The sequence below is a fragment of the Streptomyces sp. NPDC001530 genome, from assembly GCF_042894545.1.
Lineage (GTDB): Bacteria > Actinomycetota > Actinomycetes > Streptomycetales > Streptomycetaceae > Streptomyces.
Map to the genome: position 1 here is coordinate 167290 of NZ_JBIAVS010000011.1, position 57671 is coordinate 224960.

The following is a 57671-nucleotide window of genomic DNA, read 5'->3' on the forward strand; positions in this document are numbered from 1 at the left end:
GGCGTTGGTGTACTCAAGGAAGGCGTAAGACAAGGTCCTTGTCGGTGCCACCCGCTGGGACGGCCGGGGAGTTTCCGTCGTCGAATCGCCGACCGATCCACGATCGCCGTCCCAAGGCCGACGGCCTCCAGGCACCGTGAACCGTCGCCTGCGGCACTGAGACCATCGTTCCGCTCCTCCCCGCTCCACGAACCTCTACGGCATGTTTACGTAAACATGCCGTAGGGCAAAGCGCTGCCCGGATCTGACGGCCAGGGCTCGCTCCGTGACGATGTTTACGTAAACATGGCGGCGCCGGAATCGTGGCATCCGGCACAGCGGTCGTCAAGGTTTCCCGCGCGTAACGTCGTTCGCGTGGTGTGGCAGGTTTCTCGGGCACGGGGCAAGGGCGGCTGAGAACCCAAGGGTCCGCAGGTTCACGGCTGTTGACGTGCCGATCGTGATGGGCCTGCCGACGCCGAGCCGGGGGCGGCTCGCGAAGAGCGTTGATCCGGCCGGGCCTGCTCATGTCCGCGACCCTGAGCAGCCCCGCCCCTGAGCAGCCCCGGCCATGAGCCTGCCCGGTCGGTGCGCCGGCTCCCGGGGGAGTCCCGCATATCGAGACGCCGGCTCGTGCGGTACGGCCACCAGTTCCGCCCGCTCGGCAGGCCGACGCCGCGGGAGGGTGGCGGCGGTGGGGAGGCTCAGCTTTTCGCCCGGTTCAGGGCCTGTAGTAGTTGTCGCACATCAACTGTGTGCCGAATCCGTCCGTGAGACAGATCCTGATCGAGAACGCCCCTCCAGGCTGGTCCGACCGAGCCGCGAACGAGGCGGTGCCGCTACTGGTGAAGAACAGCGGCGAGGCGCGATTGCAGCTGTGGCTGGAGCCGTTTGGCCAGGGCTACTGGCTGAAGCCCGGGGAGGCTATGTGCGTCACCTTGTACGGGAACTGGAATGACTACCCGTTCGCGACGATCCACGAGACCGACTGCCTCACGGTGCCGGCGCGCACAACACATGCCTGAGGGGCCGGCGAACTTGCCGGCCCCTCAGGTTTCAGTAGCGGGGACAGGATTTGAACCTGCGACCTCTGGGTTATGAGCCCAGCGAGCTACCGAGCTGCTCCACCCCGCGTCGTAGTACCCACCCTACGCCAAGTTTCGCGGCCCCCACACCAAGATCGCCCGCTGGGACGGTCGCCGGTCACTGATCCCGCGGCGTTAGGCTGCCCGGCCATGGCGACTGAGAGCAACGGCACGACGGCGGCAACCCGGACCCCGACGGAACCCCGGCCCGACGGCCGCGTCGACCCGGACTGCACCCGCCTCATCGTCATCCGGGGCAATTCGGCATCCGGAAAGAGCTCCGTCGCCCGCGCCCTCCGAGACACCTACGGCCGAGGCCTCGCCTGGGTCGAACAAGACCACGTGCGCCGCATCCTGCTGCGCGAGCGCGATCGGCCGGGCGCCGCCAACATCGGCCTGATCGAGCAGAGCACCCGCTACGCCCTCGGGCACGGTTTCCACACCGTCCTGGAGGGCATCCTCCATGCCAAGCACTACGGCGCCATGCTCGCCCGCCTGCACCGGGACTTCGCTCCTCGGGCTCACTTCTACCTTTGATCTTGCGCAGTGCTCCCCCGTTCACGACTCTGTTGGCGAAAAGACAAACCAGGCGTCACAAGGACGGCCTCGATGCGCGAACCCGCAGGTCGAGTGATCCACTTCCCGTTGATCAGAGAACTGTCTTGTCCGGCCTGTCCCTTTCCCAACGGAGTCGTTCACGGGGTAGGTGAAGCGCATCTCAAGACTGCCCCCCCCCCCGCGTTTGAGCATGAGTCCGCACTATTGGCCTCAGCCCACGGGGCGCTGCTGCTGCTCGATGTACTGACGCACGACGCTCAGCGGTGTCCCGCCGCAGCTTCCGGCGAAGTACGAGCCCGACCAGAAGTGGCCGCCCCACAGGCACCGGCGGACGTTACTGTCGTACTCCTGGCGGAGCCTGCGAGCCGAGACACCCTTGAGGCTGTTGACCAGCTTGGAGAGCTGGACCTTGGGCGGGTACTGCACGAGCAGATGTACGTGGTCCTGTTCGCCGTTGAACTCCTTCAGCTCTGCCTCGAAGTCTGCGCACACGTCCCGCATGATCTCTTCGCGCCTGGTGAGCATGGCGTCAGTGAAGACGCCGCGCCGGTACTTGGTGACAAAGACCAAGTGGACATGCAGGTTATCGACGACGTGACGACCAAGTCGTACGTCGGGATTCGGATTCCATCGTGGCGACATGGACCAAGCGGTACGGTGATCGCGTGGCCACGGAACGTGCAGGGGAGAGGCGGCAGTTCGGGCATCGCGCCCGGCTTGCACTGACCCCTGCACAGGTCCGGGTCATCGACGCCCAGGCGCACGCGGCCCGCACCCTGTGGAACCTGCTGCACGACTGGTGGACGATGCTGCCGAAGGACAAGCGTTCCCTGGTCGCCGCCGACGCGGCGATCCGGCAGGCGCGCAGGGACGTCGACTGGCTCGCTGTCCTTCCCGCGCAGGCCGCCCAGGCGGTCCTGAAGACGTACTTCCAGGCGTGGAGGAACTGCTGGGACTCCCGCGCCGGCGCACCCGGCTTCAAGTCCCGCATCCGCTGTGTGATGAGCGTGGACATCCCGCAGGGCCGGGACCTGAACATCGTCCGCGTGCACCGCCGTTGGGGCATGGTCACCATTCCCAAGGTGGGCCGGGTCCGCTTCCGCTGGACGAAAGACCTGCCGGTCGGTAAGCGGGCCGACAAGGAGAACCGGATCACCGGTGCACGGCTGGTGAAGGACGCGCTGGGCTGGCACATCGCCTTCCGCGTCCAGACCCTCGAACCCACGCCCGAGCCCCACCAGGGGACCGAGGTCGGCATCGACGCCGGGGTGAACCTGCCCCTGGCCCTCTCCGACGGCAACCACTTCGACCACGGGCGTCCCGCCCGCCTCCGGGACGGCACCGCCGACCGCGACAAGTGGCTGAACCACCAGGAGAAGGCCACACTCCTGCGCCTGGAGCAGCGGGCCGCACACCGCAAGAGTTTCCGCAAGCCGGGCGAGCGCAGCTCGAACCGCCTGCGGCGCACCCACGACCAGATCAGGCAGCTCCGTGCAACAGCCACGCGCCGAGCCGTTGACTGGCAGCACAAGACCACGACCGAGATCGCCGACCAGTACGGCACGGTCGTGGCCGAACAGCTCACCATCACGAACATGGTCAAGTCCGCCCGGGGCACCGTCGCAGAGCCGGGCAAGAACGTCGCGCAGAAGGCCGGGCTGAACCGCTCCATCAGCCAGGAGGCGTGGGGCCGCACGGTCACGATGCTGACGTACAAGCTTGCCCAGCGCGGCGGGACTCTCGTCAAGGTCCCTGCGCCCGGGACCTCCCTGCGTTGCTCGGCCTGTGGCTTCACCACGCCGGGCAGCAGGGAGGACCAGGCCACGTTCGTCTGCAAGAACACCGACTGCGGCTTCGAGGCGAACGCTGACTGGAACGCGGCCCGGAACGTCTTGCACCTGTACCGGATCGGCCACGTGGTGGCGGTCCCGGCTGCCGGGAGGGCAGTCGTCAGGCGTGCTCGTCGCGTCAAGCCCGCCGCCGCAAGGTAGGAGGGAATCTCCCGGCTTCAGCCGGGAGAGCACTTCAATACCTCGATGTGCCCCTCGAGGTCGAGGAGGAGACCCTCCGCCGCCACGCGACCAAGCCGATCGCCGACGAGGTCAGCCACGACGAACTGCGGTCCTGGTACGCGGAGCGAGACCTGCTCGGTGCCCCCGTCCGCGAACACGTGGTCCCGGCGCACAGCTCACTGCCCGACACGGTCGAGCTGATCCTGCGCCACTCCGGGCTGCTGAGCGTTTAGGAGCTGTCCGGTAGATCATCGCGGCGGTGGACACAAGCCGTTTGGCCGGCGATCGCGGAGCCGTCGCATCTCGTGGGTGGGTGCGGGCGCGCAAGGCGATGCCCCCTGCGGGGCTGCGCGCTCTACGCCGAGGTGCCCCTCGACGCGTCATTGCCGACAACTGGGTCCTGGTGCCCCTTCACGGTCGCGCACACGATGCTGACGGCCATCAGTGCGACGCTCGCGGCCGTCATGACAGCCGACGCCTGATTCCAGGTGGACGCGGTGAGCGCGTCCCGCTGAAGTCGGCCGCCCGCGAAGGCGCCGTCGCCGATGAGATTGCCCGCCAGGGCGCCGCCGAAGCCGCAGCTGAGCGCGACAGCGAGAGACCAGCCCTGCTGCCCGGCCCGCAGCCAGAGAATCACGATGACGTAGACGACGAGGGCCACGATCATGCTGGGCAATGTCGCGACCACCCCGTCCATACGGAAACGGGAATCCACCCAGGCGCCCGCTCCGAACAGCGTGCACGCCACGACGAGCGTCACCGCGCCCCGCCAACTCGAACCAGGCACAGACCGGCGGGGAAGCGCAGTGTCTTCGTCCTGCGTGAGACCGGTTTCGGCGACGCCGTCGTTGGTCATCTGGTGGCTGCTCCTTCGTTCGCGTCCGGCCGCCGGCACGGCCAGGCGTGAACCTACGTGCGCGGCCCCGCCTCCGCGAACCTGACCAGCTCTGCCGGGCCGGCTCGGTTGGTGGCGCGCTCTGCCGGTCAGCGGCGGGGCGCGCCACCAGCGGCGTCAGCTCTGCGGGGGTCCGGCCTGCTGGACCACCTCGAAGGACCACAGCGTCGAGTCCGTTGCCGCAGGCTTGGGCCGGTCGGCGTCCGCGGACCCGCCACCGCTATGCGCAGCCTGTCCACGTCCGGACATCCAGTTCTGGAAGTCCTCTTCGGTACGCCAGCGCGTGTAGACGAGGTAGGTGTCGGTGCCCTCCGTCGGGCGAAGAAGCTCGAACCACTCGAAACCGTCCGAGCTCTCCACCGTGCCGGCGCGAGCGGCGAACCGCTTCTCCAGCGTTTCGCGCTGGTCGTCGGGGACCGTGAGTACATTGATCTTGACGATGCTCATAGCGTCCATTGTTCAGTAGGAATCAGTTGTTGAGGAAAGCAGGGGCCGGAGGCCGCGCGTCGGTGCCCCGACCGCGAGGCCGCGGTGACCGCGTGGCCGACAGGGTTGTGTTCATCGGTTCGTCAATCTCCCTTGCGGCGCGGCGCACCGCGATTGGTGACTCCGGCGCTCACCCTCGGACGCGCCCACCCGGCGGATCCAGCCGGCCCCGCGAAGTGCCGGAAAACCGACATGCCGCTCCGGGATCCGACGGATCTCCGACATCGCTGCGCGGGATCGGCTGCGATGCCGGTGGCCACAGCAATACCTTGCGTCGATAAACCGCATGGGCAGAGCATTGGTGCGCAGAGACAGCGTGTGGCAAGAGCGAACATTCGGCAGGTGGGATGCCGCGAACCTTGGCAACCGGTGTGTCCATGGCGTCGTCTCGGTGGTTCGGCGCCATTTATTCAGGCCTCATTGCCCGCACATCCAGCGAGAAATCAAGTTCCGTACGCCGATACTTCCCCCCTTTTATTCGGGGTGGCGTGCGTTTCTGTGCTCACAGGGTCAAATCCCCTGTCAAGCGCGATATTCACCACACTGCTCCGGCGTCGAACAGGCCCCGTTTCCCGTGGTGCTGCGGTGTTACGGTGGGCCGCGTGAGAAATCGGATCGTCATCAAGGGCGCCCGCCGGCACAATCTCCGTGACGTGTCCCTCGAGTTTCCTCGGGACGCACTGATCGTGTTCACGGGCGTGTCCGGTTCCGGAAAATCAAGCCTGCGTTCGACACGATATTCGCCGAGGGTCAGCGGCGTTACGTCGAATCCTTGTCGGCATATGCGCGACAGTTTCTCGGGCAGCTCGACAAGCCCGACGTCGACGCCATCGAGGGACTGTCCCCGGCGATCGCCATCGACCAGAAGACGTCGAACAGCAATCCGCGTTCCACGGTCGGCACCATCACCGAGGTCTACGACCATCTGCGCCTGCTGTACGCCCGGATCGGCCGGCCCCATTGCTCCGAGTGCGGCGAGCCGGTCAGCCGGCAGACACCGCAGCGCATCGTCGACCTGCTCCTGGGTGAGGACGAGGGCACCCGTTTCCAGGTGCTGGCCCCGGTCGTCCGCGACCGCAAGGGGGAACCCGCCGAGGTCTTCCGTCAGTTGTCCGCCGACGGGTTCAGCCGGGTCCGCGTCGACGGGACCGGCCTGCCACTGGCCACGCCGCCCGCGCTGGACAAGCGCGGGAAGCACTCCATCGACGCGGTCGTGGACCGGCTGACGGTCAAGCCGGGTCGATCGGCGTCAGGGGCCCGCTGACGGCACGCACGCCTGGGGTATCGGGGCGAGGGGGCGCCCCGGGGTAGCGGGACGAGAAGGCGGCGCGGGCTCATCAGGTCAAGCGTCCGGGACTCTTGACTCGGAATGCGGCAGTGGCGATCCTCGTCGGACAACTTGCGCCGGTCATGACAATCCAGCGCCTTCGGGCCCTGGACGGTCCGGCTCGTCGACCGCGCCATCCCGCCGACCGAGGAACGTGGGGAGTCACCATGGCTCGACGCCCGTACCGCAGACGCAAAGACGTCACACTTGTGTCGCTGCTCCTCCTCGTCCTGGCCATGGCCCTCGGCCCCACGCCGAGTTCGGCGGCCGGAACCGACTGGTGGAATCCGACCGCACGACCTGCCCCGGACTCCCAGATCAACGTCACCGGCGAGCCGTTCACGGGCACCAACGCCCAGGGCGAGGTGCGCGGCTTCGTCGATGCCCACGACCACCTGTTCGCCAACGAGGCCTTCGGCGGGCGGCTCATCTGCGGCAAGACGTTCTCCGAGGCCGGGATCGCCGACGCGCTCAAGGACTGCCCCGAGCACTACCCCGACGGCTCGCTCGCGATCTTCGACTTCATCACCAACGGCGGTGACGGCCGACACGACCCGGTGGGCTGGCCCACGTTCAAGGACTGGCCCGCGCACGACTCGCTGACCCACCAGCAGAACTACTACGCCTGGGTGGAGCGGGCCTGGCGCGGTGGGCAGCGGGTGCTCGTCAACGACCTCGTCACCAACGGCGTGATCTGCTCGGTGTACTTCTTCAAGGACCGCAGCTGCGACGAGATGACGTCGATCCGGCTGCAGGCGAAGTTGACGTACGACCTGCAGGCCTACATCGACAAGATGTACGGCGGCACCGGCAAGGGCTGGTTCCGGATCGTCACCGACAGCGGGCAGGCCCGCGAGGTCATCAAGCAGGGCAAGCTGGCGGTCATCCTGGGAGTCGAGACCTCCGAACCGTTCGGCTGCAAGCAGGTCCTGGACATCGCGCAGTGCGACAAGGGCGACATCGACGCCGGGCTGGACGAGCTGTACGCGTTGGGCGTGCGCAGCATGTTCCTGTGCCACAAGTTCGACAACGCGCTGTGCGGGGTCCGCTTCGACGAGGGCGGCCTCGGAACGGCCATCAACGTCGGGCAGTTCCTGTCGACCGGCACCTTCTGGAAGACGGAGAAGTGCACGGGCCCCCAGCACGACAACCCCATCGGCACGGCCGCGGCGCCCGAGGCCGAGGCGAAACTCCCGGCCGGCGTGACGGTCCCCTCGTACGCTTCCGATGCGCAGTGCAACGTCCGCGGGCTCACCGATCTCGGTGAGTACGCCGTGCGCGGCATGATGAAACGCAAGATGATGCTGGAGATCGACCACATGAGCGTCAAGGCCACCGGCCGGGTGCTCGACATCTTCGAGGCCGAGTCGTATCCCGGAGTGCTCTCCTCGCACAGCTGGATGGACATGAACTGGACCGAGCGGGTCTACGGCCTCGGCGGCTTCGTCGCCCAGTACATGCACGGCTCCGAGGCGTTCAGCGCGGAGGCGAAGCGCACGGACGCGCTGCGCGACAAGTACGGCGTGGGCTACGGCTACGGCACCGACATGAACGGCGTCGGCGGCTGGCCGGGTCCCCGTGGCGCGGACGCACCCCACCCCGTCACGTACCCCTTCCGCAGCGTCGACGGCGGCTCCGTCATCGACAAGCAGACCACCGGCGAACGCACGTGGGACCTGAATACCGACGGAGCCGCGCACTACGGCCTCGTCCCCGACTGGATCGAGGACATCCGGCTCGTCGGCGGCCAGGACGTGGTGGACGACCTCTTCCGGGGCGCCGAGTCCTACCTCGACACCTGGGGAGCGGCCGAGAAGCACCAGGCCGGCGTCAATCTCGCCAAGGGCGCCCCGGCCACGGCCAGTTCGGCGGAGTGGAACCCGTTCACGAGCTACGCCCCCGGCCGGGCCGTGGACGGCACGCGGGACACCCGCTGGGCCAGCGACTGGAGCGACGACCAGTGGCTGCGGATCGACCTGGGCTCCACGAACCTGGTCGGGCGCGTCACGCTCGACTGGGAGCGCGCGTACGGGAAGGCGTACCGCGTCGAGCTCTCCACCGACGGCGTGAACTGGCAGACCGCCTGGTCCACCACCTCCGGCGACGGCGGCCTGGACACCGCACGGTTCACCGGCACACCTGCCCGCTACGTCCGCGTCCACGGCCTCGACCGTGGCACCGACTGGGGATACTCGCTGTACGAGGTCGGCGTCCACAGCGGCTGACGGCAGCCCCGCCCGGCCTGCCCGGCGGGCAGGCCGGAACGAGCACGAAGGGCACGTGGATGGCACGGATGCCGTCGGCCGAACGGCGCCGGCAGCTGACGGAAGCGGCGATCAGGGCGATGGCCCGGGACGGCGTCGCCAGGACGACGACGCGGTCCATCGCCGCCGAGGCGGGCGTGTCCCTGAGCGTCTTCCACTACTGCTTCGACTCCAAGCAGGCACTGATCGAGTCCGTCATCACGACCCTCACCGACCACTCCGTGACGATGGTGAAGGAGGCCATACGGCCCAGGGCGACGCTCGAGGAGACCGTCCGGACCGGCTTCCAGGCGTACTGGGACCACGTGCGCGCCCACCCCGACGAGCACATGCTCACCTACGAACTGACGCAGTACGCCCTGCGCCAGCCTGGGTTCGAGCATCTGGCGCGACGGCAGTACGAGCTGTACGGCGACACGTACGCCGAGCTCATCGACCAGCTGCGCCGGACCATGGGCTTCCAGCTCCGCGTGCCCGTTTCCGCCCTGGCCCGCTATCTGGGCGCCATGACCGACGGGCTGACCCTCAACTATCTCGTGCTCGGTGACGAAGCGGCCTGGACCGACATCCTCGACACGGTCACCGCCCACATCGCGGGCCTGGTGGCGTAGCCGGCGTTGGGTGAGGTCCTCCGCGGTGATCTTCCGGAGTGATCTTCCAGGGTGAGCGTAAACGTTGCCCGGCGCGACACCAGACTTGCACCCTTCGTTTTCTTGAATCGTTCGTGTTTATGGGTGTAGCTTTGCCGCCATGACTGCACCCCGGACTCCGACCACCGCCGAAGAGCTGCGCGGTGCCGGCCTGCGGGTGACGGCCGCCCGCGTCGCGCTGCTCGAGACCGTCCGGCACGGCGACCACCTCGGTGTCGAGGCGATCGCCTCCGGGGTGCGCGATCGCGTAGGCCATATCTCTCTTCAAGCCGTGTACGAGGCCCTCCACGCACTCACCTCGGCGGGACTCATACGGCGCATTGAACCGGCCGGCAGCCCGGCCCGGTTCGAGGGGCGCATCGGGGACAACCACCACCACGTCGTGTGCCGGTCGTGCGGTGTCGTCGCCGACGTCGACTGCGCGGTCGACGAAGCCCCCTGCCTGACCGCGTCCGACGACCACGGCTTCTCGATCGACGAGGCCGAGGTCATCTACTGGGGCCTGTGCCCCGACTGTTCCACCGCCCGCAGTTCCTGAGCACCGTGATCCGCCCAGTTCGGAAGGATTCCCATGTCTGAGAACCACGACGCAATCGTCACAGACGCGAAGACGGAGGACGGAGGTGGCTGCCCGGTCGCGCACGGGCGCGCCGCGCACCCGACCCAGGGCGGCGGAAACCGCCAGTGGTGGCCGGACCGGCTCAACCTGAAGATCCTTGCCAAGAACCCCGCCGTGGCCAACCCCCTCGGCGAGGAGTTCGACTACGCCGAGGCGTTCAAGGCCCTCGACCTCCCGGCCGTGAAGCGGGACATCGCCGAGGTGCTGACGACCTCGCAGGACTGGTGGCCGGCCGACTTCGGCCACTACGGCCCGCTCATGATCCGGATGGCGTGGCACAGCGCGGGCACCTACCGGATCAGCGACGGCCGCGGCGGCGCCGGGGCCGGGCAGCAGCGCTTCGCGCCGCTCAACAGCTGGCCGGACAACGGCAACCTCGACAAGGCCCGCCGCCTGCTGTGGCCGGTCAAGAAGAAGTACGGCCAGAACCTCTCGTGGGCCGACCTCATGATCCTCGCCGGCAACGTCGCCCTGGAGACGATGGGCTTCAAGACCTTCGGCTTCGGCGGCGGTCGTCCGGACGTCTGGGAGCCCGACGAGGACGTCTACTGGGGTCCCGAGACCACCTGGCTCGACGACCAGCGCTACACCGGCGACCGCGAGCTGGAGGACCCCCTCGGCGCGGTCCAGATGGGCCTCATCTACGTCAACCCGGAGGGCCCGAACGGCAACCCGGACCCGATCGCAGCGGCCCGTGACATCCGTGAGACGTTCCGCCGGATGGCGATGAACGACGAGGAGACCGTCGCCCTGATCGCGGGCGGCCACACCTTCGGCAAGACCCACGGCGCGGGCCCGGCGGACCACGTCGGTGCCGACCCCGAGGCCGCCCCGCTCGAGGAGCAGGGCCTGGGCTGGAAGAGCACCTACGGCACCGGCAAGGGCGGCGACGCGATCACCAGTGGCCTCGAGGTCACGTGGACCAGCACGCCGACCCAGTGGAGCAACGGCTTCTTCCAGAACCTGTTCGGTTACGAGTGGGAGCTGACGACGAGCCCGGCCGGCGCCCACCAGTGGGTGGCGAAGGACGGCGCCGGGGCGGGCACCATCCCCGACGCCCACGACCCGTCGAAGAGCAAGGCTCCGACGATGCTGACGACCGACCTCTCGCTCCGGTTCGACCCGGCCTACGAGCAGATCTCGCGTCGCTTCTACGAGAACCCCGACGAGTTCGCGGACGCCTTCGCCCGCGCGTGGTTCAAGCTGACCCACCGCGACATGGGCCCGGTCGTGCGCTACCTCGGCCCGGAGGTCCCGTCCGAGACGCTGGTGTGGCAGGACCCGCTGCCCGCGGTGACGCACGAACTTGTCGGCGCCGAGGACATCGCCTCCCTCAAGGGCCAGATCCTCGCCTCGGGCCTCACGGTGTCCCAGCTGGTGTCCACCGCGTGGGCGTCGGCCTCGTCCTTCCGCGGCAGCGACAAGCGCGGCGGCGCCAACGGTGCGCGCATCCGCCTCCAGCCGCAGATCGGCTGGGAGGTCAACGAGCCCGACGAGCTGGCGACGGTGCTGCGGACCCTTGAGGGCATCCAGGAGTCCTTCAACGCCGCCCAGACCGGCGGCAAGCAGGTCTCGCTGGCCGACCTGATCGTGCTCGCCGGTGCCGTGGGCGTCGAGAAGGCCGCCAAGGACGCCGGTTTCGACGTCGAGGTCCCCTTCACGCCGGGCCGCGCGGACGCGTCGCAGGAGCAGACGGACGTGGAGTCGTTCGCCGCGCTCGAGCCGAAGGCCGACGGGTTCCGCAACTACGTCGGCAAGGGCAACCGCCTGCCGGCCGAGTACCTGCTGATCGACAAGGCGAACCTGCTGAACCTGAGCGCCCCCGAGCTGACGGTCCTCGTCGGTGGCCTCCGCGTCCTCGGCGCGAACTACCAGCAGTCGTCGCTCGGCGTCCTCACCGAGGCTCCCGGGTCCCTGACCAACGACTACTTCGTCAACCTGCTCGACCTGGGTACGACGTGGAAGGCGACGTCCGAGGACCAGAACACGTTCGAGGGTCGCGACGCGGCCACGGGCGAGGTCAAGTGGACGGGCAGCCGTGCCGACCTCGTCTTCGGCTCGAACTCCGAGCTGCGCGCGCTCGCGGAGGTCTACGCGAGCGATGACGCGAAGGCGAAGTTCGTGAAGGACTTCGTTGCCGCATGGGACAAGGTCATGAACCTGGACCGGTTCGACGTCGTCTGACCGTTCTGATCAGAACGTCCAGGCCGGCCCACCCGGGCCGGCCTGGACGTTCTCAGTGGCACAGTGCCCCGCAGCCAACCGCTTGGCTGGGCCGGTCCTGAGCCAGTCGTTCTTGACCCGCCGCCCGTGATGCGCAGACTCCGGCTTCGGTCTGTCATCGCCAGGGAGGCCGCGCCGCGTGTCCTGACGGCGGTCCTACCTGGCTCGTGCGGTCACCACGTCCACATCGCTCGCGCGGACGTAGGCGAGCCGGTGGCCGAACTGGATCTCGTAGTACTTCTCCCGGCCCTTCACCACCGGGCTCGGTGTGTCGCCGTAGGACGACCGGTCGATGTAGGAACCGGTCAGCTGGGACCGTGTCACGTACCGCTGGCCCGCGAGGAGGCTGTACGGGAGCGGCGACTCGGGCTGCTCCGGCATCCCCTCCGGGTAGGCGTTCTCCTCCGGGAGGGCACGCCCGTACACCGGGATCTCGTTCAGGCCCTCCTTCGGAGTCACCATCCGGCCCTTCGCACCGACGGCTGTCGGGTGATTCTTCGGGTTCCTGAACCACGCTTTGTGGCCCTGGAACCAGATCGCCGTCCAATCGCCGCTGCGTTCGGCGACCGCGTAGGACTGGCCGGCGGACACCCGCGACCCCAGGTCGTTGACGTCCTCCGTGGAGTCGTCGCCGTTCGGGCGCCGGCCCGGATCCTGGATCAGCGGGGCGTTGTCGTCCGGCTCGGTGTGGAGGCGGACGGCGCTGGAGCCGTGGGGCGTACACGGCACACCGCTCCCGCCGCATCCCGTGAACCGCGGTCTGTGGGTGGCGAAGTCCGGCAGTACGGTCACCATGTCGCTGTCCGGTCCGGCCGTGGCACGCAGCGGCGCGCCGAGGAGGTCGAAGTAGTGCCGCCAGTCCCAGAAGGGGCCGGGGTCGTCGTGCATGTCGGGGATGCTGCCGGCGGTCGGGGCCGGCACGTTGTCGTGACCGAAGATGTGCTGCCGGTCGAGCGGGACGCCGTACTTCTTCGCGAGGTAACGCACCAAGCGGGCCGAGGCCCGGTACATCTGTTCCGAGTACCAGGCGTTGGGTTGCGTGAGAAACCCTTCGTGCTCGATGCCGATCGAGCGGGCGTTCACGAACTGGTTGCCGGAGTGCCAGGCCGTGTCCTTGGTCCTGACGTGCTGGGTGATGTGGCCGTCACTGGAGCGGACCGAGTAGTGCCAAGACGCCTCCGTCGGATCCTGCACGGTCTTCAGCATGGACAGCAGGGGCGCCTCGGTGTCGTGGATGACGATGTACTCGATCTTCTGGTCCCTGGGGCGGTCGGCCAGGTCGTGGTTGCCGTAGTCGTCGTCCTCGAGCTCGACGTACGGCGCGCTGAGCCAGGAGCAGGACAGTTCCGCCGGGCACTCGACGTCCTTCGGCTGCCCTGCGCCCTGCGGGATGTGGGCGCGCAACGCCGGGTTGGCGGGGAGGGTGAGGTGCTGCCCCGCGTCGGTGGTGCGGTGCGCTCCCTGGCGGATCACCGCGAAGACGTCGTTCGCGTACGTCGCCGCCACCGTGGTGTCGTCCGTGCCCGGGAAGCGTGCCACCGCCTCCCACCAGTCCGCCGGGTTGGGGCTGAGCGGCTTGCCGAGCTGTCGTTGCGCCGCCGCCAGGAGTGCCGCCCCGCCGCGGACGTTGGCGGCAGCGTCCGTCCGCAGCCGCCCCGCCGGGGCCCCGATCAGGCGGGCGGCGTGTTGCAGGTCCGCCCGCTGCTCGGAGCGGCTGCCCGAGGAGTTCGCCTCGGGTGAGCCCGGCGGCCCCGCCGCGACCGCGGGCGGCGGGGTACTCCCGCGGGGCGGCGGCGCCGCCGGGGCCGGGCGGGCGTCCACCAGGTGCATGGGCCCGTAGCCGCCGACGACGCTCGGGGCGCCCGGATGGGAGTCCCATCGCGACTGCAGATAGGACACGCCCATGAGCACACTTCGCGGCACGTGGTATTCGTCCGCGGCGGCCGCGAAGGCGTTCTGCAGGCGTTGGTCGGCAGCCACCTCGAAGGCCGGCGGGCCGATCAGCAGTGGCATCAGGACCGCCGCTGATGCGGTCACGCAGACGATCCGGCGGCATCCGCACACGGCTGCGCTGGTGACACGGGGGGCGACAGGTTTTCTCATTGCAAGGGTCTCCAACATGCTCGTCGCAATCATGCTCGTCGCATAAGGACAAGGGAGTTGCCCTTCACGCCACCCCTCGTACGCTTCCGTGCCCGTCACGCCGTGTCGCGCCGAGCGTCACCGGCGTGGACCAGCCTCACGGCAGAGGCCACCCGGTCGGCGGCAGCACGTTCGCTCCGGCGGGGAGTCGACGCCGGTCGCCCGTACCGCGCGGTACGGTCCGGCACCGGCGGGGTGACGGTTCAGTCCTGGACCGGGTTCACCTGCCAGTCGGGGTGCCCCGGCATGGGCGGGGTGTGCGCCCCGTAGAGCCACGGGGTCAGGAACGGATTGAGGTCTTCGCCGGCGACCTGGGACGCGAGCGCGACGAAGTCCCGGGTGCCCGCGGCCCGGCCCCGGTACTTCGTCACCCAGGACCGCTCGATCCTGTCGAAGGTCTGCTCGCCGACCTTCTCCCGAAGGGCGTAGAGCACCAGCGCCGAGCCGTCGTACCGCATGCGCTTGAACAGGGTCGGCTCGGTGGGTTCGGCGGGCGCCCCGTCGTCGTGACGCCACTGGTCGTGCTGCTCGTACGCCGCCCGCATCGCGTCCTCGATGGCGGCGCCGCCGTGCGTGTCGGAGTAGAGACGCTCGTAGAAGCGGGCGTGGCCCTCGCTCAGCCACAGGTCTGACCAGCGCCGGATGGCGACACTGTCGCCGGTCCAGTGGTGGGTCAGCTCGTGCACGAGGTCGCGCTCGGCGTCGACCCGGTCACCCAGCAGGGCGGCACTCGGTACGACGGACAGCGACTGCGTCTCCAGCGCCACCGGCAGGTCGGTGTCCCCCACCAGCACGCCGTAGCGGCGAAAGGGGTACGGGCCGAGCCGACGTTCCAGCCAGGCCAGGTGCTCGGGGGTGAGCGAGCGGTACGCCTCGGTGTCGGTGACCAGGCGATGCGGGACCACGTCCCGGACGGGAAGCCCGCGTGGGCCGACGCTGTCGACGAAGGCGAACTTCCCGATCGCCACCTGGACCAGCTGCGCCGCGACCGGCTGCTCGGAGTCGTACGTCCACCGCACCCGTCCGTCGGGTCGCCGGGCGCGGTCCACGAGCCGGCCGTTGGCCACTGCGCTGAGACCCGGTGGGGTGGTGATCCGGAAGGTGACCGGCGCCCGCAGGCTCGGATGGTCGTTCGCCGGGAAGATCATCTTGGCACCGTTGGGCTGCGCATAGAGCACGGTGCCGTCGGCCGTGGGCACCCAGCCGTAGTCCTGGATCGCGTCGTCCCGGTGCCGTCGCTGCGTCGGGTCGGCGGTGTAGGAGACCCGCACGGTGAAGGTGCTGCCGTGGGGGATCGGCTTCGCGGGGGTGACGACGAGTTCGTCGCCGTGGCGTACGGCGGTCGCCGGTGCGCCGTCGACGGTGACCGTGTGCAACGTGTTGCCCGCGAAGTCGAGGTCGAAGCGGGACAGGGCCTGCGTGGAGGTGGCGCTGAGGGTGGCGCCGGCGCGGAAGGGCGTCTTGGGAGCCCGCCAGTCGAAGTCGAGCGTGTAGTGCCGGACCGTGTAGCCGCCGTTGCCGTCGAGCGGCACGAGCGGGTCGCCGATGCCTGGAGCGCCCGGGGACGGGGCCGCGCCGGACGAGGCGGCGGAGGGGCCGGGCGCGGGGGAGTGGCCCTCGTCGGGGAGCACGCCGACGAGGACGGCGGCACCGGTGATCCCGACGGCACCGGTGAAGGCGAGGGCGAGGGCCGTGCGGCGGTTACGCAGGCCATGGGAAGCACCGTCCCTTGGGGCCGGTTCCTGTGGGGTCCTCGTGAACGGCGCCTTCACCGGAGGAACCGGCAGGCGTAGCGGCATGCATGGATCGGCCGGCGCACGCGGCTCCTCATCGCCCGATGGACGCGGCGGCCGGTCGGTGGAGGCACGCGGCTCCCGGTCGTACGGCTGACTCGGATGCCAGAGGGCGTGATCTCCATGGCCGCACTATGTCAGCAAGAGATCTCTATGTGATGTATGTCGGCATATACCCCGCCCGCACGGGCTATATGGACAGGCGGGCGTCTCGACGGCCCTGGAGCACTTGGCCGCCGCACCGCCCCACCTCGGAAGGGGCGACCGCGAGCATGCGCGTCTCCGTTACGCGGCGAGCTCCTTGGTGATGCGGTCCAGCATGAACGCCGAGGACTTCCTGGCCCGTTCCTCCCAGGCGAAGACGCAGGCCGTGGCGACGCCGTCGAAGTTCAGGTCGCGCAGGGTGCCGAAGAAGGCGTCCCAGTCGACCTCGCCCTGGTCGATGTCGAGGTGCTGGTGGATGCGGGCGGCGGTGCCGGGCGGGTTGAGGATGTAGCGCAGGCCGGAGGAGCCCTTGTGGTTGAAGGAGTCGGCGACGTGCACGTGCTGGAGCTTGTCGCCCGCGTAGCGCATCATCGCCGCGATGTCCGCCCCGACCTCCGAAGCCCCGGAGAGGTGGAAGGAGTGCGGGGCGCAGTAAAGGTAGTTCACCCAGGGCTTGTTGATCGCGCGGACCAGGTCGACGGCGGGGGTGTTCTCCTCGCAGAAGTCGTCCGGGTGGGCCTCCAGGTTGAGGGCGATACCCTCGCGCTCGAAGACGGGCAGCAGGTCCTCCATGGAGCGCCAGAAGGCGGCCTCGCTCTCGGCGGCGCGCTCCGGTCGGCCGTTGAACTCCGAGTTCATCAGCGGGCATTCGAGCTCGACCGTGATCTCGATCATCCGCTTCCAGTAGCGGACGGCCGACTGCCGCTCGGTCTCGTCGGGCGAGGACCACTTGTACAGCGGCAGTACGGAGGACAGCTTGACGCCATGCGTACGCAGGGAGTTCTTCAGCAGCGCGATCCGCTCGTCGTCCGCCCGCGGATGCAGGAAGAACGGCATGAAGTCGTTGCGCGGCGACAACTCGATGTACTCGTAGCCGAGTTCGGCGACCGTACGCACCATGTCGTCGATGGGCAGAGCACGGAACATGTACGGGTCGAGGGCGATCTTCATGCCGTGCCTCCGTAGAAGGCGGGGCGGGGCTTCATGTCCACGGTGACGACGGAGCCGTCGGTGTCCAGGGAGCGGACGGCGGCGTCGGTGATGACGGTGGCGGCGTAGCCGTCCCAGGCGGACGGGCCAGTGGGCTCAGTGCCGGCCTCGACGGCGGCGATCCACTCGCGGAACTCGGTGTCGAAGGCGTCCGCGAAGCGGCCCTTCCAGTCCTGCGGGACGCCGGTGCCGTGACGTCCGGCGGTGCGGACGGCGACGGCGGCCGGGTCGGGCAGCCGGACCAGGCCCTTCTCGGCCACGGTCTCGCACTGGATGTCGTAGCCATACTGGCAGTTGACGAAGACCTCCAGGTCGATACGGACGCCGTTCGCGGTCTCGAAGAGCATGATCTGCGGGTCCTTGAGGTGGCCGAACCGCTTGCTCGTGGCGCGCGGGGTGATCACCTGCGCGGAGACGATCTCGTCGTCGAGCAGCCATCGCAGGACGTCGATCTCGTGTACGGCCGTGTCCTGCGCTGCCATCGCGGAGGTGTACGAGTCCGGCACGGTGGGGTTGCGGTGGGCGCAGTGCACGATCAGCGGGGTGCCGAGGGAGCCGGAGGCGAGGACCTCCTTCATCTGGCGGTAGCCCACGTCGAAGCGGCGCATGAAGCCGACCTGGACCAGGCGGCGGCCGTGCGCGCGCTCGGCCTCGACGATGCGCAGACAGTCCTCGGCGGTCGTGGCGAGGGGCTTCTCGCAGAACACCGGCTTGCCGGCGGCCACGGCGTTCAGGACGTGCTCGGCGTGGGTGGGACCCCAGGAGGTGACGAGGACGGCGTCCACCTCGGGGGAGGCGACGAGCTCGGCGCCGGTCGGCAGCGCGGCGGCACCGACGAGGGTGGCCACCTCGGCGGCGCGGGCCTGGTCGATGTCAGTCACCGCGGTGACGTGTGCGCCCGTGACGACGTCGGTGAGTCGTCGTATGTGGTCCTGGCCGATCATTCCGGCGCCGATGACACCTACACGTACGGTCATGTCGAATCCTTGGGTGGAGAGGGTCAGGAGAAGCGCGCTCGGAGTTCGGCTTCGAGGGTTTCGAGGCTGCGGCCCTTGGTCTCGGGGACGTAGCGCTTGACGAAGGTGAGGGACAAGACGCCCGCCACCACGAACAGGAAGAAGGTGTTGGAGATCCCGATCCCGTCGACCAGCGAGCGGAACACCAGACCGATCACGAAGTTGGTCAGCCACAGCACCACGGCCGCGACGCCCATCCCGAAGCCGCGCATCCGCATCGGGAAGATCTCCGACAGCATCAGCCAGGTCACCGGCGAGATCGCACCCTGCTGGAAGGCGAGGAAGGTGACGGTCATGGCCAGCACCGCGTAGGCCCGGCCGTCACCGGACGGCAGCGCCAGCGAGAAGACACCGATCATCAACAGGGCTGCCGTGGTGCCGATCTGACCGGTCATCAGCATCGGGCGGCGGTTGACCCGTCCCAGTAGCCAGATACCGACGAACGTGGCGAGCACGGAGATCACGCCGTTGGCGATGTTCGCCGTCAGCGCGCTGTCCGAGGCGAATCCGGCGTCGGTGAGGATCTGGGTGCCGTAGTACATGATCGTGTTGACGCCGGTGATCTGCTGCACGATGGCGATGCCGAAGCCGATGAACATCAGCCTGCGCACCCACGGCGTGGCCTTCATGTCCTGCCAGCCGCCGAGTTTCTCCTGCTCCTCCTTGACGGCGAGCGCGGACACCTCGGCCAGCTCGGCCTCGGCCCGCTGCTGGGACCGCACCTGCTTGAGGACCTCCAGAGCCTCGCCGAACCGGGTCTGCGAGGCGAGCCAGCGCGGGCTTTCCGGCATCACCAGCATGCCGAACCAGAGCACGACGGCTGGGAGAGTAGCGAGGACAAGCATCCAGCGCCACACGCCGCCGGACTCGCCGCCGACCTGGGCGATGATCGCGTTGGAGGTGAAGGCGAGCAACTGGCCGCTGACGATCATGAGTTCGTTGCGGGTGACCAGTGCGCCGCGCCGCTCGGCGGGCGAGATCTCCGCGAGGTAGACCGGCACGGTCACCGACGCGCCGCCGACCGCGAGGCCGAGCACGAACCGTGCCACCACCATGACCGCCGTGTTCGGCGCGAGCGTGCAGCCGAGCGCGCCGACGAAGAACACCACGGCGAGCGTGAGGATCGTTCGGCGCCGTCCGCGCGCGTCCGACAACCGCCCGCCCGTCACCGCGCCCAGCGCGGCCCCGAGCAGCAGCGAGCTGGTGACCATGCCCTCGGTGACCGGGGTCAGACCCAGGTCGTCGGTCATATACGGCAGTGCGCCGTTGATGACGCCGGTGTCGTAGCCGAAGAGCAGTCCGCCGAAGGTAGCGATGACGGTGATGAGCCGCAGCCGCCGGGAGACCGCCCGAGAGGAGGAGCCCGTGCCGGCGGTGGCGGAGGCCTGAGTCGCGTCGTCCCTGACGTCCATGGCCGCCTCCTACCGGTTGATGTTCGGGCTGTCGGGTTCCGGTGAGGCCGCAGCCGGCCAGGTGCTCACGCGTGCTGACCGCGATGGGCAGCGGCACACCGGGAGCGCACGGGTAGAGGTCCTGCTCGACGATCACGAACAACTCGGCGTCGAGACGGGAGAGTTCGGTGACCACGTCGGCGGGATTCGGCACACCGGCCGGAGGCGACACGCACACTCCGCGCTTGACGGCTTCGCCGAACGACAGGTGCTCGGCGGCGACTTGGGCCAGTACCTCGGGGTCCATCTGCTTGATGTGGACGTAGCCGACGCGCTCGCCGAAGCGGCGGATCAGGTCGAGGTTGTCACCGCCGCCGTAGGCGACGTGCCCGGTGTCCAGACAGAGATTGGTATAGCGGCCGTCCGACTCGTTGAGCAGCCGCTCGATCTCCGGCTGGGTCTGGATGTGACTGTCGGCGTGCGGGTGGATGACGAGCCGTACGTCGTACTCGTCGAGGAGCAGTTTGCCGAGCCGGTCGGCGTTCCGGCCGAAGCCGGCCCACTGCTCGGCGGTCAGTTCGGGCGACTCGGTGAACGCGCCGGTCTTCTCGTCCCGGTACATGGGCGGGATGAGAACGAGGTGGTGTGCTCCCGCGGCGGCGGTCAGCGTGGCGACCTGGCGAACGTGCGCGAGCATCCCGTCCCACGCTTCGGGGCGGTGCAACGCGCCGAAGGCGGTGCCGCCGGAGACCTGGAGGCCGCGGGCGTCCAGCTCCTCCTTCAGCTTCTGCGGGTCGGTGGGGAGGTAGCCGTACGGCCCGAGTTCCAGCCACTTGTAGCCGGCCTGCGCGAGCTCGTCGAGGAAGCGGGTGTACGACACCTGGTGCTCGTCCTCGGGAAACCAGACTCCCCAGGAGTCGGGGGCGGAGCCGAGGCACAGGTTGCCCGCGGTGGTGCGGAGGGAGGATGGCGCCGTTGCCATGGCGTGTCCTTAGGAAAGAGGGACAGGGGTGCGGAGATCAGTTGGAGGTGGGGAAGTTGAAGCCGGTGGTCGGCTGTTCTTCGTGATCACGGCAGACGAGCGGCCGTAACGCGCGGCGGCCACGGCCACGTTCGTCGGACTGCCACCCAGATATCTGCCGAACGACGTGACCTCAGCCAGCCCCACGCCTGTTTGGAGTGGATACACGTCCACTCCCACGCGGCCCATGGTCAGCACCTCGAACGGGATCACGCTGCTTCCCTTCGCTCCGGAGACACGGGGGAGTTTTCCGGGGAGAACTTGAACTATCGCGCTCTACTAGCGCGCTCTAGGCGAGTACGATGACCCCTGTCCAAATGTCATGTCAATAGCTTGTTACCGCGAGATTTCGCGGCCGGCCGTAAGGTGGGGCGCGTCGAAGGGTGGTTCACAGGTGGATGCGTCGTCCAAGCAGCGGCCCACGATGGCGGACGTCGCCGCGAAGGCGGGCGTGTCGAGGGCGCTCGTCTCGATCATCTTCCGCGGCCTGCCGGGAGCCGGCCAGGAGACCCGCGAGCGGGTCCTGCGCGTCGCCGACGAGATCGGCTATCACCCCGACAACGCGGCCCGGTTGCTGGCCCGCGGCCGCAGCCGCACACTCGGCGTGATGTTCACCGTGCACCAGACGTTCCACTCGGACCTCATCGCGGGCATCTATCCGGAGGCCGAACGGCTCGGCTACGACGTCCTGCTCTCCGCGGCCACCCAGAGCCGCGAGGAGGCCAAAGCGATCGAGGCGCTGCTCAGCCACCGCTGCGAGGCGGTGATCCTGCTCGGCTCCGACGCGGAGCCCACCTACCTCGGCGAGCTCGGGCGCCGCACCGTCACCGTGTCGGTCAGCCGGCGAGTGCCCCACGCCCACGTCGACTTCGTACACTCCGCCGAGGGCAAGGGCGTGCGTCAGGCCATGGACCACCTCGTCGAACTGGGACACCGTCGGATCGTGCACATCGACGGCGGCCGCGGCCCCGGCTCGGCCGAGCGGCGCCGCGCCTACCGGGCCGCGATGCGCCGCCACGGGCTGCAGCCCGAGGTGCGGGTGATCCCCGGCGACCACACCGAGGAGTCCGGCATCGAGACGGGCCGGATGCTCCTCGCGGAACGCGACCAGGGACAACCCCTGCCGACCGCGGTCCTCGCGGGCAACGACCGCTGTGCGTGGGGTCTGTTGATGGCCCTGACGCGGGCAGGGGTCGAGGTCCCGCGGGACATGTCCGTCGTCGGATACGACGACAGTCATCTCTCCCACCTGATGCCGATTGGCCTGACGACCGTGCGTCAGGACGCGGTGCTCATGGCGGAGCACGCAGTGCGGTTCGCGGTGGAGCGACTGGAGAACGAGGGCGTGGAGCCGCGGGAGGCGGTGCTGGACCCGAAGCTGGTGATCCGGGGGACCAGCGGCGCGCCCCCGCAGGCGCGGGCCTGAGGCCGGCTCGGGCCACGCGGTCCGCGGCGAGGCGCGCTGCGCAGGACTCGGCCGGCACCACGGACGCGATGCCGGCCGGTCACACTGCCCCCGTGGCTATCGCGTCCCCTTCGCCGCGAACTCGGCGATCTGGTCGACGTTGTCCTTGGTGACGAAGGCCGGCCCGGTGAGCACCGGTGATGTGTCGCCGCCGCTGAAGTTCCCGTTGGTCTTGTACAGCCACAGAGCGTCGACGGCCAGATAGCCCTGCAGATAGGGCTGTTGGTCGACGGCGAACTCGACCTGGCCGCTCTGGACGGCCTTGACCAGGTCCTTGTTGAGGTCGAAGGTCGCGACCTTCGCCTTGCTGCCCGCGTCGGACACCGACTGTATGGCCGTCAGCGCGAACGGGGCGCCGAGGGTGACCACCTGGTCGATGGAGCTGTCCTGCTTGAGCTTGGCGTTGATCGTCGACTTCACGGACGGCATGTCGGTGCCGTTGACGTAGAGGGTGTCCGTCTTGCCGGCGAACCCCTTCTTCACGCCCGCGCAGCGAGCTTCCAGAGCGACCTGTCCCTGTGACTGGACGACGCAGAGGGCATGCTTGGCGCCGAGCTGGTTCAGCCGCTCGCCGAAGGCCTGACCCGCGATGTTCTCGTCCTGACCGAAGTACTCGAGCATGCCGAGCTTCTTCCAGTCGTCCACGCCCGAGTTGAATCCGACGACCGGGATGCCGGCCGCCCTGGCCTTGGCCACCACGTCCTTCATGGCGTCCGGCTTGGCGGCGGTGAGCGCGATGCCGTCGACCTTCTGGTCGATCGCGTTCTGTACCAGGTTGGCCTGGTTGCCGCCGCTGGGGTCACTTGAGTAGACGAGCTTGATGTTGTCCTTCGCGGCGGCGGCCTGGGCGCCCTTGCGGATCAGGTCCCAGAACGTGTCGCCGGGCTCCGCGTGGGTGACCATGGCCACGGTCATGCGGGGCGTGCTCGCCTTGCCCGCCGAGGCGGCCGCGCCGCCTTCCTCGGACTTCTTGCCGCCTGAGCTGCTGGCGCAGCCGGCGGCGAGCAGTGTGCCGGTGAGGATGACGGCGGCCAGGGCGGCCGCGCGGTGGTTTCTGTGCATGTCCCTTGCACCTCGCTGTGCGGTCGGGGAGGGGTCTGTGGTGAGGAAGGGCTTCTCGGACGACGGCGGCCGGGCGTGAGGCCACTCAGCCGTGAGGAAGGGGAGCACCCCCGGCCGCTGGAGCCGGTGAGCGGAGTACGGGCGCCTCGGTGAGGTTGCGAAACGCTGCCTGCGGCGGTCGTGGGTGCGACCACCGGTTCGCTTCACTAGAGCGCTTTATTAGCGCGCTCTAGTGGCACGTACTATGGAGCCGTCAATCGGTGATGTCAACAGCGTTGTCAGGACGTACCGACAAAGCCCGCGAGGGCGGTACGGGGACGTCAGGGCAACGCGCGGAGCCCTCCGCGCCCTGAACGAGCAAGATGTGGAGGGCAGGTGGGGGGAGCCGGTGCGACCACTCAGTGGTCGACGGTGACGACGATCTTGCCGGTGTGTGCCCCGGCTCCAGCAGCCCGTGCGCGTCGGTGATCCGCTCCAGCCCGTGGAACACCTCGCCGGTCACCGGCCGGAGGGTGCCGTCGCACAGGCCGCGTTGGTGAGGGCGTCGACGCGACGGCGGCCGGTCCCGGTAGTGGTGAGGGGGCCGTTGGCGTAGCCGTGCATGGTCAGCGGCCAGGTGAAGGGCATGGTGGCGGGTCCGGGCAAAGGCGCCGCACCCGATCCCGCATCACAGGAAGCGCTGCGCTTCCTCCCGCAATGGACGCCGACCAACGCCACCAACCGGGATCACGCCTCGGACCGTTCCTAAAGACTGAGCGGGAGCGAGTCCTGTTGCCAGAACCCATGCTCAGCCGCGTGCCCCGAACGGTGTTGGGCACGCTGGTCTCCCGCTTTCGCTCCACCACCGGGCGGCGCGCATCTGGTGCGTGGTCCGGGTGGGTGGGGGCGGGTTTCCTCACGCCGTCGGGTCTCCCGTCGGGCCTGGGCGGTCCGATGCCCACCACGATCACTCCGGTCGTCGTGGGGCGGTGTCGTCCGTCGCCGGATCGGGTGTCCAAGGGCGCGTCGCCCGACCGCGATGCTCGCCGCATCGTGCCGGGAAATCTTGCGAGTCGGTGCGGTCAGCGGTTTCTGCCAGTGCTGGGCACCCCACCGGCTGGTGTAGGCCGGGTCGACCGCGACGATGGCGAGGTCCTGTTCGGCGGCCATCGAGACCAGCCGGGCCTTGAGTTTCGCGGTCGGGAAGCGGGAGAGCAGCCGGCGGAAGCGTTTGTTGCGACCGTGCTTCTCGCGGCTCTTGTCCGCCGCGAAGTCGAGATCTTCGATGGCGATCGCTGCGGCCCCGCAACGGCGGGCGTGGTACAGCAGCCGACTCAGCGCGTGCCGAATCTGCGCGTCCCGGTGCTCCGTACTGCCGGTCAGGTCGTAGAAGAAGCGCTGCGGCTCGCCGACCGGGTTGCCGTGCACGTCCAACTGCCAGGCGGCGAGGTGGTCGTCGTTCATGTCCACCCCGACGACCCCCCGGGCCAGGGCCGCATCGAGCGGAAGCACCGGGGTAGCGGCGCGCTGCCAGGAGGCGGTGACATACCAACGGCCGCGCACCACGTCGTGGTGGATGCGGTAGGCCACCGCCCGGTTGGCGGTGATCCGGTCGCGCCACTCCTGCCCGCGATGCCGGAACGCCACGGTCGCATCCAGGACATACCGGCCGTGCGGGGCGTTGGCCAGGCGGGCCAGCGGGGCGGGGAGCTTGAGGGAGACCTGTCCGGTGTCGGTGAGGCGGATGGTCTCGTTGCCGAAGCGTTTGCCGGACTCCCCGTCGGCGGCCAGGAACATCCGCTCCGCCTGCCACCGCTGTCGCCACGCCTGCTCGCTCAGCCCGGCCGCCGCCAGGTGGTGGCGGGTGTTGGCGAGCCGTTTGCCGCCGCGCACCACCCGCACCCGGCCCGCCTTCCAGTCCGCCTCCAGCAAAGCAAGGCGATCCTTCAAGGTCTGCAGGCGGCGGGACTTGGCATGCCACTCACCACGCGTGGCGTAGCCGCGCGCCAGCCCTTCGCGTTTGTCCGCCCTGGAGCCCAGCGGCCGGGCCAGCCGCGCCTCGATCGACGCGATCTGCCCCCACAGCCAGCCCGCATAGGCCGCCTGCCCGCGCCGGGCCAGCGCCCACTGATCGTGGGTGGCCTTGGTGATGCTGCCCGCCCAGCGCGCCGACGACCTACCCGTCAGTGCCCGCTTGCGCACCGCCCATGAGGCCGCATCGTGCACCAGCCCCTGCCGGGACCGCCCCGCGAGATCCGCTGCGGCCAGCGAACCCAGGAAGCCGCCGACCTCGGCCAGCACCGCTGCGTCCGCCTGCGACACCCGCAGCCGGTCCCGGACGGCCACCCCGGTGGGACCGGGCACCACGAAGGATTCCGCCAACTCACGCAGCGCGCCCACCCGTTCACCCCGCCCGGCCGAAGATCCCCGCCATCGCAGTCAACGAGCACCCTCCGCAAAGGTCACCCATTCGACCCAAGAACCCCCGTTCTCCTCTCGAGGAACGAAGGGCCAGAACACACCCCCATGACAGAGGAGACCCTCCGGCGCACAGCGGAACAACCGCATCCAGCCCCAGCACTCACTCACACTCACCAGAAGTCGCTCCTGCTCACTATCCCGGCAGCAGCTCCCAACCCCCGGCCAAGGTAAGCCTCAGACCCAGGTGTCGAGCCACATTCTGGCGTGCCAGCTGGGATACGGGATCGTCTGCCCGGTGTAGATCGGGAGGAAATAGATGAAGTTCCAGGCGATGAGCAACACGAGAGCGCTTGCAGCCACCGCACCCCGTATGCGGCGTTTCTCAGTCGCCCCCGGAGGACCCAGCAGCGCGCCCAGCATCATCGCCACGGCCAGGCACAGGTACGGCACGAAGACGACCGCGTAGAAGGAGAAGATCGTACGGTCCTGGTACAGGAACCAGGGCAGATAACCGGCACCCGCCGCACACAGGATGGCGCCCGCGCGCCAGTCGCGGCGCAGCGCCCAGCGATAGAGCAGATACACAAGTGCGCAGCATGCCGACCACCACAGCAACGGCGTGCCCAGTGCGAGGATCTCCTGCGAGCAGCCGGACGCCGCGTGGCACCCGTCCTGCCCGGGTTTCGGCGACTGATAGGAGAACGCCACAGGACGGCCGAGGACCAGCCAGCTCCACGGGTTGGACTCGTACCGGTGCCAAGTGTGCAGTCCCACATTGAACTGGTAGACGCCGTACTCGTAGTGCCACAGGCTGCGGAGCGGGGCGGGAATCCACGACCATGTGCCACCGCGGCCGTCCGCCCAGTGCCGCCCGTAACCGTTGTCGGACAGGAACCAGCCGGTCCACGTCGCCAGATAGGTCACCACGGCCACCGGAACGACGGACAGCACCGACCAGCCGAGATCCCTGCGCAGTACCGTCCGGTAGGGGTGGCGTGCCCCCGCGACGCGGCGGGCGCCGACGTCCCACAGCACGGTGAGGACCATGAAAAAGGCCAGGACGTACAGGCCGTTCCACTTGGTCGAGGCCGCCAGTCCCAGGAAGAGGCCAGCCGTGAGCCGCCATGGGCGCACTCCTGTCCCGGCGTGGTCGCCGGTGTCCTGGTCCGGGCGCGCGTGGCCGCCCTCGCCCACCGGCAGGGCTGCCGCGAGCCGGGCTCGCGCACTGTCCCGATCGATCAGCAGGCATCCGAACGCCGCCAGTACGAAGAACATGACGACGAGGTCGAGCAGAGCGGCGCGGCTCATCACGAAGTGCAGACCGTCCACCGCCATCAGCGCGCCGGCCATGCAGCCCAGCACTGTCGACCGGAACAGGCGGCGTCCTATTCGGCACAGCATCAGCACTGACAACGTGCCCAGTGCCGCCGTCATGAAGCGCCAGCCGAACGGGTTGAGGCCTAACATCCACTCGCCGAGGGCGATCACCCACTTGCCCGTCGGCGGGTGCGCGACAAAGGCCCCGGTGTCGGAGAGCGGGATCACCTGGGGGTGCGCAAGGATCTGCGGGTCGGCGATCTTGCGGTCGGGCCAGGTGCCCTCGTAGCCGAGCCGCAGTAAGGACCAGGCGTCCTTGGCGTAGTAGGTCTCGTCGAAGACGATGTTCCGCGGGTGCCCGAGGCGCCAGAAGCGGATCGCTCCGGCTAAGACGGCGACGAGCACCGGCCCCAGCCAGCCCATCGCCTTCGCGACGCGGTACGCCGGTGTCGGGCTAAGGCCCATGAGCTCCCAGACGCGGGTCCCGGGCTTCGGGAAGGGGGGAACCAGCCGTTCGCGGATGTCGGTCCGGGGGCATCCGGCGTACCCGAACAGGCGAAGACGGTCCCTCCAGTTGCTGGGCGCCGTCGTCGGACGGATGCCGTCGAGGACCTGGGAACGCGTCGCGTCGCTACTCTTCACCGGATGACCTTAGACCGTGTCCCACATCGTCAGCGGGCCCGCTGACGACGAGTTCGGGGCGTTCTACTGAGCCGGCGATTCTGGCCTTCCCCGCCTGCGTTCCCGTCCTCACCGGACAACTCGTCAGCCGTGACCGGAGTGAACAGCCACATCTGGGTGCGGGCGCGGTCGGCCGCCCCCTGGGACTGACAGAGGACGGCGCGGTGTGATGCCACGCCTGATCCTCATTACTTGAGCGCTTTTCCGTTCCACATCAGCCGGACGCTTCGGCCGGCGCGCGCCGCGTTCACCATCTACGTCGCCCCGGTCGTGCTACGTCGCCCCGGTCGTGGCGGTCACCGCGGGTGTGCTCCGCCAAAGCCTCTCAACGGCCTCGTCGCCAAGTCGGGGCTGGACCTCCAACCAGGGAAGTCCGCGTCCCGTCCCCGGTGCGGTGCGCGGGCAGGTGGGCGGTGAGCGCGGCTTGGAGGGCTTGGGGCTGTTCGGTGGCGAGGTGTCCGCAGGCGATGATCTTCAGGACAGCATGTGGGATGCCTTCGGCTAGTTCCGTACTTCGCGGGTGGCTGATTCAGGTGGAGCTGTGGTCTGGCCGGTGTCCGGTTCGGGAGTAGCCGCGTTGATGGGGTGTGATGAAATCTTCCCGGTCCCCGCGGACACGGACTCTGCGGCCGCGCATGGAATGCGTGGTCAGTGCCGTGGTGGAGAAGCGTCTGGGCGCTCTGCCTGTCGCTGCCGAGTTTCTGCGCCGGCTGGACCTGGCCGGGACCGTCGACCGGATGTGCCCGGGCCGTGACATCGCCCGTCTGACGCATGGCCAGGTCATCGAGACGCTGGTTGCCAACCGGCTGACCGCGCCCGCCCCGCTGTGGCGGGTGGATGACTGGGTCTGTGACTGGGCGGTGGAGGAAGTGTTCGGGCTAGAGCCGGAGCTGCTCAATGACGACCGCCTCGGCCGGGCACTGGACGCCATCGCCCCGCACCTTGAGGAGATCACCGACAGCGTCGCGGCCCGCGCGATCGGCGAGTTCGGCATCGATGTGTCGACGTTCCACTGGGACGTGACGTCCATGTCCCTGCACGGCGCCTATCCGGCCGATGACCAGGACGAGGATTACCCCCGTATCAAGCACGGGCATCCCAAGGACTGACGCTACGACCTCAAGCAGGTCCAGACCGGCCTGGCGGTGACCGGCGACGGCGGCATCCCGCTGCTGTCCCGGGTCATCGACGGCGGGGCCACGGAGATCTCCCAGGTCACCGGCGCCATGAACGCCCTGCGTGCGATAGCGGGCCCCAAGGAGTTCCTGCTGATCGCGGACTCCAAGCTCGTCTCGTATGGCAACGTCACCGCCCTCATCGCTGCCGGGGTCGGCTTCATCGCACCCGTCCCGGCTTCCAGGGTCGATGACGCGGTCTATGCCGCCCTCGACCTCGATGCGGCCACCGTCGTGGACTACACCCCTCAGCGGCATGAGAACATCCCGGCCGAGCGATGCGAGACCTACCGGGTCCTTGAGGACATTCATGTCCTTGCCGGGCCGCACAAGCGCGACCCTCAGCTGGGAGTACGCCGGATCCTGGTGCACTCCACCGGCAATGCCAAGGGCCAGCAGCGGGCTCGCGAGAAACGCCTGGCCAAGGCCCGCAAGGATCTCGACAAGCTCCAGCAGGGGGCCGGCGGCCGCTATTACAACACGGTGGAGAAGATCGCCGCACGCATCGGCGTGATCACCAGGACCCGCCGGGTCACTGACTGCCTGCGCACGTCCATCACGACCGACGACACCGGCCGCCCCGCCCTCACCTGGTACTTCGACCAGGACATCCTGGCAGCCGAGGCGGCCGTCGACGGCTGGTACGCGCTGTTGACCACCCTCACACCCGAACAAGCCGACGCCGCCGAAGTGTTGCGGCGCTACAAGGGCCAGGGTGCGGTCGAGCGCCGCTACAGCGACTTCAAGGGCCCCCTGGCCGTCACACCGGTCTTCGTGCAGGACAACAAGAGGGTCGCCGCACTGGTCACCGTGATCTGCCTGGCCCTGCTGGTGTTCTGCCTGATCGAGCGCCAGGTCCGACGGGCCCTGGGAGGCGCGCAGAAGATGCGGGGCCTGTATCCGGGGAACCAGATGATCCGACCCACCGGCCGGATGATCCTCTACCACCTGTCCGGCCTGCGACTGCGGGTCGGCAGCGCCACAGACCCGCCCACCATCGTCATCAGCCAGGGCATCCAGCTCCATCTCCTCGACCTCCTCGGGCTGGAACCAACACATCCCCGCTGGCCAGAGACCTGAACGAACTACCCGCTAAGAACGGACCTAGCGTGCGAGCGCGCGGAGCAGGCGTACGTACGGAGTCCAGCGGGCCGGGCGGGCCACCGTGCCCGTGCAGGCGAGCTCGGCGCAGTCCAGGCTGTCCTCCAGGCAGGCGTCGTGCATCGGGCGATAGGCCACGGGCCAGGTCAGACGTGCCAGGCCGCTGGTCTTCATCGCGAGGGTGTGCCGCAGCACGGTGCGTTCTTCATCGACGGGCAGCACCGCGAACTCGTGGAAGCCGTGGAATCCGCGCGGCCCGCTGAAGGTGAAGCGGACCCAGGTCCCGGGCACGTACGCGGTGACCGTGTAGCGGACCGGGCCGTGGCCGCCGGTCGCGCCGACCGCCAGTGGGCGATCGAACTCCACCGCGGGCCAGTTCGGGTGCGGCCAGAGCCGGTCCACCACGCCGCCGGACAGGCTGTCGATGAGCGCGCCCACCTCGCTCCCCTTGGCGGCCAGCAGGCGCTCGTGCACGTTGTAGACGCCCATGCGTCCTCCCCTCAGATTATTAGAGAGCAGTCTCTAATAATCTGGAGGGTACTCTCTGATTCATGGCGAGACCACCCCGCTTCGACACCGACCAGATCCTCGACGCCGCCGTCCGGCTGGCCGCCTCCGCCGGGCCGGCAGGCGTGACCATGTCCGCCGTCGCCCAGGCGATCGGCGCGCCGAGCGGGTCCATGTACCACCGCTTTCCCGGCCGTACGGCACTGCTCGCCGAGGTGTGGCTGCGTACCGTAGAGCGCTTCCAGGAGGGGTACTTCGCCGCGCTCAGCAGCGCCCCCGACCCCCGCCCGGCCGCCCGCGCGGCCGCCCGGCATGTCGTCTCCTGGAGCCGCGCCCATCCGCAGGAGGCCTCGCTCCTCCTCTACGGCGCCGAGGAGTTCGGCCGCGCCGACTGGTCCGAGGAACACAAGGAGCGCGCTGACCTGGGCAACCAGCGCGTGTTCGGCTCCCTCGGCTCCCTCGCCGAAGCCCTCGGCGTGGCGAGCCCACAGGACCACGAGCGCATCACCCTGGCCCTGATCGACCTGCCGCTGTCCGTGGTCCGCCGACATCTGCGCGCCGGGCAGCCACTGCCGCCGCACGCAGAGGACCTCACCGAGGAATGCGCGGCGGCTCTGTTGGCTGCCGCCCAGCCCGTGGCCGCGGGGACCGGGAAGACTTCGTCACTCCCCATCAACGCGGCCACCCCCGAAACGGACACCGGCCAGATCACAGCTCCACCTGAATCAGTCACCCGCGAAGTACGGAGCTAGTTCCTGGGCGTGCTCCACCGGCGTGGCCGTGTCGTGGGAGCCGCCGACGACGAGGGCGGGGGCGGTGATCCGGGCCAGGTCGGGGCGCAGGTCGTATGCGGCGAGGGCATCGCAGCAGGCCGCGTAGCCGACCGGGTCGGCATCGGCGAGGTTGCCGAGCAGGCGGCGGCCGAAGGGGGTGTTGGCGAAGGCCGCGGTGGCGAACCAGCGGCTCGGGCTGGTCTCCAGCAGGGGAGCGGTGCCCTTGAGCCGTACGAGGTCGGCGCGATCGTGCCAGGGGGCCGGCGCCCCGAAGTGCGCGGAGGAGCAGACGAGGGCCAGGGAGGCGACACGGCTCGGGTGACGGGCGGCGAGATGGGCCCCGATGGCTCCTCCCAGAGAGATGCCCGCGTAGTGGAACCGGTCCCAGCCGTGATGGTCGACAAGGTCCAGGACCAACGCCCCGAGATCCTCGACCGTCGTACCGCCGGGCTCGGGATGGCACAGGAGATCAGCGCTGGAGCCCCCGTGCCCGGGAAGGTCGAAGCGCAGCACCCGGAAACAGCGGGTCAGGGCGGGCAGTTGGGGCTCCCAGACCGCCTTGGAGGTGCCCAGGGACGGGCCGAGGACCAGCGGTGGTGCGTCGGCCGGACCGACGAGGTGGTGGTGCAGGAATCGGGAGGCGGGCACGGGCGGCTCCAACGGGCGTCAGGGTTTCTATCGTTCGAGGACGAGGACGAGGACGAGGACGAGGGCGAGGCCCTGGCCCACACCGATGCAGAGGGTGGCGACACCAACTCCGGAGCCGTGGCGGGCGAGTTGGTGGGCGACGGTGCCGGCGAGCCGGGCGCCGGACGCGCCGAGGGGGTGGCCGAGGGCGATGGCGCCGCCCTGCGGGTTGAGAATGGCCGGGTCGAACTCGGGCCACTCGGCCACCGAACCCAGCACCTGCGCGGCGTAGGCCTCGTTCAGTTCGAGGACGGAGAGGTCGTCGAAGGCCCTTCCCGCCTTGCTGAGCGCGCTGTTGACGGCTTCGACGGGAGCCAGGCCGAAGTAGTGCGGGTCGATCGCCGACACCCCGGAGGTGCTGATACGGGCCAAGGGCTCACGGCCGAGGGCGCGCAGGCCCAGCCCGTCGGTCAGGAGCAGGGCGGCGGCGCCGTCGTTGAGGGGTGAGGCGTTGCCCGCGGTCACCGTGCCGTGCTCCGTGCGGAAGGACGGCTTGAGCTTGGCCATCACCGCAAGAGCGGCGTCGGGTCGTACGCATTCGTCGGCCGCGAAGACCACCGGGTCACCCTTGCGCTGCGGAACGGCGACCGGCGCGATCTCGGCGTCGAACAGCCCCGCTTCCTGGGCCTTGGCGGCCTTCCGGTGGCTGTCCAGCGCGAACTCGTCCTGCTGCTCGCGGGTGATCTTGTGTTTGTCGGCGATGAGTTCGGCCGACTCGCCCAGCGGGATCGTCCACTGGGGGTCCATCTTCGGGTTGACCATGCGCCAGCCCAGGGTGGTGGAGTACAACTCCGTGTGCCTGGCCGGGAACGGCTTGTCCGACTTGGGCAGCACGTACGGCGCCCGCGTCATCGACTCCACGCCACCTGCTACGGCGACGGAGGCGTCCCCGACCGCGATGGCCCGGGCGGCCTGGATGACCGCTTCGAGGCCCGAAGCGCACAGCCGGTTCACGGTGACGCCGGGCACGCTGGTCGGCAGCCCTGCCAGCAGGGCGGCCATGTGGGCGACGTTGCGGTTCTCCTCGCCGGCGCCGTTGGCGGCGCATCGGCGAGGAAGACGCGAACTGGCCGACTGGTACGCCACCTACATGGTGCGCGAGCAGGCCGGCGCCGAACTGCCCTTGTGAGCGACTGAAGGTGATCGTTCCCGGCGGCGGGACGCTCGGCGGGCACTGCAGCCGCATACCCAACTCGTTGTCCTCGCGGGTCACTTCATCAGGAATGCCCTCGTGCACGATGACGAGCCGCGCAGCGCATCGTCGGACGTTGAACTCGAACACCTCGACTACCATGCTCGTTGGGAACGAGTCGCACGAATGCGGGGCCGGCAGGACGCCGCCGGAGGACTCCTCGACGCCATCGCGGCGTCAGCGGCGATCCAGGGCGCCGGGCCCGACCAGGCCCGTCGCACAGGAGCCCGGCACCTCGGGCCGGGAGCCGGCGCCCGGACTGCGGGGGCGGGTGCCGCGCCCTTTCGATGAGAAGCGGGCGCGGTCAGCGGGCCGTGGCGGCTGGATCAGCCGTGATAGGTGATGTAGCCGTTGCCGTCGGGGTCGTTGCCGGTTTTGGTGTAGGAGTGCACGTCGGCGCGGGCACCGGAGGGCTTGTAGAGGTAGATGGTGTCCTTGTCGTTGTTCCATATGAAGTTGCAGTTCTGGCGGTAGACGACGTTGTTGGCGTCGGAGTCGGTGCCGCGGCCGCCGCGGAGCTTGATGTAGTCGCCGGGCTGGAGGTAGTGGTTCGCGGTGAAGGCGAACCGGTTGCCGACGGCGTCCTTGACCACGTAGCCCTTCAGGTTCACGGTCGTGCTGCCCGAGTAGTTCTTGATCGTCAGGTACTCGTCCTTGGTATTGCCCGTGGAGCAGCTGTTGGAGTCCCGACCGGGCGCGTCGTACTGGATGCCCTTTATTTTCAGCGCGGAAGAGTACTCGGTGGCCTGTGCCGGGGCGGCAACAACGGCGGCGAGCGTGCCGGCAGCGGCGCCCGCAGTCAGGGCAGAGCGTATGCGCATGAGGAATCCCCCCTCAGTGGTGCGAATGGAGCCCCAGGAGCATACCTGGCACGTGACCGTCAGGTGACGGAAAGGTGTGGGAGAAGTGAAGGTGGGGGCTGGGGCGCCGGCGTTCGACGGCCAAGGTCACCATCCCCTGCCGGACAGCGTGTTTTCCGCCCAACTCGATCTCGAGCATGCCGCCGAACTGCTTGCGGCGCGCTGTGTGTTGGCGGTCCAAGGATGGAGCGCCGGGCAGGCCTTGGGCGGGGTTGTTGTGCTACCGCCCCTCAGGGTGGTGCTTCGGGGGCCTGTCGGTGGTGGCGTGTGGGCATCGGCGAGAACGCCGCAACATGCCGGACAGAACTGGTGTGCAGCGACAACCACCCTGACGGAGCCTCGGATCGGACACAGGGGCACACTCCTGCTCGCTCCGAACAGCGGTGGCAACCAGCCGGGCCTGGTCCGGGTCACCAGCGACGGACTCGGCGAAGCGACCGTCCTCGCCTCGCCTACCGCCTCACCGGTCTGTGCGAGGCGACCGGGCTCGGCCGGCCAGGGCCCTCCGCTGGGAAGGCCCGCCGCCGCGCGCGTACGGTGGACGTATGGCCGGACGGGTACGCCGGTGCAGGCATTGCCGGCAGCCGCTGCGGGCGACAGCCCGCCGCGATGCGGCGTTCTGGCTCCCACACAGGAGGGAAAGGCCATGCCCGAGCACAGGGTCGGCACACAGGAGAAATTCGAGGCAGCCCGCCAGGAACTGCTCGCGGAGGAGAAGGAACTCACCCGACGCAGCGACGAGCTCGCGCGGAAGCGAAGGGAGCTTCCCTGGGTGCCGGTCGAGAAGGATTACAGCTTCGAGACCGAGGACGGGACCAAGTCGCTCGCGGACCTCTTCGACGAGCGCTCGCAGCTGCTCATCTACCACTTCATGTTCGGCCCGCCGTACGAGGCCGGATGCACGGTCTGCTCCTCGATCGCGGACACCCTCGACCCCAACGTGGTCCACCTCAAGGCCCGCGACGTGACGCTGATCTGCTCCTCGCGGGCGCCACTGGACAAGCTCCTCGCCTACCGGGAGCGGATGGGCTGGAGCTTCGACTGGGTCTCCACCGTCGGCGGCGACTTCCACCGCGACCTCGGCTTCCTGAACACCGAGGACGAGCTGAGGCCGTTCCTCGAGGGCGACATCCCGCCGATCGTGAGGCAGATGGCGGAGCTGTCCGGCACGGACGTGCTCGGGTACGTCACCGAGGCGCCTGGGCTGAGCGCCTACGCGATCTCGGACGGCACCGTCTACCGGACGTATGTCACCACCGCGCGCGGCCTTGAGCTCGCCATGGCCTACTACGGGCTTCTCGACCGGACGCCGATGGGCCGCCACGAGGATGGCGAGCAGATGTTCTGGCTGCGCCGCCACGACGAGTACGGGAAGACCTGAAGGGGCGGTTGATCCAGCCGCTCAGAAAGAGGGCGGGCAGGCAGCACGTGATGGGGAGGAGCGTGCGGGGAGCCATCATGTCAGGCCCGCCCGTGTGCCTCCTGCGAGCGTCGCGACAGTGAGTCGATGACCACCGCGGCGAAGAGCACCCCGCCCGTGATCACGAACTGGACGGCCGTGGGGGTGTCCGTGATCGCCATGCCTGAGGCGATCGACTGGATGACCAGCATGCCGAGCACCGCGGACCAGGTCGAACCGCGTCCTCCGAACAGGCTGGTGCCACCGATGACGGCCGCTGCTATGGCATTGAGCAGCAGGACGCCCGAGCCTGAACTCTGGCTCACCGAGGTGATGCGCGAGGCCAGGAACAGGCCGCCGACCGCGGCCATGGTGCCCGAGACCGCGAGCACCGCGGTCTGCACCCGCGTCACACCGAGGCTGGCGCGACGGGCCGCTTCGACACTGCCGCCGAGGGCGTAGACCTGCCGCCCGTAGTGCGTGCGGCGGAGCACGATGTCGAGGCCGGCCACCACCACGAGGAAGATCAGGAGGGCGAGCGGCAGGCCCTGGAACTGGTTGAGCACATACGCGGTGGCGAACGCGATCGCCGCGACTGCTCCCGTGCGCAGCGCGATTCCCCGCAGCGAGCGGTGCGGCATGCCGACGGACTTGCGGCGCCGACTACCCACGTAGGACATGAGGAAGACCATGCCCGTGGCGACCGCCGCCACTGCGTAGGCGGCGCCGTCGTTGGTGAAGTAATAGCTGGTCAGCTTGGCGACGAGCCCGTTCTCGTCGAGGTTGACGGTGCCGCTGGTCCCCAGGATGTAGAGCATGAGGCCGTTCCAGGTGAGCAGCCCCGCGAGTGTGACGACGAACGCCGGCACCCGGGTCTTGGCGAAGGAGTAGCCCTGGACGGTTCCCGCCGCGGTACCCGCGAGCACCGCGACGATCAGGGCAAGCCATTCCGGCACGCCGTTGTTCACGTTCAGAACGGCGAAGACAGCCGCCGCGAGGCCGCTGATCGAGCCGACCGACAGATCGAGTTCACCGAGCAGCAGCACGAAGACGATGCCGACCGCGATCAGACCCGTGCCCACGATGTCCACGCTCAGATTGGACAGGTTCCGGGGTGAGAGGAAGTTTTCGTTGAGGGCCTGGAAGATGATCCAGACCGCGGCGAGGACGAGGACGACGGGGAGCGCGCCCAGTTCACCGGCGCTCAGCTTGCGCCGGAACACGGCGACCCAGGCCTCCATGGCACGGGCGATGGCCGCCCGCGCGCGGTGCGGCTGACGGGCCTCGGCGGTGGGTGTGGCGGGTTCGGCCTGCGGGTTGTCCGCCATGTCGCGCATCCCTTTCACCACCCCGCCTCCCGGTGGGTCGTCCGGCGGGGCACGTTTTCCGCCGCGCCGGTGATGGAGGAGATGATCTGTTCGTGAGACGTGGTGTTCACGTCGAAGAAGCCGTTGTTACGACCGAGCCGCAGCACAGCGGCCCGGTCCGCGAGAGCTTTCACATCGCCCATGTTGTGGCTGATGAGCAGTACTCCCAGGCCGCGGTCACGCAGCCGGTCGACGAGGTCCAGGACCTCGGTGGTCTGCTCGATTCCCAGTGCTGCGGTCGGTTCGTCCAGGAGGAGGACCCGCGGCTCGCCGAGGAGCGAGCGAGCGATGGCGACGGTCTGCCGCTGGCCGCTGGACAGCGAGACGACGGGGCCGCGCAGATCGGGGATGCCCCTGGTCAGGCGTTCCAACAGGTATCTGGTGCGACGCTCCATCTCCACCTCGTCCAGGAACCCGAACCTGCGGATCTCCCTTCCGAGGAACAGATTGCCGACAACGTCGAGGTTCCCGCACAGCGCGAGGTCCTGGTAGACGGTGGCGATACCGAGGTCCCGGGCGTCGTAGGGGCGCCTGATGTGGACCGTCCGGCCCTCCCACTCGATGACGCCCTTGTCCGCCGGCGCGACGCCAGAGATCACTTTGACCAGGGTGGATTTGCCGGCCCCGTTGTCGCCCAGAAGAGCGACGACTTGACCGGCGTGAATCTCCAGCTCGATGTCCGTGAGGACCTCGACGACGCCGAAGCGCTTGCACACGCCGTGCAGCGCCAGCAAGGGGGGAGTCGGCACGGAAACCATCTCCTTCCCGGGGCACGGACCTGGTCGGAACCGGCCCGTCAGGTCAGCCCGGCCTGGTCGCAGGCGGCCCTGAGCTGGGGGGTGCAGATCTGCTGGATCGTGTACACGCCGTCCTTCACCAGGGTGTCCTCGATATTGGCGACGGTCACGGACACCGGGGTCAGCATGACGGCCGGAACCGCCTTCACGCTGGGGGTCCTCACCGTGCCCGTGGTAACCCGGTCGAGGTTTTCACCGCGAGCTGCGGCCACGGCCATGGCGCCGCCTGCGGAAGCCTCGGGGCCGAACGGTTTGTAGACGGTCATGTACTGATCGCCGCCGACAATACGCCGCACGGCTCCGAGTTCGGCGTCCTGCCCGGTGACGGGGGGCAGCGGGTTGACCTTGTTCGCTTTGAGGGCGGAGATGCTGCCCGCGGCGAGGCCGTCGTTGGCGGCGTAGACCCCGTCGATGTTGCCGACGCCGAGGGCGGAGATGGCGCCGGACATGTTCATGTTCGCAGTCTCCGCTCTCCACTGGAGTGTGTCGTACGATTTGCCGATCTTCACTTTCCCGTTGAGTACGGACAGTGCGCCCTTCTTGAACGACACCGCGTTCGGGTCGATTGGATCGCCGTTCATCATGACGATCTGGGCGCCGGGCACCTTGTTGCCCATGGCCGTCAGCAGGGCCCTGCCCTGGAGCCTGCCGACCTCCTCGCCGTCGAAGGAGACATATCCCGAGATCGGGCCCTCGGCGAGGCGGTCGTAGGCGATGACCGGGATATCTGCTGCGTGCGCCTTCCTGACCGCGGAGCCGAGCGATCTGGCGTCCACGGCCACGAGCACGAGGGCATCGACCCCCTTGGTGATCATCGAGTCCATCTGCTCCTGCTGGGTGGCCACATCGCCCTTGGCATTGGCGTGCTCGACCGTGCAGTCGTCGCACAGCTCCTTGATCTTCTTCTCGAGCAAGGGCCTGTCCCGTGTCTCCCAACGAGCCGTGGTGGAGTCCGGCAGCAGCAGCCCGATCGTCGGCGTGTTTCCCCCGTCGGAGTCGTCCCCGGCGCCCGGCCCGCAGGCCGCAAGGGCAACGGCCGTCGAGACCGCGGTCATGGCGATGACCGCGTCCCGTATGCAGGCCTTCATGTGAAAGACCTCCCTTGTCCTTCCCCTGCGTGGCCAGGGAGCGCTCACGGCTACCTGAGACCGGCCTCCGTCGGGGACGAGGTCTGGGTGCTGCGCCCCGTCGGCGTATGTCAGGTGGTTGGCGACCGGCTCATGGAGGGCCGGCGGGGCCACACCAGCCTCTCCCGAAGTCTGGCCGACACGGTGCGCGCGTGGGGAGACCGCTCGCGTGCGGCGCGGGCGTCAAGGTTCGTGTGCGGGGCGGCAGGGCCGTATGGGCCACGTATGACGCGGCGCGATGGCGCAGGCCTGTTGAGCCAGGTGGCACGTCGGCATGGAGATCCAGGCGAATACCGGTCCCTGCCATCACGGGCAGCTGCGGCTCCGCCGACCGCGGGGCGGCGTTGCCCGCCCCGGCGAGGTGGGGACTCGGCCCGACCAGCCGGGCACCGGTGGCTCTCTCATCGAGCATGGCGACACCCGGCCTCCTCACCATGCCACGCGTGCTGTCGGCCCGAAGCCCAGCAGCCGACAGGCGGCCGCGATGCCGATGCCCAACGTCCGCCTGGAGCGCGTGGACGTGGCAAGACGACCACGTCGTCAGTGTGGCACCGGCTGCGGTCATCTGCGAACGCAGCGGCTCCGGCCAGCGACGTCAGGCGCAGTACACCCCCGAACGTGGCTGTACTGCGGGCCTCGAAGCGTCCTTCCCGCGGCGGGCCACCCTTGGCAGGAGGCGGCTTGCTGCGCCGTGGCCGGGCCCTCGGCAGCACCACCGTCCGGACTCCACCACCTGACGCGGCCGACGGGACGGACGACGCCCTGGCATACACATGCAACCCCGCATGAATGCCGGCGATGGCAAGCAAGCAAATCTGTCCGGTTGGCCCGTATATGCGACTCTGGTAGGTGGGTGCCCCGATCTCAACCTGTCGGCACCACCTGCGGCATGGACGGGAGGTTGGTTGCGGACATGCCTCATGACGGCCGTGCCCGGGCCGGGGTCTCGGAGCCGCAGGTATTCGAGGCCGACGCCGCAGACACCGGTTCACCGCCTCCGGTGCCAGAGGACGCCGCGAGTGATCGGGCCCTGACGTTCGCCGGAGCGGCGCTGGCGGTGGTCTATGTGCCCGGCGTCGGGAATGACGAGCTTCGATTGGTGGAAACGGCCGGATGCGCCCTTTCCGAGTGCGGGCTTCCGGAGTGTTTGCCGCTGTCCGGTGGCTCACCCGCGGCGCATGCCTTCCGCACCGATCGGCCTCTGTGGCTGAATCCCGCGGCACTCGCCTCCTTCGCCGAGGGCGGGCCGACGCCGCCGCGAGCGGAGGCGTCGCTCGGCGCGCTGCCGCTAGGGACGGAGGGCAGGCGGCTGGGCTGCCTCGTCGTCGTGGGCGCTTCCGCGGACGGCTTCGAGGCCGATCAACGGCGCTTCCTGGAGCGGTACGCCGACGCGGTCGCCGCCATGCTCCAGGCCGGGGCCGGCCGACCCACGCCGTCGGCGGTGCTGAGTCCCGCTCTGCGGAGTCTGCGCGTCGGCTCTTTCGTCCTGGTGCCGGATACCGGCCTGATCGAGGCGGACGAGACGCTGCTCGAGCTGGTCGGCATCACGCCGGATGACTTCGACGGCAAGGCGGACACCCTGCTCGCGCATGCTCTCCCGGAGGACATGCCCGCGCTGATGTCGGTCGTGGAGCCGTCCACCCAGGCGTTCGGCCGACGGGAGCTGGAGTTCCGAGTCCGCCGCCCCACGGGTGAAATGCGCTGGCTGAGCCTGAGTTGCCGGGTGGTGGCGAGCACCGACGACCGACCGGAGCAGGTGCTGGGCGTGGTGACGGCGACCACGGTCCAGCGCCGGAGCGCCGATGACGTTTCCAGGATCCAGTGGCTGACTGCCGCACTTGACGATGCCGCAACAGTCCCTGACGTTGGCCGAGTGGTGGTCACCGCGCTGCGTGAGCCGCTGGGCGCCGACCGGGTGGCGCTCGCCGAGTTGCAGGACGACCGGCTCATGGTCACCGTACTCGACCCGCCGCAGCCCGCCGCCTGGCCGGAGACATGGCGTTCCGAGTGGCGTTCGGAGTGGCCCGACGCACCGGTCAGCGCCCTGCCCACCCTGCAGACGGCTCTGCGGGACGGACGCCTGGATCTGTGGCCCGCGGGCTCAGCCCTCGAACCCGGCCTCGCAGGCATCGGCGCCGGAGGTCTGGCCGTCCTGCCGCTTCCTGCCAAGGGCCGGGCCGCGGGCGTGTGTCTGGTCGGCTGGGATCAGCCGCACGAGTTCGTCCCCGAGGAGCGGTCCCTGCTGACCGCCACCGCGGCGCTGGTCGGGCAGGCCCTCAAGCGTGCGCACGCACACGACGCCGAGCAGGAACTCGCGACGATGCTGCAGCGCAGTCTGCTGCCGCGGCGCCTCCCCGAGCTGCCCGGGGGGACCGCCGTCGCCCGCTATCTGCCCGCCAGGCGGGGGCTGCAGGTGGGCGGTGACTGGTACGACGTCATCGCTCTCTCCGAGGATCGGGTGGCGGTGGTCATCGGTGACGTGCAAGGACACAGTGCCGGAGCCGCGACGATCATGGGCCAGATGCGTACCGCGGTCAGGGCGTACGCGGTGGAGGGGCACCCGCCCGACGTGGTCGTCTCCTATGCGAACCGCCTGCTCGTCGGTATGGAGACGGATCTGTTCGCCACCTGTTGCTATGCCGAACTGGACATGGAGGAGGGCAACATCCTCTTCGTCCGGGCCGGGCACCTGTCACCGTTGCTACGCCATCCCGACGGCCGTACCGAGGAGGTGCAGGTCGAGGGTGGGCTCCCGCTGGGCGTTTCCTCGGAGGCGGAGTTCCCCATGACCGCGGTCGCACTGGCCCCAGGCGCGGTGCTCGCCCTGGTCACCGACGGCCTGGTCGAAGCCCCCGACCTCCCCCTGGACGAAGGCATGCACCGGACGCGCGCCGCGCTCGCTGCGGCCGATCCGGCGGATCCAGGGCTGATGGCCGACGCACTGCTCGGCGACGTCGGCCGTCGCGAGGACGACGTGGCGCTGCTGCTGCTGCGCTACGACGGCATGAAGACCCGGCCGATACGAGCCGGCTGGGTGGTGTGGCGGCTGCCCGACGCCGTCATGCACGCCCGCCGTTTCACCGCGCGCACTCTGCGGCGGTGGAACGTCGAAGAAGTAGCCGATGCGGTGCTGCTGGTCGTGTCCGAACTTGTCACCAACGCCCTGGTGCACACTCAGGGTCCGGTCCGCCTCGACCTGATACTCCGCGGGGACCGGGTGCGAGTCTGCGTGAGCGACTCCTCGCCGCGTGCGCCCGCCAAACCGGTGATCGTGGACTGGGAATCGACCGGCGGCCGAGGCCTGCTCCTGGTCGAAGCCATGTCGGAGTCCTTCGGCTCGGTGCCGGTGGCCGGCGGCAAGCAGGTGTGGAGCGAAATCGCTGTGCCGCAGCGCGAGCCGGCTCCCGCGGACTCGGGGTCCCGAACGGGGCACGGGGGTCTGCGATGAGGTCCCGCACGTGTCACGTCATCGCGGCGCTCGTCGCCGGGCTCATGACGATGTCCCTGGCCGCCTGCGGAGAAGACGAGGAGGCGCGCACGGAGGGCTTCACCGTCGGCCTGCTGCTCCCGAGCCGAGCGGTCCCCCGCTGGGAGCATTCCGACAAGCCGCTGATCGAGCAGCGGCTGAAGGAGCTGTGTCCCCCCTGCACCATGGAGTACGCCAACGCCCAGAACGACGCGACCAGGCAGCAGCAACAGATGATGTCCATGGTCACCAAGGGGGTCAAGGTCCTGATCGTCGACGCCGCAGACACCAGGGCGCTCCGCTCCTCGATCCAGCAGGCGCACACGGCGGGTGTCCCGGTCGTCGCCTATGACCGGCTCGCCGAAGGCCCGATCTCGGGCTACGTCAGTTTCGACGGCGCGCAGGTCGGCAGGCTCCAGGGCGAGGCGCTCCTGAAGGCCATGGGCGACAAGGCGAACGGCGGGAACGTCGTCATGATGAACGGCGATCCGACCAGCCCCAACGCGGCGTGGTTCAGGAGCGGCGCGCTGTCCGTCATCACGGACAAGGTGAAGATCGCCCGGTCGTACGACACCGTGGGCTGGAGCACGGAGAACGCCCACGCCAACATGTCCGCTGCCATAGCGGCCCTGGGCCCGAACCGGATCGACGGTGTCCTGGCGGCCAACGACGCCATAGCCGCAGGCGTCATCTCCGCTCTCAAGAGCGCCCGTGTCAAGAAGCTCCCTCCCGTCACCGGCCAGGACGCCGACCTCGACGCCGTGCAGCGCATCATCAAGGGCGAGCAGTACATGACGGTGTACAAGCCGTTCAGGACGGAAGCCGCCGCAGCTGCCGCCATGGCCGTCGCCCTGGGACGCGGCGACGATGTCCGCGACGTCGCCACGACGACGACCGACAGCCCCACCAACAAGCACATCCCGTCCGTCCTGCTCACTCCGAGCGCGGTGACGGTCGGCAACATCAAGCAGACGCTCGTCAAGGACGGCGTGTACACCATCGACCAGATCTGCACCAGGGAGCTCCAGCCCGCCTGCGACAAGGCCGGACTCGCTCAGTAGCGGGCAAAACTGCAGGTCCTGGCTCTGAACCGATGAGTTGGCGTACCAGAGCCACGGCTGTGCCTGGCCGACGGTCGTCATGGCCGTTCAAACCGGGCTGCCAGATCCTCGGGGAGGGCGACCCGATTGGTCCGGGTCACTTGGACGACTTCGATATCAGGGCGCTGCTTGAGGGCGTCGGTGAACGGGTCACTGTGCGCGTGGACTGTGGCGAGGATGTCGATGTCGGACTCGAACAGGCGCCGGACTGTGTCCTGGAACGCGGTGCACGCCAACTCCATACGTCCGAGCTCGTCGATCAGCACGAGATCTCCAGAAGCAGGATCCGCTGCCGCCGTCCTGAGCGACGGCAGCGCGAGCCGCTCCATGACGCCCAGATCGACCCCGTACCGGCCCACCCGCGGTGGACCCGGGAAGTCGACATGGGCGAACACGGCCCGCAGACCGCCCTCCAGTGTTTCCAGCGCGAATCCGCTCCGGGTACCGCCGTGCCGGATCTCCTCCGTGGTGAAGCCGACAGCCCTGCGGGTGCGCAGGAGTGCGGCCAATCGGCGGACAACGGTCGTTTTTCCCGTGCCGGGGCGTCCCTCGAGCAGGATTCTCGTCGGCATCTTGTGCTCCACATCAGGTCCGTCTTTACGGGTTCCCGGTGCGCTGGTCGGCGTACTCGGCCAATGGGGTGTTCGGCGCACCTGGGCCGGTGCCGACCGCGCTGTTCCGGGTAGGGCCGCCCGTATGACTGGAATTGAGCTCAGGAGCGGGGCGTTCGGCGACCATGCGGCGATCCCTCGACGCCACAGCGGGGAGGGCGACGACGTCTCGCCACCGCTGACCTGGTCGGCGGTGCCGGACGATACGTCGGAGTTGGTCCTGCTCTGCGAGGACCCTGACGCCCCGGGCGGGACGTTCCTGCACTGGTTGGTCACCGGTATCGACCCGGGGAGTCATGGTGCGACGGAGGGGGAGCCACCTCCCGGTGGCCAGGAGTGGCCCAACGGTTTCGGCCAGATGGGCTGGGGCGGTCCGATGCCTCCGCGGGGGCACGGGGCGCACCGCTACTTCTTCCGTTTGTGGGCCGTGTCGGAGCCGCTTCCCCTGCACGGCCAGCCGACAGCCGACGCGGTGCATCGTGCCGTGAAGGGGAGGGAGTTGGCGAGCGGCACGCTCGTGGGCACGTACCAACGCTGACCACCGTGGCGGACGTTGGTGGAGGTGCGCATGGGGGCGTGTGCGGCTGCGACAGGATCTCCGGACCAGCTCACCAGGTCTTACGGTCCTGGAACTGATGGCGCTGCTTGCCATTGCGGTCGCCGTTCTTCAGGTCCAGCCGCCGGCCCCACGGTGGGGGTGGCGGTGTGGTTGGCGTGGAGGAGTCTGCCCAGGGACCGCCGGCCACCTCGTCCGAGTTGAGCACGTCCTCACCGTAAAGATCGTGCAGCCAGTTGGTCTGGTAGATGGTGTCGAGGTAGCGCTCGCCGAGATCCGGGGCGACGGCCACGGCGGTGAGTTCGCGCGCGTCATGCTGGGCCAGCCAGCCCATGGCGCCGCTGACCACCGTGCCGGTGGAGCCGCCGAACAGGAATCCGCGCCTGGCCAGACGATGGCAGGCACGGATGGTGTCCGCCTCCTCGACGCGTATCACCTCATCCACATAGGAATCGTCGAGCAGCGGCGGGCGCATGCTCATCCCCAGGCCGGGGATCATCCGGCGTCCTGGGGTACCGCCGAAGGCCACCGAACCGACGCTGTCCAGTGCGATGATCCGTACTGGCCGGTGCCACTCCCGGAAGTAGCGCGCGCAGCCCATCAGGGTGCCGGTGGTGCCGGCCCCGAGGAACAGCACGTCCAGCTGTGGGAACTGGCGGGCGATCTCCGGGGCTGTCGTGCGGTAGTGCGCCTTCCAGTTGCTCGGATTGGTGTACTGGCTGAGCCACACGTATCGCTCATCGGAGGCGCACAGCGCGCGGACGTAGTCGAGCCGCGCGCCGAGGAAGCCGCCGTTGGCCTCCTGCCCGGCAATGATGTGCACCTGGCTGCCCAAGGCCTCCATCATCATCCTGGTCGACAGGTTGCAGCGGGAGTCCGTCACGCACAGGAACCGGTAGCCCTTGCTCGCCGCGATCATGCTCAGCGCCACACCGAGGTTTCCGGATGAGGACTCGACCAGGATCGATTCCGGCGTCAGGAATCCATCCTGCTCAGCGGTCTGCACCATCTCGGTCGCGGCCTTCAACTTGATCGAACCGGCGAAGTTGAAGCCCTCGCACTTCAGGAAGAGCGCGCGCCCGAAGATCGGCCGAAGGTCGACATAGAGCTCCTCTTCGTTGAAGTCGTGGGGAACGGATATGACGGGCACAAGGGTCTCCTCTGTCTGGAGCAGAGCACTTCGGAACGTCCATCCGGCCGTGGGCGGGCTTCTCGCTTGTGTGGGCGGGAGCGTGTGTCCAACCAAGCCGGACGGGGGCCTGCGGCAGCGGCCGCTGTCTCGTGCGCCCTGGCCTGCGGCGGCTTGACCGGTGATCTCTTCTGGGATGAGAGCTGGACAAGCCTCCTGGGCTTTCGGGTGGCTCATCCGTACCGGCTCAGTTCGTGGAAGAAGTCGTCGACGACGTGCAACTCTCCGCAGCGGACCACTTCGTCGTAGACGTACTTGCCCACCGCGAGGTCGAGCACCCCGAGGCCGAAGGGCGAGAACACCACGGGCCGGTCCGCCGGCACCGTCACCCGCCCGGCCATCACGTCGTCCAACGTGCCGTGCAGGAAGTCCCGGTTGCCCGTGAGCTGCTCGGCCAGATGCGGCGAGGTGTCGGCCTTCAGACAGTGCTCGATGTCATCGACGACGTTGGTCGAGGCGAGCAGGATCTGCGGCGCGAGGTCGCGCAGCGACACGTGCAGCACCAGCGGATTGTGGGCGAACCAGGACGGGTCGCTGACATGCGGCTCACCGGCGACGGTGGCGAAGACCACCAGGTCGCTGTTACGGATCAACTGCTCGGCGCTGTCGTGCACGGTGATCCGGCCGGTGGTGCCCGACTGCTCCAGATAGCACCGGAAGCCTGCCGCGCTGTCGGCGGACAGGTCGTGCACCCCGATGTCGTCGAACGACCAGCCGGTGCCGGTCAGGAAGGTGTGGATGTAGCGGGCGATCAAGCCCACCCCGAAGAACCCGACCCGGGTCGGGCGCGACCGGTCGCGGCTGAGCCAGTCGGCCGCCGACGCCGCCGACGCGGCCGTTCTGGTGGCGCTGATGATCGAACTTTCCAGACAGGCGAACGGGTAGCCGGTGTCATGGTCGTTGAGGATCAGCACGGCCGAGGCCCTCGGAATGCCGGCCGCTACGTTCTCCGGAAAGCTGGAGATCCACTTCAGGCCGTCCACCCGCACCTCCCCGCCGACCGAGGCGGGCAGCGCGATGATCCGGGAGGACGGGCGGTCGGGGAAACGCAGGAAGTACGACGGCGGGTTGACCGAATCACCGGCGCCGTGCACCCGGTAGGTGGCCTCGACCAACTCCACGACCTGTTTCTCGCGTCCGTGCAGTGCCCGCTGGACCTGGGCACCGGAGATCACCGCGAACGGCGGCACGGTGACCGGCGCGGGCATCGCGGATTCCTTTGGGGTGGAACTGATAGTGGTCATCCTGCGGTCACCTCGACGGTCGGCGAGCAGTCGGCCAGCTGCACCGGGTCGGCCATGGCGACGAGCACCTCGCGCGATCCCTCGAAGGGCTCCCTGCTGTGCGCGGTGCGGACGTTGTCGACGAGCATCAGGTCGCCGGCCTGCCACGGCTCGCGTGCGGTGTTGGCCTCGTAGACGCTGTTGAGCAGCTGCACGACGTCCTCGCCGATCGGGTCGCCGTTGCCGAAGCGGGTATTGAACGGCAGTCCGTCGGCGCCGTAGACGTCCAGCAAGTACTCGCGCACCTCGGGGGCCATGGTCCACTCGTTGAGGAACGCGATCTGGTTGAACCAGCAGCGTCGCCCGGTTCCCGGGTGACGCACCACGGCGCTGCGGCGCTGTCTGGTGCGCAGTCCACCGTCGGGCTGCCACTCGAACGTGATCGCGTTGGCGCGGCAGTAGCTCTCGACGGCGCCACGGTCCTCGGTGCCGAACGCCTCGGCGATGGACGCCCCGATCTCGTCGTTGTAGCTGCGGGTGAGCAGCCAGCCCTCCCGTTCGAACCGCTCGGTCACCTCGGCGGGCAGCGCGTCGAGCACGGTCGGTGAGTCGGCCACCCCGGTCGCTCCGCCTTCGGCTGGCGCGCTGAGACAGGCGAACATCATCAGGCCGGGGAACTCGAGCGTGTAGCTCAGTTCGTGGTGCATGCACATCGGCTGGTTCTGCGGCCACTTCGACGAGGAGTACACGCCGGGGGAGTAGGTCCGCCGGGGCGTGAAGGACTCCTTCTCGGTCATCAGGCCGGTGGCCAGCCTCGAGAAGACGGCGCCGGTCTCGGCCGCGTCGCGCAGCCCGAGGCCGCGGACCAGGACCGATCCGTGCTCGGCGACGACAGCGCGCAACGCGTCCCGGTGCTCGGCCGCCCAGTGCGGCGCGTCGCTGGCGGCCTCGGCCCGCAGGAGCGGTGGCTTGCCGGGTTTCAGTTCCGGGTTGACCAGCGACGCCGTGGATATGGACGACATCTTGATTCCCTTTCGGTTGCCACTCAGGAGGAAGTGAACAATTCGGCGGCGCGCAGCACGGCCTGCGCCGCCTCGGTCGGACGGGTACGCAGGAAGTAGTGGCCGCCGTCGGCGAGCTCGTGCAAGTCGACCTGCTCGGCGAGGAGTTGCCAGTCGCGGTACCGGCGCGGGTACTCCGCCGTGCTCGGGTCGTCTGCGGCAACGACCACGGTGACCGGCGCGGACAGCTTCAGCGCCGGTGGGCTGTCCAGGACATCGGCGAAATAACGGTGTGCGGCCACGCAGTCGTGCCGGTAGGCGGCACCGATGTGCTCGGTGTGCTGCGCGTCCAGCTCACCGAGCTCGGTGTACCCGCCGTCTGTGCTCAGCTGCGCGGCGATCTCGGCGTCGCTTCGCCCGGTCAGTTCGGTGATGGTGTTGCGCCGGTCGGCGGCGCTACCGAGCAGCTGCGCGCCGAGGAACACCCGCTGGACGTCCACCCCGCGCTCCTGCAGCCTTGTGGCCGTCTCCACGGCCAGTGCGGTGCCCGAGGAGTGGCCCCACAGCAGGACCCTGGTCAGGCCGCTCCGGACCATCTCGACGACGACCTGTTCGGCCACCTGTGTCATCGGCGCGAACGGCTCGCTCTCGGCGGCCACGTCGTGACCGGGCAGCTCGACGGCGTAGACCGCCGGGGCGTCGCTCGGCAGTGCCTGGGCCAGCGGCTGGAAGTTCACCGCGTTGCCGCCGGCGTAGGGGAAGCACACCAGGGCAGTGGCCTGTGCACCGTCTGCTCCCGACAGTGACTGGAGCAGCCGGGAGTGTCGCTCCGACCTGCCGTCGACCGGTACGGAGTGCCTCTGCGACCTGCCGTCGACCAGCCCGGCCAGGTCGGCGAGGATCGGGTGACGGGTGACGTCCTTGAGGGACACCGCACGGTCCAGTGTGATCGCCAGCTTCACTGCCGACAGCGACGTGCCGCCCCGGTCGAAGAAGTGGTCCCGCCGTCCGATCCGGTTCTGCGGGATGCCGAGCACCTTCGCCCATGCGGCCGCCAGTTGCTGTTCGGTCGGTGTGTTCGGCGCGTGGTAGTCGTCCTGGACGACATCGAGTTCTCCGGCGAGCGCCCGCAAGGCCTTCTTGTCGATCTTGCTGTTGGCTGTCAGCGGCAGGCTCTCCCGCCAGTGGAAAGCCGACGGGACCATGTACTCGGGCAGCGACTCACCGAGCCGCTCCAGCAGGACATCGACCTCAAGAGGCTGCCGACCGGAGTAGAACGCCACCAGGTACTTGCTCTGGTCGGCCCGCTCGGCGACCACCACCGCACCGTCGCGCACACCGGGCACCCGCAAGAGGGCGTTCTCGATCTCGCCGATCTCGATCCGGAAGCCACGAATCTTCACCTGGCTGTCCCGGCGGCCGAGGAACTCCAGCTTGCCTTCGGGATGCCAGCGGCCGTAGTCGCCGCCCCGGTAGAGCCGGGCGCCCTCACGGTGCGGATCGGCCAGGTAGGCCTCCCGGGTGCGCTCGGGGTCGTTGACGTATCCGCGACCGACGCAGACGCCGGAGAAGACGATCAGTCCGGGGGCGCCGAGCGGCACCGGGGTCAGGTGCTCGTCGACGACGTAGACGTGCACGTTGTTGACCGCGGGACCCAGCAGGACCCGGTCTCCGTCGGGCACGCGGTCCATGACCTCGTGGTTGGTGTCGTCCGAGGTCTCGGTCAGCCCGTAGGCGTTGACCAGCTTGATTTTGGGCTGGACGGCGAACCAGCGCTGCGTCAGCTCCTTCTTCAGCGCCTCGCCGGTGACCGACACGCACCGCAGATCCGGCAACTCGCGGGGGCGCTGTTGCAGACAGGACACGACGACGTCCAGATAGGAGGGCACGACCTGGAGGACAGCGACCCGGCCGTCGACGACCTTGTCGATGAACCGCTGGACATCCAGGATCACCTCCTGCTCCACCAGCAGGGTTTGACCCCCGACCAGGAGCGCGGACACCAGTTGCCACAGCGAGATGTCGAAGCACTGGGGTGCGGTCTGGGCCACCACCTGTCCCTCACCGATCTCCAGGTCGTCGATCTTGGCGTAGAGGTGGTTGAGCATGCCCGCGTGCTCGCACATCGCGCCCTTGGGCTCCCCGGTGGAGCCCGAGGTGAAGTAGATGTAGGCGAGCTGGTCCGGCGCGACACCGATGCCCGGATCACCGTCGGCGTGATCCTCCTCGTAGGCCGCGTCGATGAAGACCGTCCGGATCCCGGGCAGCGAGTCGAGCGCGTGATCGAGGGTGGCGGTGCTGCCGTGTTCGGTCAGCACGAGGGAGCACTCGGCACGCGCGAGCATGGTGGCGATGCGACCGGCCGGGAAATGCGGCTCGATGGGCAGGTACACGCCCCCGGCCTTGAAGACCGCCAGGACCGAGGCCAGCCAGTCCAGGTTGCGCTCGGTCACCACCGCGACCACGGCTTCCCGGCGCAGCCCCCGTGCCAGCAGAGCGCGTGCCAGCCGATTGGCCCGGGCGTTGAGCTCGTGATACGTCCATTGCCGCTCGCCGTGCACGGCCGCGACGGCGTCCGGGTGTGCCCTCACTCGCTGTTCGAACAGCTCGTGCAACCGACGGTCCGGCAGCTCCCGGCGCGGTCCGGCGAGTTCTTCGAGCTGGAAGTGGAGTTCCTCGGCGGAGAGCAGGCTCTGCCGCCCGTGTTCGGCTTCCGGATCGGCGGCGATCAGCGCGAGCGCGGCGACGTGGTAACCGGCGATCCGGGCAGCGCAGTCCGCGTCGAGCACGTCGGTCCGGTACCGCAGCCGCAGCACGAGTCGGCCGCCACTCTGCGAGAACCCCACCCACAGCACGGCGTCCTCGGCCACGTCACCGCCGACGCCGCTCGGATCGAAGACGGTCTCGAAGGGCGGTTCGGTCAGGCCCAGCTCGCGCCTGAGATCATCGACCGGAAAGTCCTTGTGCGACAGCAATTCGGACTCGACTTGATGGGTGTTCAGCAGGAGCGCCCGCCACGATTCGGGTTCCGCCGTCAGCCGGCAGGGCAACGGCCGGCCGCAGTCGGCGGCGACGTAGCCGGACACGACCTCGCGCTCACCGGACAGCGCGGCGAGCACCTTGGCGTGTGCGGCCAGCAGCACCGAGTTGAGCGGCACCGCCAGGTCGTCCGCCAGCCGGCGCAACGGTCCTACGACGTCTTCCGGGATCGTCGTCTCGTGGTCGGCGACACCCGTCACCGGATCGAGCGTCCACCGCGGTATCGCGGTGAATCCACCGGCGACGAGCTCACGGCGCCAGAACTCCCGGTCGGCTTCCACTTGCACTCCCATCGAATCTTCCCCCGCCACTCACGGCCGCCACGATGCTGTGGGCCGCTGATCTCGTATCTCCGTGGCGGGATTTCCGCCCCACCGAGCGTGCTCAGGGACTTCCTCGCCTTTCATGAGGAAGGAATCGGGGGCGAGTACTGCGCCGTCGCCCATCGTCACGCCGTAGTGGACGTGGGCGCCGACACCGAGGGTGCAGCCGACACCGATCGTGCTGTGGTCGGACTTGAAGGTGCCGTCCTCCTGCGAATGGCACTGGATCTTGCTGCCCGCATTGAGCGTGCAGTCGCTCCCGATGATGGTGAGCGTCCGCTCCGTCACATAGCAGCCGTCGTCGAAGACCCTGCTGCCGATCCGAACGCCCAGCATCCGCCACACCACGTTCTTGAAAGGGGTGCCGTTGAACACGTTGAGGTACTCGTCGGGCACCTTCCAGAGGCGCTCGTGCCACCAGAAGTACGGGTCGTAGATGGAACACAACTGCGGCCGCAGCGCGCGGAATGCCGCGATGCCGCGCTCCACCAGGACGAAGTAGACGGCGGTGAACACAAGGCTGAACACCAGGAACGTGGCGATCAGTACATGCCCGTAAGAATCGTAGAGATCGACATCAGCGAGGCCGAGCACCGTGAGGACGAACAAGTACAACCACCGCACGAGCAAGAAGAAGACCATCGAGCGGATGTTGTAGCGGTTCTTTGCGGCGAGGCTGCGGCGGAACTCGTCGCCGGTGCGGAGATGGTCGAACCGGGAGTCGCGCTCAACCGATCGGGGGATTTCGAAGCACGGCGAGCCGAGCAGGCCCACCCCCTCGCGTATCTCGCCGTCGAGCGGAATCATCACCTTCGTCGCAAGGAGGCAGTTCTCGCCCGTCCTGGCCCCTGAGGGATAGGCGATGTTGTTCCCGAGGAAGTTGTGTGGCCCGATCGAGGCCCGGGACACCCGAAAGGACGTACTCGAGAAGTCGGCGTTGATGATGGAAAGACCGTCAGCGACCATCGTTCCGCTGCCGACAGAGCACAGATACGGGGTCTCGTGTTGCACTTCCGTGCCGAAGTTCGACCCGGTCTGCTCGACCCGCGACAAGTCGTATCCGAGGCCGCGCAAATAGTGAACGATGTAGGAGCTGTCACCGAACAGCCATTTGAAGAATTTTATGTTGGTCATGCGCCCGATCGCGCGGTGCGTCGAGTAGTGAAAGCCGTACAGCGGATAGACCTTGTCCGGCTTGACGACCAGGTTCAGCAGACGCGGAACGGTGAACAACACGGCCAGGCCCACGACCACGAAGCCGAAGAACGCAATGAACGACAGGATCAGCGCGTCGATGTAGAGCTCCGGCGACGCGAACCCCACCGCGCCCGGACCCAGCCGGTTGTGCAACGCCGGAACCAGAGTCACCAGCATGTACGCGCCCCCGACAGTCAGCGGCACGTAGAGGAAGAACAGCTGAAGCACGGTGACGAGGCCGAAGCCGGCCCGGCGCAGCGTGCCGCACTTGGCCGACGCGATCCCCACGTAGTCGTGCTCCGTGGGCTGTGCCGGGGATCCGTGCCAGCGCCGGCCGTCCGGGACCGCCTGACCGCTGTGCAGCGAGGACGTGTGGCCGAGCTGCGCTCCGTCGCCCATCGAGGTGTCGATGTCGAGCACGGTCTTCTCGCCGATGAACACATCCCGGCCAAGGGTGACCCGGCCGGTCTGGATACGGCCGGCGTGCGCCCGGTAGCAGAGGAAGAACGAGTCTTTGCGGATCACGGTGCCGGCGCCGACCGTGAGCAAGTCGGTGCAGACCGGAACGTTGCGGGAGAGGATCGTGACGCCCTTGCCGATCCGTGCGCCCAGGGCCCGCAGGTACAGCACGTACAGGGGATTGCCGACGAAGAAGATCATCGGGTTGGCGTGGATCAGCACCTTGACGGTCCAGAAGCGCAGATAGGTCAGACCCCAGATCGGGAACTCGCGCGATGTCCACCGGCCGATGAGGAGCCATTTGGCCACGATCGGAAAGGTGCACAGACCGACGAAGGCGACGCCGCCGAAGACGAACGATCGCAGGTAGATGTCGATCACATCCGAGCCGGCGGAGACCCAGGTATAGCCTCGGTCGGCAACCAGTCCGGCGAGGAAGGAATATCCCAGGAAAAGCAGGCATTGCAGCGTTCCGCAGAGGACGTACCGCGGCGTGCTCGCCGGTGTCACTTCCTCGGTCGACGCCGGGACCGACGACTCGACAGGCGTGGGCGCGGCGTCCGCGAGCCCCGTCGCCAGGCTTCGGATCGTTGGGTGCCGGTAGATATCCTTCATCGACGCTGATGGGAGGTCCGCCCGTTTCCTGACCCGTGCACAGAAATGGGCCATCACCAACGAGTTGGCGCCGAGGTCATCGAAGAAGTGGCTGTCGACCGACACCCGCTCGACGTCCATGACGTCCGCCAGCACCTCGGCGAGGTTTCTCTCGATGCCGGTCTTCGGGCCGGTGTAGCTGCGCTTGTCGATCGCAGACTCATCCGGCCCGGGCGTCAGGACTTCGACGGATTTCTCCTCCATGCGAGCTCCTTGAGGAACTTTCGAGCGCCGTCGGCCTTTACGGTCGGCGTCCTGTACTCGCGCTCTTCGGTGACCGGAGCGGGTGATCCGGAAGTCATGAGGTGGATCTGTCGTCCGGTTCCAAAACCGTTGATCAGTCTCTGCTGTCCGCCGTCGGGCTGCCACTCGAACTCGAACGCGTGGGCGTGGCAGTAGCTCTCGACGGCGCCACGATGTCCGCATTGCCGGACGCCTGGCATCCGGCAATGCGGAGCGCTGGGCGGCCCGATTCAGGCTTCATCCGCGAGCCCGCACAGCGGGATGGCGATGAGCTGCGCACGGATCTGGCCTTACTGCATACGAGTGGCGTGCGCCTGATCCGGGAGGGAGCTGCGCTGAGGGCGCGCAACAGTCATCAGCGTTGTTGCCATCAAGGAACGAGATGGCTACGAGGTGAGGTCTCGCGACCCGCGGTGCGCAGTGCACCACCGCCGAGTCCGACTTGGCGACAGGGCCGGGCGGTGAGTCAGGCCACGAGCCGGAGGACGTCGGCCAGGCCCCGATTGCCGGTGCGCTGTTCGGCTGGGAGGATGTAGGCGCGCAGGCCGCAGGCGGTGGCGCCGCCGTCCCGTTGCGGGTTGTCGCCGACCATGAGGGTGGCGCGGGGATCGGCGCCGAGGTCCGCGCAGGCCTTTTGGAACAGCTGGGGGTCGGGCTTCTCCCAGCCCACCTCGCAGGAGATCACGCAGGTGTCGACCAGGTCCTCCAGTCCCGCGCGGGCGAGGTGGATCCGCAGGTCCCAGGCGAAGTCGCTCACAATTCCGATGCGCAGTCCGCGGGCGCGCAGGGCACGGAGCGTGGGCTCGGTGTCCGGATAGGGCAGCCAGGCGTCGGGTGCGGTGAGTTCCCGGTAGGCCGTCTCCTCCGCGCCTCGCAGGAAGTCCACGTGTTCCCACCAACCCCGCATGGCGAGGCGGTGCCGTGCGGGGGAGAGGTCGCGGCCCTCCTGGAGGGCGACGACGGCGGGCAGCCGGAAGGCGTCCCGCAACTGCCGTGCGATCCCGGCCATGGCGCCATCCTTGTCCAGTACGGCGGCACGGTCGGCGGCGGCGCCGACCCGGCGCAGCCACGTCTCCAGGTCGATCATCTGGAAGATCGTGTTGCTGAAGTCGAAGAGCACCGCCTCGACCTGCGGCACGGGAGCGGCCATCTCCGCGACGGTGGGGCGGTAGGCGCTGGGGGTTTCGAACAGGGCGTGTATCACAGGGAGTGGTCTCCGGGGTCGACTGCTTCGACGGGTACGCCGAATCCGCGGATGGCCGCGATCTCCGCGTCGGGTGTGCCGGTGTCGGTGACGACGGCCTCGTAGTCGGCCACCGTGCCGTACGCGTGTGTGGCGGTCTTGCCGAACTTCGAATGGTCTACGAGGAGAAGGGCCCGCTGGGCGGAGGCGAGCATGGCCTGCTTGACCTCGACGTACTCGCTCAGGGGGTGGAAGAGCTGGCCCGAGAGGACGGCGGTGGCCGACATCAGGGCGAGGTCGGCGCGGATGCGGGAGAGGGCGCGGGTGACCTCGAGGCCGGTGCAGGAGTTGAAGTCGGCGTGGTAGCGCCCGCCGAGCAGGGTGACGTCAACGCCCTGGGCGGACCCGAGACGCTGTGCCAGGCCGACCGAGTTGGTGACGACGGTGAGCTGGTCGAGCTGGGCGAGGGCTGGGGCCAGGGGGAACAGGGTGGTGGAGTCGTCCATGAGTACCGTGCTGCCTGGCCTGATGTGGCCGAGGACGGCGTGGCACAGGGCCTCCTTGGCCGAGATGCCGCTGCTTTCGCGGAAACGGGTCGCCGTTTCCATGGTGACCGCGGGGAAGGGGACGGCCCGGCCGCGTTCCTTGCGGAGCAGGGAACGCTGGGCCAGGTCGTCGAGGTCGCGGTGCATCGTCATCAGGCTGACGCCGAAATCGCCAACGCCGCCCGCCTGCTCGGCGAGGAAGACCTGCGCGGCACCCTCACCCCCGGCCGCCTCGCCGACCTCACCATCTGGGACCAGGACCCCGCCCACTGCCCCAGCGGCACCCTGCGCGACCTCAACCCCACCCACACCATCGTCGGCGGCCTCCTCGTCACACCCGCCGTCGCCCGGTAGGAGACCGCGCACCGCAGATGGAAGAAACGCGCGACTCGCCCGGCACGCAACAACCACAGCGACCGGGCGAACAGCGCCTGTCTGCCGTCGGCGAATCAGCACGCCGCTCTCGGGAGGGCTGCTGTGGAAAGCCAGACTGACATCCCGCTCGGCTGACCGCGACCCTGCCGCACTCAGATCCGAGCGGACCTTCCCGCCCGCACCCGCCTGGTCACCGGACGGCCACCGGATCAAAGCGGAACTCGACTACAGCCGCGGACCGGCTGCACGCCCGGTCGCTGCTGCGCACGCATCCGGCCACCGGCGCGGCGATCGCCGTCCACGGCGCGGGGATCTTCGCCCAGGCCGTGGCCATGGCGATGCCAGCACTCCTTGCGACACAGATGGACGCGGGCTCCGGGGCGTACGGCCTGGTGCTGGCCACCACCGGCGCCGGGGCGCTGGCCGGGAACGTCGTCGCGGGCAACGTGCGGCTCCCGCACCGGCTGCCGGTGACGTACTGCCTGCTGTGGGCCTTGTCCGGACTGATGCTCGCGGTCACCGGCTTGGCCGGGAGCATGCCGGTCCTGCTCGCCGTCTCCGCGGCCTCCGGGGTGGTGTCCCCGTTCCTGGGCGTCGCCTTGCAGACCCACCTGTCGGCGTTTCCGCCAGCGGCACGTCGGCGGCTGATGGCCGTCGACCTGACCGTGATCCGTGCCGCAGGCACCACCTCGATGCTGGTGATCCCCATCGTGGCGGCGAGTTCGCCGGTTGCGGGTTTCTGGGTGGGTGGTCTGGTGACCGTGGCAGTGGCGGTCATCGGTGCCGGGGCCGCAAGCTGGTGGTCCAGGGACGAAGGGGCCGGGCCCGCCGCGTACTCGGTGTCGGTGAGCAGGCGGGAGTCGAGCAGCTCCAGCAGGCCGTCGCGGTCGAGGCCGGGTGAGGTGAACGTCAGGTACTGGCAGCGGTCGCCACGTTCGAGGTGCCAGTCCAGCGAGGCGGCCACCCGGCGCTCGGGCGGCACCATCTCCCACGCAGCGTCGGGCAGCGCGGCCAGCCAGGGACCTGACGACTCCACGCAGAGGGCGCCGCCAGCGGCGTCCCAGGCCAGCAGGGTGTCGGGGCGGTCGGCGAGCCAGAAGCGGCCGCGGCTGCGGGCGGCGGCACAGGCCAGGTCCTCCAGCGCCGCGTAGAGCCGCTGTGGGTGGAACGGGCGGTCGCGGTGCCAGGCGAGGGTGACGACGCCGTGCTCGTCTGCCTCCTGCGGCAGGAGGGCGTACGACGGGTGCTGCCGAGCGGCGGCCGCCGCGAGGTCGAAGCCGGCCTGCAGGGCAGGGCCGAGGGTGCCCTCACCGACTGGGCAGCGGCACGGCGCCAGTGCGGTGTTCAACGGCTCCCGCTCCGGCTCGAACCCGTACGGCACAGTCACCGTCGCGCGCGGAGGGGTCACGATGCCGCCCTGGCTGACGGTGTAGACGCGGATGGTGAGCTTGGCGCCTCGTGGGTCCAGGGGCGGGGCGGCACCGTTCGTCATGTCGACGTTCCCTCTCTCAGGTGTGAGCGTTGGCCATGTCCTCGAACCGGTTGCGCGGTGTCGCGGGGGCTGATCAGTCGCTCCGGCGTTCGCCACCCGAGCCGAGGTCTCGGAGACTTGGCGTCGTCGCGCGGCGTCGTGACGCTGACCGTTGGACGCTGCTCTGACCTGCTGTCATCCGTTCCCTCGGAGGGGTCGTTGAGTGCTCCTACGGTTCCAAGCAAGGCAGTTGGCGTCACGGGCGGCCGTGACCAACTTTTCTGGACACTCACCATTCCGATGACCCGGGACAACTGACATCAGTGGCTGGCTGGTTGGTCGGATAAACCGGAACCCCGGTTCACGGTCCCTCAGATGAGCGACGACGCCGCTACCGTGAGTCCACGACGTCGTGCAGGGAGCTTGCCGATGAACGCCCCGATGAAGCCCGGTTCGAAGGCGCAGCGAGAC

43 protein-coding genes, 1 tRNA gene and 7 pseudogenes (1 of these 51 running past the window's edge) are annotated in these 57671 nt (G+C 68.9%); 20 read left to right on the plus strand and 31 right to left on the minus strand.

Features of this window, described 5'->3' with window-relative positions; all coding sequences use genetic code 11:
- Positions 1–749: 749 nt before the first annotated feature.
- Positions 750–1004 (plus strand): hypothetical protein, encoded by a 255-nt coding sequence (locus ACFY0T_RS23690; protein WP_388873905.1) that lies wholly within the window; start codon positions 750–752, stop codon positions 1002–1004.
- 35 nt (positions 1005–1039) lie between these two features.
- On the opposite strand, the gene ACFY0T_RS23695 is transcribed toward ACFY0T_RS23690, so the two are convergent.
- Positions 1040–1113: transfer RNA gene (locus tag ACFY0T_RS23695), tRNA-Met, on the minus strand.
- 101 nt (positions 1114–1214) lie between these two features.
- Between ACFY0T_RS23695 and ACFY0T_RS23700 the strand changes: the two genes are divergently transcribed.
- Complete coding sequence (locus ACFY0T_RS23700; protein WP_388873908.1) at positions 1215–1601, plus strand: hypothetical protein; 387 nt, start codon at positions 1215–1217, stop codon at positions 1599–1601.
- Between the two features lie 231 nt (positions 1602–1832).
- Here the strand turns inward: ACFY0T_RS23700 and tnpA are convergent, their stop codons facing one another.
- Positions 1833–2264 carry an IS200/IS605 family transposase gene (gene tnpA, locus ACFY0T_RS23705; protein WP_388873911.1) on the minus strand — a complete coding sequence of 144 codons (432 nt, stop codon included), beginning with the start codon at positions 2262–2264 and terminating at the stop codon, positions 1833–1835.
- A 23-nt stretch (positions 2265–2287) separates the two neighbouring features.
- Between tnpA and ACFY0T_RS23710 the strand changes: the two genes are divergently transcribed.
- A complete protein-coding gene (locus ACFY0T_RS23710; protein WP_388873914.1) occupies positions 2288–3613 on the plus strand; it encodes an RNA-guided endonuclease InsQ/TnpB family protein in 1326 nt (441 codons plus the stop codon).
- Positions 3614–3660: 47 nt separating this feature from the next.
- On the plus strand, positions 3661–3867 hold the full coding sequence (locus ACFY0T_RS23715) for a hypothetical protein (RefSeq protein ID WP_388873917.1): 207 nt from the start codon (positions 3661–3663) through the stop codon (positions 3865–3867).
- Between the two features lie 122 nt (positions 3868–3989).
- Here ACFY0T_RS23715 and ACFY0T_RS23720 read toward each other — a convergent pair whose 3' ends face one another.
- A complete protein-coding gene (locus tag ACFY0T_RS23720) occupies positions 3990–4490 on the minus strand; it encodes a hypothetical protein (RefSeq protein WP_388873920.1) in 501 nt (166 codons plus the stop codon).
- Between the two features lie 156 nt (positions 4491–4646).
- A complete protein-coding gene (locus tag ACFY0T_RS23725; protein ID WP_388873923.1) occupies positions 4647–4976 on the minus strand; it encodes an antibiotic biosynthesis monooxygenase family protein in 330 nt (109 codons plus the stop codon).
- Positions 4977–5617: 641 nt separating this feature from the next.
- Between ACFY0T_RS23725 and ACFY0T_RS23730 the strand changes: the two are divergent.
- The 5 genes and pseudogenes from ACFY0T_RS23730 to katG form a co-directional block, all read left to right on the plus strand.
- A pseudogene (locus tag ACFY0T_RS23730) lies at positions 5618–6249 on the plus strand (excinuclease ABC subunit A); the annotation flags it as partial.
- Between the two features lie 260 nt (positions 6250–6509).
- On the plus strand, positions 6510–8567 hold the full coding sequence (locus ACFY0T_RS23735) for a discoidin domain-containing protein (RefSeq protein WP_388873925.1): 2058 nt from the start codon (positions 6510–6512) through the stop codon (positions 8565–8567).
- A gap of 59 nt (positions 8568–8626) precedes the next feature.
- Positions 8627–9217 carry a TetR/AcrR family transcriptional regulator gene (locus ACFY0T_RS23740; RefSeq protein ID WP_388873927.1) on the plus strand — a complete coding sequence of 197 codons (591 nt, stop codon included), beginning with the start codon at positions 8627–8629 and terminating at the stop codon, positions 9215–9217.
- 139 nt (positions 9218–9356) lie between these two features.
- The gene (locus tag ACFY0T_RS23745) at positions 9357–9794 is read left to right on the plus strand and encodes a Fur family transcriptional regulator (protein ID WP_388873930.1); all 438 of its coding nucleotides are present in this window, start codon (positions 9357–9359) and stop codon (positions 9792–9794) included.
- 33 nt (positions 9795–9827) lie between these two features.
- Positions 9828–12059, plus strand: a complete 2232-nt coding sequence (gene katG / locus ACFY0T_RS23750) for a catalase/peroxidase HPI (protein ID WP_388873933.1) — start codon at positions 9828–9830, stop codon at positions 12057–12059.
- Positions 12060–12254: 195 nt separating this feature from the next.
- On the opposite strand, the gene ACFY0T_RS23755 is transcribed toward katG, so the two are convergent.
- The 7 genes and pseudogenes from ACFY0T_RS23755 to ACFY0T_RS23785 form a co-directional block, all read right to left on the minus strand.
- Positions 12255–14201 (minus strand): N-acetylmuramoyl-L-alanine amidase, encoded by a 1947-nt coding sequence (locus tag ACFY0T_RS23755; protein WP_388873936.1) that lies wholly within the window; start codon positions 14199–14201, stop codon positions 12255–12257.
- A 242-nt stretch (positions 14202–14443) separates the two neighbouring features.
- On the minus strand, positions 14444–16039 hold the full coding sequence (locus ACFY0T_RS23760; protein ID WP_388873939.1) for a M1 family metallopeptidase: 1596 nt from the start codon (positions 16037–16039) through the stop codon (positions 14444–14446).
- Positions 16040–16318: 279 nt separating this feature from the next.
- Positions 16319–17188, minus strand: coding sequence for a sugar phosphate isomerase/epimerase family protein (locus tag ACFY0T_RS23765; RefSeq protein WP_388873942.1), 870 nt, complete (start codon positions 17186–17188; stop codon positions 16319–16321).
- The gene (locus ACFY0T_RS23770; protein WP_388873945.1) at positions 17185–18204 is read right to left on the minus strand and encodes a Gfo/Idh/MocA family oxidoreductase; all 1020 of its coding nucleotides are present in this window, start codon (positions 18202–18204) and stop codon (positions 17185–17187) included. The genes ACFY0T_RS23765 and ACFY0T_RS23770 overlap by 4 nt, the downstream gene beginning before the upstream one ends.
- Before the next feature lie 23 nt (positions 18205–18227).
- A complete protein-coding gene (locus ACFY0T_RS23775; RefSeq protein WP_388873948.1) occupies positions 18228–19655 on the minus strand; it encodes a sugar porter family MFS transporter in 1428 nt (475 codons plus the stop codon).
- A gap of 25 nt (positions 19656–19680) precedes the next feature.
- Positions 19681–20616: pseudogene (locus ACFY0T_RS23780) on the minus strand (TIM barrel protein); the annotation flags it as partial.
- Positions 20617–20679: 63 nt separating this feature from the next.
- Positions 20680–20865, minus strand: a pseudogene (locus tag ACFY0T_RS23785) (PfkB family carbohydrate kinase); the annotation flags it as partial.
- Positions 20866–21079: 214 nt separating this feature from the next.
- Between ACFY0T_RS23785 and ACFY0T_RS23790 the strand changes: the two are divergent.
- Positions 21080–22081 (plus strand): LacI family DNA-binding transcriptional regulator, encoded by a 1002-nt coding sequence (locus ACFY0T_RS23790; protein WP_388874347.1) that lies wholly within the window; start codon positions 21080–21082, stop codon positions 22079–22081.
- A gap of 96 nt (positions 22082–22177) precedes the next feature.
- Here ACFY0T_RS23790 and ACFY0T_RS23795 read toward each other — a convergent pair whose 3' ends face one another.
- The 4 genes from ACFY0T_RS23795 to ACFY0T_RS23810 all read right to left on the minus strand — a co-directional run bounded on the left by ACFY0T_RS23795 (position 22178) and on the right by ACFY0T_RS23810 (position 27541).
- Positions 22178–23182, minus strand: coding sequence for a sugar ABC transporter substrate-binding protein (locus ACFY0T_RS23795; RefSeq protein ID WP_388873951.1), 1005 nt, complete (start codon positions 23180–23182; stop codon positions 22178–22180).
- Between the two features lie 498 nt (positions 23183–23680).
- Complete coding sequence (locus ACFY0T_RS23800; protein WP_388873954.1) at positions 23681–23809, minus strand: hypothetical protein; 129 nt, start codon at positions 23807–23809, stop codon at positions 23681–23683.
- Between the two features lie 117 nt (positions 23810–23926).
- Complete coding sequence (locus ACFY0T_RS23805; RefSeq protein WP_388873957.1) at positions 23927–25561, minus strand: IS200/IS605 family accessory protein TnpB-related protein; 1635 nt, start codon at positions 25559–25561, stop codon at positions 23927–23929.
- Positions 25562–25816: 255 nt separating this feature from the next.
- Positions 25817–27541 carry a dolichyl-phosphate-mannose--protein mannosyltransferase gene (locus ACFY0T_RS23810; RefSeq protein WP_388873960.1) on the minus strand — a complete coding sequence of 575 codons (1725 nt, stop codon included), beginning with the start codon at positions 27539–27541 and terminating at the stop codon, positions 25817–25819.
- A gap of 683 nt (positions 27542–28224) precedes the next feature.
- Between ACFY0T_RS23810 and ACFY0T_RS23815 the strand changes: the two genes are divergently transcribed.
- Both ACFY0T_RS23815 and ACFY0T_RS23820 read left to right on the plus strand, forming a co-directional pair.
- Positions 28225–28689 carry a DUF4277 domain-containing protein gene (locus ACFY0T_RS23815; protein ID WP_388873963.1) on the plus strand — a complete coding sequence of 155 codons (465 nt, stop codon included), beginning with the start codon at positions 28225–28227 and terminating at the stop codon, positions 28687–28689.
- A 12-nt stretch (positions 28690–28701) separates the two neighbouring features.
- A pseudogene (locus tag ACFY0T_RS23820) lies at positions 28702–29835 on the plus strand (hypothetical protein); the annotation flags it as partial.
- Between the two features lie 24 nt (positions 29836–29859).
- Here the strand turns inward: ACFY0T_RS23820 and ACFY0T_RS23825 are convergent.
- Complete coding sequence (locus ACFY0T_RS23825) at positions 29860–30345, minus strand: SRPBCC family protein (protein WP_388873967.1); 486 nt, start codon at positions 30343–30345, stop codon at positions 29860–29862.
- 62 nt (positions 30346–30407) lie between these two features.
- Between ACFY0T_RS23825 and ACFY0T_RS23830 the strand changes: the two are divergent.
- Positions 30408–30986 (plus strand): annotated as a pseudogene (locus tag ACFY0T_RS23830) (TetR/AcrR family transcriptional regulator); the annotation flags it as partial.
- A gap of 102 nt (positions 30987–31088) precedes the next feature.
- On the opposite strand, the gene ACFY0T_RS23835 reads toward ACFY0T_RS23830, so the two are convergent.
- Both ACFY0T_RS23835 and ACFY0T_RS23840 read right to left on the minus strand, forming a co-directional pair.
- Positions 31089–31784: an alpha/beta fold hydrolase gene (locus ACFY0T_RS23835; protein WP_388873970.1), complete on the minus strand. Its 696-nt coding sequence runs from the start codon at positions 31782–31784 to the stop codon at positions 31089–31091.
- A 27-nt stretch (positions 31785–31811) separates the two neighbouring features.
- Positions 31812–32864 (minus strand): annotated as a pseudogene (locus ACFY0T_RS23840) (thiolase family protein); the annotation flags it as partial.
- Here ACFY0T_RS23840 and ACFY0T_RS23845 point away from each other — a divergent pair.
- On the plus strand, positions 32824–32952 hold the full coding sequence (locus ACFY0T_RS23845; protein WP_388874365.1) for a hypothetical protein: 129 nt from the start codon (positions 32824–32826) through the stop codon (positions 32950–32952). The pseudogene ACFY0T_RS23840 and the gene ACFY0T_RS23845 overlap by 41 nt on opposite strands.
- A 389-nt stretch (positions 32953–33341) precedes the next feature.
- Here ACFY0T_RS23845 and ACFY0T_RS23850 read toward each other — a convergent pair whose 3' ends face one another.
- Positions 33342–33836, minus strand: a complete 495-nt coding sequence (locus tag ACFY0T_RS23850) for a lamin tail domain-containing protein (protein ID WP_388873973.1) — start codon at positions 33834–33836, stop codon at positions 33342–33344.
- 685 nt (positions 33837–34521) lie between these two features.
- Here ACFY0T_RS23850 and ACFY0T_RS23855 point away from each other — a divergent pair.
- Positions 34522–35256 (plus strand): DUF899 domain-containing protein, encoded by a 735-nt coding sequence (locus tag ACFY0T_RS23855; RefSeq protein WP_388873976.1) that lies wholly within the window; start codon positions 34522–34524, stop codon positions 35254–35256.
- Between the two features lie 80 nt (positions 35257–35336).
- Here ACFY0T_RS23855 and ACFY0T_RS23860 read toward each other — a convergent pair whose 3' ends face one another.
- Genes ACFY0T_RS23860 through ACFY0T_RS23870 form a run of 3 tightly spaced genes read right to left on the minus strand, consistent with a single transcriptional unit; the run spans position 35337 to position 38526 of the window.
- Positions 35337–36611 carry a sugar ABC transporter permease gene (locus tag ACFY0T_RS23860; RefSeq protein ID WP_388873979.1) on the minus strand — a complete coding sequence of 425 codons (1275 nt, stop codon included), beginning with the start codon at positions 36609–36611 and terminating at the stop codon, positions 35337–35339.
- A 5-nt stretch (positions 36612–36616) separates the two neighbouring features.
- Positions 36617–37399, minus strand: a complete 783-nt coding sequence (locus ACFY0T_RS23865) for an ATP-binding cassette domain-containing protein (protein WP_388873982.1) — start codon at positions 37397–37399, stop codon at positions 36617–36619.
- Positions 37400–37437: 38 nt separating this feature from the next.
- A complete protein-coding gene (locus tag ACFY0T_RS23870) occupies positions 37438–38526 on the minus strand; it encodes a sugar ABC transporter substrate-binding protein (protein ID WP_388873985.1) in 1089 nt (362 codons plus the stop codon).
- Positions 38527–39478: 952 nt separating this feature from the next.
- Between ACFY0T_RS23870 and ACFY0T_RS23875 the strand changes: the two genes are divergently transcribed.
- Positions 39479–42013, plus strand: a complete 2535-nt coding sequence (locus ACFY0T_RS23875) for a SpoIIE family protein phosphatase (protein WP_388873988.1) — start codon at positions 39479–39481, stop codon at positions 42011–42013.
- The gene (locus ACFY0T_RS23880) at positions 42010–43092 is read left to right on the plus strand and encodes a sugar ABC transporter substrate-binding protein (protein WP_388873991.1); all 1083 of its coding nucleotides are present in this window, start codon (positions 42010–42012) and stop codon (positions 43090–43092) included. Before ACFY0T_RS23875 ends, ACFY0T_RS23880 begins: the two co-directional genes overlap by 4 nt.
- 77 nt (positions 43093–43169) lie before the next feature.
- Here ACFY0T_RS23880 and ACFY0T_RS23885 read toward each other — a convergent pair whose 3' ends face one another.
- Positions 43170–43703 carry a nucleoside-triphosphatase gene (locus tag ACFY0T_RS23885; protein ID WP_388873994.1) on the minus strand — a complete coding sequence of 178 codons (534 nt, stop codon included), beginning with the start codon at positions 43701–43703 and terminating at the stop codon, positions 43170–43172.
- A 124-nt stretch (positions 43704–43827) separates the two neighbouring features.
- Between ACFY0T_RS23885 and ACFY0T_RS23890 the strand changes: the two genes are divergently transcribed.
- The gene (locus tag ACFY0T_RS23890) at positions 43828–44280 is read left to right on the plus strand and encodes a YbhB/YbcL family Raf kinase inhibitor-like protein (RefSeq protein ID WP_388873997.1); all 453 of its coding nucleotides are present in this window, start codon (positions 43828–43830) and stop codon (positions 44278–44280) included.
- Positions 44281–44350: 70 nt separating this feature from the next.
- On the opposite strand, the gene sbnA is transcribed toward ACFY0T_RS23890, so the two are convergent.
- From sbnA to ACFY0T_RS23925, 7 genes are all read right to left on the minus strand, one after another.
- Positions 44351–45448: a 2,3-diaminopropionate biosynthesis protein SbnA gene (sbnA, locus tag ACFY0T_RS23895; protein WP_388874000.1), complete on the minus strand. Its 1098-nt coding sequence runs from the start codon at positions 45446–45448 to the stop codon at positions 44351–44353.
- Between the two features lie 212 nt (positions 45449–45660).
- Entirely contained in the window at positions 45661–46731 is a 1071-nt protein-coding gene (sbnB, locus tag ACFY0T_RS23900) for a 2,3-diaminopropionate biosynthesis protein SbnB (protein WP_388874003.1), read from the minus strand.
- Positions 46728–47732: a TauD/TfdA family dioxygenase gene (locus tag ACFY0T_RS23905; RefSeq protein ID WP_388874006.1), complete on the minus strand. Its 1005-nt coding sequence runs from the start codon at positions 47730–47732 to the stop codon at positions 46728–46730. Before ACFY0T_RS23905 ends, sbnB begins: the two co-directional genes overlap by 4 nt.
- A 23-nt stretch (positions 47733–47755) precedes the next feature.
- Positions 47756–51043: an amino acid adenylation domain-containing protein gene (locus tag ACFY0T_RS23910; RefSeq protein WP_388874009.1), complete on the minus strand. Its 3288-nt coding sequence runs from the start codon at positions 51041–51043 to the stop codon at positions 47756–47758.
- An 18-nt stretch (positions 51044–51061) separates the two neighbouring features.
- Complete coding sequence (locus ACFY0T_RS23915) at positions 51062–53587, minus strand: Pls/PosA family non-ribosomal peptide synthetase (protein ID WP_388874012.1); 2526 nt, start codon at positions 53585–53587, stop codon at positions 51062–51064.
- 505 nt (positions 53588–54092) lie between these two features.
- Entirely contained in the window at positions 54093–54776 is a 684-nt protein-coding gene (locus ACFY0T_RS23920) for an HAD family hydrolase (RefSeq protein WP_388874015.1), read from the minus strand.
- Between the two features lie 50 nt (positions 54777–54826).
- The gene (locus ACFY0T_RS23925; RefSeq protein ID WP_388874018.1) at positions 54827–55501 is read right to left on the minus strand and encodes a DeoR/GlpR family DNA-binding transcription regulator; all 675 of its coding nucleotides are present in this window, start codon (positions 55499–55501) and stop codon (positions 54827–54829) included.
- Between ACFY0T_RS23925 and ACFY0T_RS23930 the strand changes: the two genes are divergently transcribed.
- Entirely contained in the window at positions 55496–55708 is a 213-nt protein-coding gene (locus tag ACFY0T_RS23930; RefSeq protein ID WP_388874021.1) for an amidohydrolase family protein, read from the plus strand. The genes ACFY0T_RS23925 and ACFY0T_RS23930 overlap by 6 nt on opposite strands.
- Positions 55709–56552: 844 nt before the next feature.
- On the opposite strand, the pseudogene ACFY0T_RS23935 reads toward ACFY0T_RS23930, so the two are convergent.
- Positions 56553–57044 (minus strand): annotated as a pseudogene (locus ACFY0T_RS23935) (GTP-binding protein); the annotation flags it as partial.
- A gap of 585 nt (positions 57045–57629) precedes the next feature.
- Between ACFY0T_RS23935 and ACFY0T_RS23940 the strand changes: the two are divergent.
- On the plus strand, positions 57630–57671 hold the 5' end (the start) of the coding sequence (locus ACFY0T_RS23940; protein WP_388874024.1) for an XRE family transcriptional regulator. Its footprint extends 1122 nt past the window's final position; 42 of the gene's 1164 nt are visible here — the first part of the coding sequence; it begins with the start codon at positions 57630–57632; its stop codon lies off the right edge, out of view.

Excerpts from the sequence above, each read along its gene's own strand:
- ACFY0T_RS23700 (WP_388873908.1), top strand. The coding sequence starts at position 1,215 with ATGGCGACTGAGAGCAACGGCACGACGGCGGCAACCCGGACCCCGACG.
- tnpA (WP_388873911.1), bottom strand. The coding sequence starts at position 2,264 with ATGTCGCCACGATGGAATCCGAATCCCGACGTACGACTTGGTCGTCAC.
- ACFY0T_RS23720 (WP_388873920.1), bottom strand. The coding sequence starts at position 4,490 with ATGACCAACGACGGCGTCGCCGAAACCGGTCTCACGCAGGACGAAGAC.
- ACFY0T_RS23725 (WP_388873923.1), bottom strand. The coding sequence starts at position 4,976 with ATGAGCATCGTCAAGATCAATGTACTCACGGTCCCCGACGACCAGCGC.
- ACFY0T_RS23735 (WP_388873925.1), top strand. The coding sequence starts at position 6,510 with ATGGCTCGACGCCCGTACCGCAGACGCAAAGACGTCACACTTGTGTCG.
- ACFY0T_RS23740 (WP_388873927.1), top strand. The coding sequence starts at position 8,627 with ATGGCACGGATGCCGTCGGCCGAACGGCGCCGGCAGCTGACGGAAGCG.
- ACFY0T_RS23745 (WP_388873930.1), top strand. The coding sequence starts at position 9,357 with ATGACTGCACCCCGGACTCCGACCACCGCCGAAGAGCTGCGCGGTGCC.
- katG (WP_388873933.1), top strand. The coding sequence starts at position 9,828 with ATGTCTGAGAACCACGACGCAATCGTCACAGACGCGAAGACGGAGGAC.
- ACFY0T_RS23755 (WP_388873936.1), bottom strand. The coding sequence starts at position 14,201 with ATGAGAAAACCTGTCGCCCCCCGTGTCACCAGCGCAGCCGTGTGCGGA.
- ACFY0T_RS23760 (WP_388873939.1), bottom strand. The coding sequence starts at position 16,039 with ATGCCGCTACGCCTGCCGGTTCCTCCGGTGAAGGCGCCGTTCACGAGG.
- ACFY0T_RS23765 (WP_388873942.1), bottom strand. The coding sequence starts at position 17,188 with ATGAAGATCGCCCTCGACCCGTACATGTTCCGTGCTCTGCCCATCGAC.
- ACFY0T_RS23770 (WP_388873945.1), bottom strand. The coding sequence starts at position 18,204 with ATGACCGTACGTGTAGGTGTCATCGGCGCCGGAATGATCGGCCAGGAC.
- ACFY0T_RS23775 (WP_388873948.1), bottom strand. The coding sequence starts at position 19,655 with ATGGACGTCAGGGACGACGCGACTCAGGCCTCCGCCACCGCCGGCACG.
- ACFY0T_RS23790 (WP_388874347.1), top strand. The coding sequence starts at position 21,080 with ATGGCGGACGTCGCCGCGAAGGCGGGCGTGTCGAGGGCGCTCGTCTCG.
- ACFY0T_RS23795 (WP_388873951.1), bottom strand. The coding sequence starts at position 23,182 with ATGCACAGAAACCACCGCGCGGCCGCCCTGGCCGCCGTCATCCTCACC.
- ACFY0T_RS23800 (WP_388873954.1), bottom strand. The coding sequence starts at position 23,809 with ATGCCCTTCACCTGGCCGCTGACCATGCACGGCTACGCCAACGGCCCC.
- ACFY0T_RS23825 (WP_388873967.1), bottom strand. The coding sequence starts at position 30,345 with ATGGGCGTCTACAACGTGCACGAGCGCCTGCTGGCCGCCAAGGGGAGC.
- ACFY0T_RS23845 (WP_388874365.1), top strand. The coding sequence starts at position 32,824 with ATGTGGGCGACGTTGCGGTTCTCCTCGCCGGCGCCGTTGGCGGCGCAT.
- ACFY0T_RS23850 (WP_388873973.1), bottom strand. The coding sequence starts at position 33,836 with ATGCGCATACGCTCTGCCCTGACTGCGGGCGCCGCTGCCGGCACGCTC.
- ACFY0T_RS23855 (WP_388873976.1), top strand. The coding sequence starts at position 34,522 with ATGCCCGAGCACAGGGTCGGCACACAGGAGAAATTCGAGGCAGCCCGC.
- ACFY0T_RS23860 (WP_388873979.1), bottom strand. The coding sequence starts at position 36,611 with ATGCGCGACATGGCGGACAACCCGCAGGCCGAACCCGCCACACCCACC.
- ACFY0T_RS23865 (WP_388873982.1), bottom strand. The coding sequence starts at position 37,399 with ATGGTTTCCGTGCCGACTCCCCCCTTGCTGGCGCTGCACGGCGTGTGC.
- ACFY0T_RS23870 (WP_388873985.1), bottom strand. The coding sequence starts at position 38,526 with ATGAAGGCCTGCATACGGGACGCGGTCATCGCCATGACCGCGGTCTCG.
- ACFY0T_RS23875 (WP_388873988.1), top strand. The coding sequence starts at position 39,479 with ATGCCTCATGACGGCCGTGCCCGGGCCGGGGTCTCGGAGCCGCAGGTA.
- ACFY0T_RS23880 (WP_388873991.1), top strand. The coding sequence starts at position 42,010 with ATGAGGTCCCGCACGTGTCACGTCATCGCGGCGCTCGTCGCCGGGCTC.
- ACFY0T_RS23885 (WP_388873994.1), bottom strand. The coding sequence starts at position 43,703 with ATGCCGACGAGAATCCTGCTCGAGGGACGCCCCGGCACGGGAAAAACG.
- ACFY0T_RS23890 (WP_388873997.1), top strand. The coding sequence starts at position 43,828 with ATGACTGGAATTGAGCTCAGGAGCGGGGCGTTCGGCGACCATGCGGCG.
- sbnB (WP_388874003.1), bottom strand. The coding sequence starts at position 46,731 with ATGACCACTATCAGTTCCACCCCAAAGGAATCCGCGATGCCCGCGCCG.
- ACFY0T_RS23905 (WP_388874006.1), bottom strand. The coding sequence starts at position 47,732 with ATGTCGTCCATATCCACGGCGTCGCTGGTCAACCCGGAACTGAAACCC.
- ACFY0T_RS23910 (WP_388874009.1), bottom strand. The coding sequence starts at position 51,043 with ATGGGAGTGCAAGTGGAAGCCGACCGGGAGTTCTGGCGCCGTGAGCTC.
- ACFY0T_RS23915 (WP_388874012.1), bottom strand. The coding sequence starts at position 53,587 with ATGGAGGAGAAATCCGTCGAAGTCCTGACGCCCGGGCCGGATGAGTCT.
- ACFY0T_RS23920 (WP_388874015.1), bottom strand. The coding sequence starts at position 54,776 with ATGGCCGCTCCCGTGCCGCAGGTCGAGGCGGTGCTCTTCGACTTCAGC.
- ACFY0T_RS23925 (WP_388874018.1), bottom strand. The coding sequence starts at position 55,501 with ATGCACCGCGACCTCGACGACCTGGCCCAGCGTTCCCTGCTCCGCAAG.